General features: G+C 69.4%; 54 protein-coding genes, 1 tRNA gene and 1 pseudogene (2 of these 56 cut by a window edge). 35 read left to right on the forward strand and 21 right to left on the reverse strand.

What is annotated here, in order from left to right; all coding sequences use genetic code 11:
• On the reverse strand, positions 1-154 hold the beginning of the coding sequence (gene mdh / locus BUQ68_RS13540) for a malate dehydrogenase (RefSeq protein WP_075216512.1). The gene continues 812 nt to the left of window position 1, outside the view; 154 of the gene's 966 nt are visible here — the first part of the coding sequence; the start codon lies at positions 152-154; its stop codon lies off the left edge, out of view.
• Positions 155-440: 286 nt separating this feature from the next.
• On the opposite strand from mdh, the gene BUQ68_RS13545 reads away from it, so the two are divergent.
• Positions 441-1,247, forward strand: a complete 807-nt coding sequence (locus BUQ68_RS13545) for a hypothetical protein (protein WP_075216513.1) — start codon at positions 441-443, stop codon at positions 1,245-1,247.
• 28 nt (positions 1,248-1,275) lie between these two features.
• On the opposite strand, the gene zapE is transcribed toward BUQ68_RS13545, so the two are convergent.
• Together zapE and BUQ68_RS13555 are read right to left on the reverse strand one after the other, a co-directional pair.
• Positions 1,276-2,409 (reverse strand): cell division protein ZapE, encoded by a 1,134-nt coding sequence (gene zapE, locus BUQ68_RS13550; protein WP_075216574.1) that lies wholly within the window; start codon positions 2,407-2,409, stop codon positions 1,276-1,278.
• Between the two features lie 292 nt (positions 2,410-2,701).
• Positions 2,702-3,238, reverse strand: coding sequence for a protease inhibitor Inh/omp19 family protein (locus BUQ68_RS13555; RefSeq protein ID WP_075216514.1), 537 nt, complete (start codon positions 3,236-3,238; stop codon positions 2,702-2,704).
• Between the two features lie 234 nt (positions 3,239-3,472).
• Here BUQ68_RS13555 and BUQ68_RS13560 point away from each other — a divergent pair, with 234 nt between their 5' ends.
• Positions 3,473-3,784 (forward strand): hypothetical protein, encoded by a 312-nt coding sequence (locus BUQ68_RS13560; protein WP_075216515.1) that lies wholly within the window; start codon positions 3,473-3,475, stop codon positions 3,782-3,784.
• Between the two features lie 17 nt (positions 3,785-3,801).
• Complete coding sequence (msrA, locus tag BUQ68_RS13565) at positions 3,802-4,464, forward strand: peptide-methionine (S)-S-oxide reductase MsrA (RefSeq protein ID WP_083656565.1); 663 nt, start codon at positions 3,802-3,804, stop codon at positions 4,462-4,464.
• Between the two features lie 79 nt (positions 4,465-4,543).
• On the opposite strand, the gene mbfA is transcribed toward msrA, so the two are convergent.
• Positions 4,544-5,515, reverse strand: coding sequence for an iron exporter MbfA (mbfA, locus tag BUQ68_RS13570; RefSeq protein WP_075216516.1), 972 nt, complete (start codon positions 5,513-5,515; stop codon positions 4,544-4,546).
• A 155-nt stretch (positions 5,516-5,670) separates the two neighbouring features.
• On the opposite strand from mbfA, the gene BUQ68_RS13575 reads away from it, so the two are divergent.
• Together BUQ68_RS13575 and BUQ68_RS13580 are read left to right on the forward strand one after the other, a co-directional pair.
• Complete coding sequence (locus tag BUQ68_RS13575; protein ID WP_075216517.1) at positions 5,671-6,258, forward strand: NADPH-dependent FMN reductase; 588 nt, start codon at positions 5,671-5,673, stop codon at positions 6,256-6,258.
• A gap of 71 nt (positions 6,259-6,329) precedes the next feature.
• Positions 6,330-6,941: a histidine phosphatase family protein gene (locus BUQ68_RS13580; RefSeq protein ID WP_075216518.1), complete on the forward strand. Its 612-nt coding sequence runs from the start codon at positions 6,330-6,332 to the stop codon at positions 6,939-6,941.
• 45 nt (positions 6,942-6,986) lie between these two features.
• Here BUQ68_RS13580 and BUQ68_RS13585 read toward each other — a convergent pair whose 3' ends face one another.
• Positions 6,987-7,868 (reverse strand): SDR family oxidoreductase, encoded by an 882-nt coding sequence (locus BUQ68_RS13585; protein WP_075216519.1) that lies wholly within the window; start codon positions 7,866-7,868, stop codon positions 6,987-6,989.
• Between the two features lie 132 nt (positions 7,869-8,000).
• Here BUQ68_RS13585 and hslV point away from each other — a divergent pair, with 132 nt between their 5' ends.
• From hslV to BUQ68_RS13610, 5 genes are read left to right on the forward strand one after another with little or no spacing between them, the layout of a single operon-like run.
• Entirely contained in the window at positions 8,001-8,564 is a 564-nt protein-coding gene (gene hslV / locus BUQ68_RS13590) for an ATP-dependent protease subunit HslV (RefSeq protein ID WP_075216520.1), read from the forward strand.
• A 17-nt stretch (positions 8,565-8,581) separates the two neighbouring features.
• Positions 8,582-9,886 (forward strand): ATP-dependent protease ATPase subunit HslU, encoded by a 1,305-nt coding sequence (gene hslU, locus BUQ68_RS13595; protein ID WP_075216521.1) that lies wholly within the window; start codon positions 8,582-8,584, stop codon positions 9,884-9,886.
• Between the two features lie 47 nt (positions 9,887-9,933).
• Positions 9,934-10,239, forward strand: coding sequence for a type II toxin-antitoxin system Phd/YefM family antitoxin (locus BUQ68_RS13600; RefSeq protein WP_075216522.1), 306 nt, complete (start codon positions 9,934-9,936; stop codon positions 10,237-10,239).
• Positions 10,240-10,244: 5 nt separating this feature from the next.
• Complete coding sequence (locus BUQ68_RS13605) at positions 10,245-10,646, forward strand: type II toxin-antitoxin system VapC family toxin (RefSeq protein WP_245293255.1); 402 nt, start codon at positions 10,245-10,247, stop codon at positions 10,644-10,646.
• A gap of 10 nt (positions 10,647-10,656) precedes the next feature.
• The gene (locus BUQ68_RS13610) at positions 10,657-11,418 is read left to right on the forward strand and encodes a molybdopterin-synthase adenylyltransferase MoeB (RefSeq protein WP_075216524.1); all 762 of its coding nucleotides are present in this window, start codon (positions 10,657-10,659) and stop codon (positions 11,416-11,418) included.
• A gap of 20 nt (positions 11,419-11,438) precedes the next feature.
• On the opposite strand, the gene BUQ68_RS13615 is transcribed toward BUQ68_RS13610, so the two are convergent.
• Positions 11,439-12,032 carry a LysE family translocator gene (locus BUQ68_RS13615; RefSeq protein WP_245293248.1) on the reverse strand — a complete coding sequence of 198 codons (594 nt, stop codon included), beginning with the start codon at positions 12,030-12,032 and terminating at the stop codon, positions 11,439-11,441.
• Between the two features lie 193 nt (positions 12,033-12,225).
• On the opposite strand from BUQ68_RS13615, the gene BUQ68_RS13620 reads away from it, so the two are divergent.
• On the forward strand, positions 12,226-12,708 hold the full coding sequence (locus tag BUQ68_RS13620) for an Lrp/AsnC family transcriptional regulator (protein ID WP_075216526.1): 483 nt from the start codon (positions 12,226-12,228) through the stop codon (positions 12,706-12,708).
• 53 nt (positions 12,709-12,761) lie between these two features.
• Here the strand turns inward: BUQ68_RS13620 and BUQ68_RS13625 are convergent, their stop codons facing one another.
• On the reverse strand, positions 12,762-13,748 hold the full coding sequence (locus BUQ68_RS13625) for a 2-hydroxyacid dehydrogenase (protein WP_075216527.1): 987 nt from the start codon (positions 13,746-13,748) through the stop codon (positions 12,762-12,764).
• A gap of 293 nt (positions 13,749-14,041) precedes the next feature.
• On the opposite strand from BUQ68_RS13625, the gene BUQ68_RS13630 reads away from it, so the two are divergent.
• The gene (locus tag BUQ68_RS13630) at positions 14,042-14,593 is read left to right on the forward strand and encodes an SH3 domain-containing protein (protein ID WP_245293249.1); all 552 of its coding nucleotides are present in this window, start codon (positions 14,042-14,044) and stop codon (positions 14,591-14,593) included.
• An 80-nt stretch (positions 14,594-14,673) separates the two neighbouring features.
• Here the strand turns inward: BUQ68_RS13630 and irrA are convergent, their stop codons facing one another.
• Positions 14,674-15,108, reverse strand: a complete 435-nt coding sequence (irrA, locus tag BUQ68_RS13635; RefSeq protein WP_075216576.1) for an iron response transcriptional regulator IrrA — start codon at positions 15,106-15,108, stop codon at positions 14,674-14,676.
• A 486-nt stretch (positions 15,109-15,594) separates the two neighbouring features.
• Here irrA and fabA point away from each other — a divergent pair, with 486 nt between their 5' ends.
• From fabA to fabI, 3 genes are all read left to right on the forward strand, one after another.
• Positions 15,595-16,119, forward strand: a complete 525-nt coding sequence (gene fabA, locus BUQ68_RS13640) for a 3-hydroxyacyl-[acyl-carrier-protein] dehydratase FabA (protein WP_075216529.1) — start codon at positions 15,595-15,597, stop codon at positions 16,117-16,119.
• Positions 16,120-16,268: 149 nt separating this feature from the next.
• A complete protein-coding gene (gene fabB / locus BUQ68_RS13645; protein ID WP_075216530.1) occupies positions 16,269-17,486 on the forward strand; it encodes a beta-ketoacyl-ACP synthase I in 1,218 nt (405 codons plus the stop codon).
• Positions 17,487-17,524: 38 nt separating this feature from the next.
• Complete coding sequence (gene fabI, locus BUQ68_RS13650; RefSeq protein ID WP_075216531.1) at positions 17,525-18,361, forward strand: enoyl-ACP reductase FabI; 837 nt, start codon at positions 17,525-17,527, stop codon at positions 18,359-18,361.
• A gap of 7 nt (positions 18,362-18,368) precedes the next feature.
• Here fabI and BUQ68_RS13655 read toward each other — a convergent pair whose 3' ends face one another.
• Positions 18,369-19,361 (reverse strand): acetyltransferase domain-containing protein, encoded by a 993-nt coding sequence (locus BUQ68_RS13655; protein ID WP_075216532.1) that lies wholly within the window; start codon positions 19,359-19,361, stop codon positions 18,369-18,371.
• Positions 19,362-19,488: 127 nt separating this feature from the next.
• Here BUQ68_RS13655 and BUQ68_RS13660 point away from each other — a divergent pair, with 127 nt between their 5' ends.
• Positions 19,489-20,613, forward strand: a complete 1,125-nt coding sequence (locus BUQ68_RS13660) for a hypothetical protein (RefSeq protein WP_075216533.1) — start codon at positions 19,489-19,491, stop codon at positions 20,611-20,613.
• A 57-nt stretch (positions 20,614-20,670) separates the two neighbouring features.
• Positions 20,671-21,165, forward strand: coding sequence for an MmcB family DNA repair protein (locus tag BUQ68_RS13665; RefSeq protein ID WP_075216534.1), 495 nt, complete (start codon positions 20,671-20,673; stop codon positions 21,163-21,165).
• Between the two features lie 152 nt (positions 21,166-21,317).
• Here the strand turns inward: BUQ68_RS13665 and BUQ68_RS13670 are convergent, their stop codons facing one another.
• The 6 genes from BUQ68_RS13670 to BUQ68_RS13695 form a co-directional block, all read right to left on the reverse strand.
• Positions 21,318-21,617, reverse strand: a complete 300-nt coding sequence (locus tag BUQ68_RS13670) for an HPr family phosphocarrier protein (protein ID WP_075216535.1) — start codon at positions 21,615-21,617, stop codon at positions 21,318-21,320.
• Positions 21,614-22,015 carry a PTS sugar transporter subunit IIA gene (locus tag BUQ68_RS13675; RefSeq protein ID WP_075216536.1) on the reverse strand — a complete coding sequence of 134 codons (402 nt, stop codon included), beginning with the start codon at positions 22,013-22,015 and terminating at the stop codon, positions 21,614-21,616. The genes BUQ68_RS13670 and BUQ68_RS13675 overlap by 4 nt, the downstream gene beginning before the upstream one ends.
• Before the next feature lie 124 nt (positions 22,016-22,139).
• Complete coding sequence (locus BUQ68_RS13680; protein WP_075216537.1) at positions 22,140-22,655, reverse strand: HPr kinase/phosphorylase; 516 nt, start codon at positions 22,653-22,655, stop codon at positions 22,140-22,142.
• Positions 22,656-22,659: 4 nt separating this feature from the next.
• Positions 22,660-24,450, reverse strand: a complete 1,791-nt coding sequence (locus BUQ68_RS13685; protein ID WP_075216538.1) for a sensor histidine kinase — start codon at positions 24,448-24,450, stop codon at positions 22,660-22,662.
• A 65-nt stretch (positions 24,451-24,515) separates the two neighbouring features.
• On the reverse strand, positions 24,516-25,217 hold the full coding sequence (locus BUQ68_RS13690) for a response regulator transcription factor (protein ID WP_075216539.1): 702 nt from the start codon (positions 25,215-25,217) through the stop codon (positions 24,516-24,518).
• 126 nt (positions 25,218-25,343) lie between these two features.
• Entirely contained in the window at positions 25,344-26,777 is a 1,434-nt protein-coding gene (locus BUQ68_RS13695; protein WP_075216540.1) for an MATE family efflux transporter, read from the reverse strand.
• A gap of 183 nt (positions 26,778-26,960) precedes the next feature.
• Between BUQ68_RS13695 and BUQ68_RS13700 the strand changes: the two genes are divergently transcribed.
• Positions 26,961-27,704 carry a HugZ family pyridoxamine 5'-phosphate oxidase gene (locus tag BUQ68_RS13700; RefSeq protein WP_245293250.1) on the forward strand — a complete coding sequence of 248 codons (744 nt, stop codon included), beginning with the start codon at positions 26,961-26,963 and terminating at the stop codon, positions 27,702-27,704.
• A 453-nt stretch (positions 27,705-28,157) separates the two neighbouring features.
• Entirely contained in the window at positions 28,158-29,771 is a 1,614-nt protein-coding gene (locus BUQ68_RS13705) for a phosphoenolpyruvate carboxykinase (RefSeq protein ID WP_075216578.1), read from the forward strand.
• Positions 29,772-29,872: 101 nt separating this feature from the next.
• Here BUQ68_RS13705 and BUQ68_RS13710 read toward each other — a convergent pair whose 3' ends face one another.
• Together BUQ68_RS13710 and BUQ68_RS13715 are read right to left on the reverse strand one after the other, a co-directional pair.
• The gene (locus BUQ68_RS13710; RefSeq protein WP_075216579.1) at positions 29,873-30,436 is read right to left on the reverse strand and encodes an ActR/PrrA/RegA family redox response regulator transcription factor; all 564 of its coding nucleotides are present in this window, start codon (positions 30,434-30,436) and stop codon (positions 29,873-29,875) included.
• A gap of 198 nt (positions 30,437-30,634) precedes the next feature.
• The gene (locus BUQ68_RS13715) at positions 30,635-31,951 is read right to left on the reverse strand and encodes an ActS/PrrB/RegB family redox-sensitive histidine kinase (RefSeq protein WP_075216541.1); all 1,317 of its coding nucleotides are present in this window, start codon (positions 31,949-31,951) and stop codon (positions 30,635-30,637) included.
• Between the two features lie 248 nt (positions 31,952-32,199).
• Between BUQ68_RS13715 and phaZ the strand changes: the two genes are divergently transcribed.
• The 4 genes from phaZ to BUQ68_RS13735 all read left to right on the forward strand — a co-directional run bounded on the left by phaZ (position 32,200) and on the right by BUQ68_RS13735 (position 35,627).
• Positions 32,200-33,705, forward strand: a complete 1,506-nt coding sequence (gene phaZ, locus BUQ68_RS13720; protein WP_083656566.1) for a polyhydroxyalkanoate depolymerase — start codon at positions 32,200-32,202, stop codon at positions 33,703-33,705.
• Between the two features lie 49 nt (positions 33,706-33,754).
• Positions 33,755-34,093 (forward strand): YnfA family protein, encoded by a 339-nt coding sequence (locus BUQ68_RS13725; protein ID WP_075216542.1) that lies wholly within the window; start codon positions 33,755-33,757, stop codon positions 34,091-34,093.
• 237 nt (positions 34,094-34,330) lie between these two features.
• Positions 34,331-34,720, forward strand: coding sequence for a DUF2852 domain-containing protein (locus tag BUQ68_RS13730; RefSeq protein ID WP_075216543.1), 390 nt, complete (start codon positions 34,331-34,333; stop codon positions 34,718-34,720).
• 139 nt (positions 34,721-34,859) lie between these two features.
• Positions 34,860-35,627 (forward strand): M48 family metallopeptidase, encoded by a 768-nt coding sequence (locus tag BUQ68_RS13735; RefSeq protein ID WP_075216544.1) that lies wholly within the window; start codon positions 34,860-34,862, stop codon positions 35,625-35,627.
• Positions 35,628-35,653: 26 nt separating this feature from the next.
• On the opposite strand, the gene BUQ68_RS13740 is transcribed toward BUQ68_RS13735, so the two are convergent.
• From BUQ68_RS13740 to BUQ68_RS13750, 3 genes are all read right to left on the reverse strand, one after another.
• Positions 35,654-37,951 carry a transglycosylase domain-containing protein gene (locus tag BUQ68_RS13740; RefSeq protein WP_075216545.1) on the reverse strand — a complete coding sequence of 766 codons (2,298 nt, stop codon included), beginning with the start codon at positions 37,949-37,951 and terminating at the stop codon, positions 35,654-35,656.
• Positions 37,952-38,101: 150 nt separating this feature from the next.
• On the reverse strand, positions 38,102-41,182 hold the full coding sequence (polA, locus tag BUQ68_RS13745; RefSeq protein ID WP_075216546.1) for a DNA polymerase I: 3,081 nt from the start codon (positions 41,180-41,182) through the stop codon (positions 38,102-38,104).
• A 103-nt stretch (positions 41,183-41,285) separates the two neighbouring features.
• Positions 41,286-42,320 carry an acyltransferase family protein gene (locus BUQ68_RS13750; RefSeq protein WP_075216547.1) on the reverse strand — a complete coding sequence of 345 codons (1,035 nt, stop codon included), beginning with the start codon at positions 42,318-42,320 and terminating at the stop codon, positions 41,286-41,288.
• A gap of 291 nt (positions 42,321-42,611) precedes the next feature.
• Between BUQ68_RS13750 and BUQ68_RS13755 the strand changes: the two genes are divergently transcribed.
• The 5 genes from BUQ68_RS13755 (at position 42,612) to BUQ68_RS13775 (ending at position 47,523) form a co-directional block, all read left to right on the forward strand.
• The gene (locus BUQ68_RS13755; protein WP_075216548.1) at positions 42,612-43,664 is read left to right on the forward strand and encodes a MaoC family dehydratase; all 1,053 of its coding nucleotides are present in this window, start codon (positions 42,612-42,614) and stop codon (positions 43,662-43,664) included.
• A 342-nt stretch (positions 43,665-44,006) separates the two neighbouring features.
• Positions 44,007-44,405: a succinate dehydrogenase, cytochrome b556 subunit gene (sdhC, locus tag BUQ68_RS13760; RefSeq protein WP_075216549.1), complete on the forward strand. Its 399-nt coding sequence runs from the start codon at positions 44,007-44,009 to the stop codon at positions 44,403-44,405.
• Between the two features lie 10 nt (positions 44,406-44,415).
• Positions 44,416-44,808: a succinate dehydrogenase, hydrophobic membrane anchor protein gene (sdhD, locus tag BUQ68_RS13765; RefSeq protein ID WP_075216550.1), complete on the forward strand. Its 393-nt coding sequence runs from the start codon at positions 44,416-44,418 to the stop codon at positions 44,806-44,808.
• Between the two features lie 3 nt (positions 44,809-44,811).
• Positions 44,812-46,647, forward strand: a complete 1,836-nt coding sequence (gene sdhA, locus BUQ68_RS13770; protein ID WP_075216551.1) for a succinate dehydrogenase flavoprotein subunit — start codon at positions 44,812-44,814, stop codon at positions 46,645-46,647.
• A 96-nt stretch (positions 46,648-46,743) separates the two neighbouring features.
• On the forward strand, positions 46,744-47,523 hold the full coding sequence (locus BUQ68_RS13775; RefSeq protein WP_075216552.1) for a succinate dehydrogenase iron-sulfur subunit: 780 nt from the start codon (positions 46,744-46,746) through the stop codon (positions 47,521-47,523).
• Positions 47,524-47,908: 385 nt separating this feature from the next.
• Here the strand turns inward: BUQ68_RS13775 and BUQ68_RS13780 are convergent, their stop codons facing one another.
• Entirely contained in the window at positions 47,909-48,310 is a 402-nt protein-coding gene (locus BUQ68_RS13780; RefSeq protein ID WP_280949701.1) for an MAPEG family protein, read from the reverse strand.
• Between the two features lie 240 nt (positions 48,311-48,550).
• On the opposite strand from BUQ68_RS13780, the gene BUQ68_RS13785 reads away from it, so the two are divergent.
• The 7 genes and pseudogenes from BUQ68_RS13785 to BUQ68_RS13820 all read left to right on the forward strand — a co-directional run.
• The gene (locus BUQ68_RS13785) at positions 48,551-49,033 is read left to right on the forward strand and encodes an arsenate reductase/protein-tyrosine-phosphatase family protein (protein WP_175577816.1); all 483 of its coding nucleotides are present in this window, start codon (positions 48,551-48,553) and stop codon (positions 49,031-49,033) included.
• A gap of 120 nt (positions 49,034-49,153) precedes the next feature.
• Positions 49,154-49,243, forward strand: a tRNA-Ser gene (locus tag BUQ68_RS13790).
• Between the two features lie 732 nt (positions 49,244-49,975).
• Positions 49,976-50,062, forward strand: a complete 87-nt coding sequence (kdpF, locus tag BUQ68_RS24560; RefSeq protein ID WP_075216555.1) for a K(+)-transporting ATPase subunit F — start codon at positions 49,976-49,978, stop codon at positions 50,060-50,062.
• 23 nt (positions 50,063-50,085) lie between these two features.
• Entirely contained in the window at positions 50,086-51,795 is a 1,710-nt protein-coding gene (gene kdpA / locus BUQ68_RS13805) for a potassium-transporting ATPase subunit KdpA (RefSeq protein ID WP_075216556.1), read from the forward strand.
• Positions 51,796-51,818: 23 nt separating this feature from the next.
• Complete coding sequence (gene kdpB, locus BUQ68_RS13810; protein ID WP_075216557.1) at positions 51,819-53,870, forward strand: potassium-transporting ATPase subunit KdpB; 2,052 nt, start codon at positions 51,819-51,821, stop codon at positions 53,868-53,870.
• 12 nt (positions 53,871-53,882) lie between these two features.
• Positions 53,883-54,503: a potassium-transporting ATPase subunit KdpC gene (gene kdpC / locus BUQ68_RS13815; protein ID WP_083656568.1), complete on the forward strand. Its 621-nt coding sequence runs from the start codon at positions 53,883-53,885 to the stop codon at positions 54,501-54,503.
• A 3-nt stretch (positions 54,504-54,506) separates the two neighbouring features.
• A pseudogene (locus BUQ68_RS13820) lies at positions 54,507-55,732 on the forward strand (DUF4118 domain-containing protein) (it continues 1,448 nt past the right edge of the window).

Raw genomic sequence — 55,732 nt, forward strand, 5'->3', positions numbered from 1 at the left:
GGGAACTCTCGGCGATGTCGAGCGACTTGCCCTGGGGCACGCCCTCGGCGATGTCGAAGAGGACCACGTCCCCGAGCTCCTTCAGGCCGACCAGGTGGGCGAGCGTGCCCCCGATCTGACCCGCACCGACGAGAGCGATCTTGTTTCGCGCCATCTTTCCGGCCTTCCGTTTACGTAAAGGTCAACAGTTTCGACTACAGCCAGGAAGGCATTAACCCGCATCCTGCTGCGGTGCAAGCGCAACGAAAGGCGACTGGAGAAGAAAATGTGGTCCGTCCGGCACGAAAAGCGACGGGCGCTTCCGGTCGGTTACCGCCGGTAATACTTAAGTGAGTTCTGATACGGCGAAGTGGAGAGTCGGCACCGCCGATACGGCCGGACGCCCGGCAAGGGCGGTGCCGGAGAGGGTCGGAGCGGGCGGCGAGGGCGCGGGACGGGCCATGAAGACCGGCGGATCTTACAACCTTTTCAATGGCGAGGAGCATCTGCTCGCGTCGCTTGCAAGCGTGCGGGCGAGCCTCGACCACATCAGTCTCCTGGTGCAGACCGTCTCCAACCTCGGCCATCCGGCCGACCCGGGCCTGATGGACGTGGTGGCCTCCGCCGTCCGCCAGCGGCTCGCCGACGAGGTGATCGTCTACGAGCCGGACCTGTCGCTGCCAGCGCAGGCGAACGAGCATCGCAAGCGGTCCATCGGCCTGGAGCGCGCCCGCGAACGGGGGGTGGAGCTCTTCCTCACCCTCGACGCGGACGAATACTACGAGCCGGTCAGGCTTGCCGCCGCGCGCGAGCGGATCGAGCGGGAGGGGCACGCCCTCACGCTGGCGCGCACCTACCTGCACATCCGCCGGCCGATCTGGCGCTCGGCGGAGCCGGACACCACCTGCGTGTGCTTCCTGAGCCGACTGACGCCCCACACCCGCCTGACGCCCGGGGCGACCTACCCGCTGCCGGTGGACCCGACCCGACGGATCACCGGATCCGGCACGTCCGCGCACCTGTTCGAGCCGGACGAGGTGGCCATGCTGCACATGAATCTGGTCCGCCGCGACGGGCTCCGGTCCAAGCTCGCCAACACGTCGTCGGCGGCGCTGCCGGGCTTCGTCGACGCGGTGGCGGCGGCGTGCGCCGCCTGGCGCTTCGGCGAGCCGCTGCGCTTTCCCGGCAAGCCGCCCATGGCGATCGTGGAGGTGCCGGACCTCTTCGGCATCGACGCGCTCTTCGCCGAGCCGGCACCCGACGCCTGATCGTCCGAGCCGCGCCCGGAGCGTCGGATCAGCCCTCCGCCTCGCGGAGCGACCGGCGCGGCGCGGCGAGGTAGGCTTCCGAGCGCATCTCGGTGAGGCGGGAGGCGGTGCGGTCGAACTCGAAGGCCTCGGCGCCCTGGCGCGCGTGATAGAGGGCGGCGGGCTCCGCGGCGGCCGAGACGGCGAGCTTGATGCCTTCGTCGTAGAAGGTGTCGACGAGCGTGATGAAGCGCTTGGCCTCGTTGCGCCGCTCGTAGCTCATCACCGGCACATCTTCCAGAAGCACGGTCCCGAAGGCGGCCGCGATCGCCTGGTAGTCGACGGCGCCGAGCGGCTGCTCGCAGAGCTCCTCGAAGGTGAATCGGGCGATGCCGGGGCCGGCGCGCCGCACCACCAGCTTGCGGCCCTTCACCGACAGGATGCGCCGCTCCTCCGCCGCCTCGCCGAGGAGGCGGCCCCAGAGGGCGTTCATCTCCCGGTCCGCGTCCGGGCCGATCGGCGCGTGGTAGACGTCGGCGAAGTCGAGCTTCTCCAGCCGGTAGTCGACGGCGGCGTCGAGGCGCACCACCTCGCAGCGCTCCTTCAGGAGGCGGATGAAGGGGACGAAGTGATCGCGGTTGATGCCGTCGTGGTAGAGCCGGTCCGGCACCACGTTGGAGGTCGCCACCAGCACCACGCCACGCTCGAAGAGCTTGGTGAAGAGACGCCCGAGGATCATGGCGTCGGCGATGTCGGTGACGGCGAACTCGTCGAAGCAGAGGAGGTGCACCTCGTCCGTGAGGCTGTCGGCGACGAGGTCCACCGGGTCCCGGTCGGTGCCGCGGGCGAGCGCCTGGCGGGCGGCGAACACCCGCTCGTGCACGTCCGCCATGAAGACGTGAAAGTGCTGGCGGCGCTTCTTCTCCACCGGCACCACCTGGAAGAAGAGATCCATCAGCATGGTCTTGCCGCGGCCGACGCTGCCCCAGACGTAGAGGCCGCGCGGACCGGGCTCGGCCTTGGCCTTGCGGCCGAACAGCCAGCCGAGGGCGCTCTTTTTGGAGGCGAGCCGCTCCTCCGACAGCGACCGGTGCAGCCGGTCCAGGTGGTTGGCGACCGCGCGCTGGGCCGGATCGGCGGTGATCTCGCCCTCGGCCACCTTGTGGTCGTAGAGCGCGAGCACGCCGGTGCCGAGCGGCCGGTCGACGCCGTAGGTGTCGGGTGGCAGGAGCGCTGCCGGCGTGGAATCGGGCGGGGTCAACGGGCCTCGTCGAAGCGGGGGCGGAGAGGGCGGTCGGCGGACCCCGGCGCCGGACTTCCGTCGGCGAAGCGACGGGTTTCCGGCTCGGGATCGCTGGCTTGGCGCGGGTTTGCCGGCGGAAATGCCGCCGGACACCTCTTCCTGCCTGCTTAGCCCCTTTCCGGGGTGGCTCACAAGCGCATCGAAGGTCGTGTGCGCCGCCCGCCGCCGGACCTCAGCGGTAGAACTGCACGCCGCGCTTGGAGATTTCCGTCTGGCCGGAGAAGCGGGCCGGCGCGGTGGAGGAGAGGCGCGCCACCGGCGAGCCGGACGCGTCCTTCAGCACCACGGTCTGGCCGGCGAGGTCCCAGGCGCCGACGGACTTGAGTTCGTCGGAGGCGCAGCCGCGGGTGTTGGCGCGGTAGCCGCCGGACCAGGTGGTGAGGCTCATGAAGAGCTGGCAGGATTCGCCCGCGGAGGCGAGCGTCCAGCCGCCGGACAGCTCCGGCCGGCGCACCTCGGTCGCCGTCGAGGGGGCCGCCGGCGGGGGCGTGGTGGCGGCGAGATCGACCGGTGCCTGCGGGGTGCCGAGGGGCGGCGCCAGCGGGTCGCCGGCGACCGGCGGCGGCAAGGTCTGCGACTGGACGGGCGAGATCGGCGAGGCCGGCAAAGGCGCGGGGCCGCGCGGCGCGGACGGGGTGCTCAGGCTGTAGCTGCCACACCCGGCAAGGCCGAGCACGACGGCGACGCTGACGAACGGGGTCCAACGCATGGGTCTCTGCTCCGTTGATTCGAAACTGTTCGCACCGGTGTCGGTTGTCACTGCGGATAAACGCAGGATGCAAGGCGGAATTCCGGCCAGGACCACCGTGCACGGGCCGCTCACGGCATGATGATGGCGCTTTCGATGGACACCGTGGCTTCTCGGCCATAGTTCTGGCCGGGGAGATGCGCGTTCGGCGCGCGTCCATCCCGCCCCACCCGTTCGCAAGGCGTCCCCCGTCCCATGCTCGCCTTTCTGGTCCGCGCCCTCGGCGTCCTGATCTTCGCCGCCTCCTTCATCGCGCTGATCGCCGACGGCATCCGCTCGCTCGCCTCCGACGCCCTGGTGTTGACGCCGCTCGGCCAGACCTGGTTCCAACTGATGCCCGGATCGCTCAATCTGCTCCAGGCCGTGGTGCAGCGCTATCTTCATCCCTATATCTGGGATCCGATCATCGTCACCGTCCTCCTCTGGCCCACCTTCGCGGTCGGCGGCGTTCTCGGCATCCTTCTCATGCTGGCCGGACGCCGACGCCGTCGTCGGACGGTCGACTGATCCATGGGAGACCGCTCATGTACCTTTTGAACATGCTCTCCAAGAAGCTCACCGTGCCGTCCGCCGGCGAGGCTCTGCCGGGCCGGCCGACGCCGCTGCCGACGGCGGAGCGCCACTTCGTCAACGGCAACGCGCTCAAGGAGCCCTATCCGGACGGCATGGAGGTCATCTATTTCGGCCTCGGCTGCTTCTGGGGTGCCGAGCGCAAGTTCTGGCAGACGCCGGGCGTCCATGTGACGGCCGTCGGCTACCAGGCCGGCCACACGCCGAACGCCACCTACGAGGAGGTCTGCACCGGCCTTACCGGCCACAACGAGGTGGTGAAGGTGGTGTTCGACCCGGCGAAGATCAGCCTGGAGGGGGTCCTCAAGGTGTTCTTCGAGGCGCACGACCCGACCCAGGGCATGCGCCAGGGCAACGACGTGGGCACCCAGTACCGCTCGGGCATCTACGTGACCTCCGAGGCGCAGCGCACCGCCGCCGAGAGCGCCAAGGCCCGCTACGACGCGGCGCTGAAGAAGGCCGGCTACAAGGACGTGACCACCGAGATCCTGGAGGCGCCGCCCTTCTACTATGCGGAGGCCTACCACCAGCAGTATCTGGCCAAGAACCCGAACGGCTACTGCGGCCTCGGCGGCACCGGCGTCTCGTGCCCGATCCCGACGGGCGTCACCGCCTGAGGGGACCGCGCCCTTTCCCTGCAAGTCTTCCCGCCGGCCGCCCTTGCAAAGGGCGGCCGGTTTGCGTTCCGGGCCACTGTCAGCCGCTGCCGATCAGGATCCCGGTGAGGAAGACCAGGAAGCCGCCCACCACGATCTGGAAGGCCGCCCGGAGGAAAGGCGTGTCCATGTAGCGCCAGCGGATCCAGGAGATGGCCCAGAGCTCGACGAAGACGATGACGACGGCGAGGGCCGTCGCGGTCCAGAAATCCGGGATCAGGTAGGGAAGGGCGTGGCCGAGGCCGCCGACCGCCGTCATGATGCCGGCCGAGAGGCCGCGGATGACCGGGCTGCCGCGCCCGGTGAGGGCGCCGTCGTCGGAGAGCGCCTCGGTGAGGCCCATGGAGATGCCGGCGCCAAGGGCGGCGGCGGTGCCGACCAGGAAGGTCTCCCAGGTGCTGCCGGTGGCGAAGGCGGCGGCGAACACCGGCGCCAGGGTGGAGACGGACCCGTCCATCAGCCCGGCAAGGCCCGGCTGGACCACCTGCAGGAGGAAGCGCCGATGCGCCGAGGCGTCCTCCGCGCTGCGGGTCTCGGAGGTGAGGTGCTTCAGGCCGAGCCGTTCGGCCATGGCCATGTGGCCCCGCTCCGCCGCCGCCAACTGGCCGAGCAGGCTGCGCACGGACGCGTCCGTCGAACGGGCGGCGGCCTTCAGGTAGAAGTCGTGCGCCTCCGCCTCCATCGCCTCGGCCTCCCGGCGCACCCGGTCGAGCCCGAGCGGGCGGACCAGCCAGTAGGGCGCGCGGCGGTAGAAGCCGCGGATGTGCTCGCGGCTGACCAGCGGGATGGTCTCCCCGTGCCGGGCGCGGAAGATCTCGATCAGGCGGCCCCGGTGCTCGCTCTCCTCCCGGGCCATGTCGTCGAAGACGGCGGCGGTAGCCGGATAGTCGGCCTTCAGGCCGTCGGAATAGGAGGCGTAGATGCGCATGTCCTCCTCCTCCGACGCGATGGCGAGGGCCAGGATCTCCCGCTCGGAGAGGTCGGAGAAGGCGCGCTTGGCGGAGGAAAACATGAGTGGCGAATGCCTCTATATTAGAATTATTCTAAAATAGAGAGGTAGACATGCCAGGGCAAGGGTTATGCCCGGCCTTTGCACCGGCTTGACGCGTGCCGGCCGAGAGGTCACTTGGCCAAGGGTCCGACCTCGTTCCCACCTGGAGAGTCCGCATGATCCGTCCGCGCCCCCGCATCCTCGTCTTCGCAGGATCCACCCGGTCCGGCAGCCACAACGCTCGTCTGGCGGCGCAGATGGTGAAGGCGATCGCCCTCAAGGACGCGGAGCCGACGCTCCTGTCGCTCGCCGACTATGCGATGCCGCTCTACGACGCGGACCTGGAGTCCGCCTCCGGCGTGCCGGAGGGCGCGCGCCGGCTCGGCGCCCAGATGACGGCGCACACGGGCATCTTCATCGCCAGCCCCGAGTACAACGCCTCGGTGCCGCCGCTCCTGAAGAACGCCATCGATTGGGTGAGCCGGATTCGTGGCGCGGCGGGCGACCCGTCGCCCTGGCGTGGCCGGACCTACGCGCTCGGGTCGGCGTCGCCGGGGGCCTTCGCGGGCATCCGCAGCCTCATGCACCTGCGCCAAGTGCTCGAACTCGGCCTCGGGGCCACGGTGATCCCGGAACAGATCTCGGTGCCGTCCGCCGGCAGCGCCTTTTCCGTCGATGGCGGCCTTGCCGACGAGCGGCTGGCGGCCCGGTTGGACGCGGTGGCCGCCCGGCTCGTCGACGAGGCGGCCCGCTACGCGGTCTGATCCCGTCATCGTGTCGTCACGGTCCGCCGCGACCGTGCGGCCTTGGCGGCAAACACCGGACGGCACGGACCATGACGCGGACTCTTCACTACCTCACCCACCCGCAGGTGCGGATCGACCCGGCGGTGCCGGTGCCCCGCTGGGGCCTTTCGGACGTGGGACGGGCCCGGGTGGAGGCTTTCGTGGCGAGCGGCTGGTGCGCCGGCATCGACCGCATCCTATCCTCCGACGAGGCCAAGGCGGTGGAGACGGCCGAACTCATTGCCGCCGCCGAAGGGGTGCTGATCGAGGTGGACGGCTTCATGCACGAGAACGACCGCTCGGCGACCGGCTTCCTGCCGCCGGCGGAGTTCGAGACGGTGGCGGACCAGTTCTTCGCCAGGCCGGAGGAGAGCGTGCGCGGCTGGGAGCGGGCGGTGGACGCCCAGGCGCGCATCGTGGCGGCGGTGGAGCGCGCGCTGGCGCTACCGCACGGCCGCCGCATCCTCATGGTCGGTCACGGGGCGGTCGGGACGCTTCTCGCCTGCCACATCGCGGGCCGGCCGATCGACCGGGCGCACGACCAGCCGGCCGGCGGCGGCCACGTCTTCACCGCCGACTGGACGGCGCGGCGGCTGGTGCACCCCTGGGTGCCGATGGAGCGCGTCGTCGACGTGGAGCCGGCGGTCGCGGGCCTCGCCTGACCGGGCGGGCGTAGCTCTCCTGTTGGCCGGCGGCGGTGCGGCGCGTCAGCGCCAGGTCCCCTCCGTCCACATGCGCGTGAGCGCGGTGCGGTAGTCCGGGTAGGCGTAGACGAGGCCGAGGTCGCGCTTGGACTTGCCGTTCGCCACGCGCTTGTTCTCGCCGTAGAAGCTGCGCGCCATGGGCGAGAGTTCGGCGGCGGCGAAGTCCTGCTCCGGCGGCGGCTCGACGCCCATCAGACCGGCCGCGAAGGCCACCACGTCCTGCGGCGGCGCCGGTTCGTCGTCGGTGATGTTGAACACCCCGCCCGTGCGCGAGAAGAGGGCGGCGGCGGTGGCCGAGGCGATATCCTCCACGTGGATGCGGTTGAACACCTGGCCGGGCTTGACGAGACGCTTGGCGCTGCCCTCGGCGAGGTTCACGAAGCCGTTGCGGCCGGGCCCGTAGATGCCGGAGAGCCGCAGGATGGCGGTCGGCACGCCGGTCTCGGCCCCGTAGGCGGTCCAGGCCTCCTCGGCGGCGACCCGGGCGAGGGAGCGCGCGCTCTTCGGCTTCAGGCGCGCGCGCTCGTCCACCCAGGCGCCGCCGTGGTCGCCGTAGACGCCGACGGTGGAGAGATAGGCGACCGCCATCGGCTTGCGGCCCACCATCAGGTCGGCGCCGTGCCACTTCAGGACCGGGTCGTTGGTGCCGGCGCCCGCTTCGGACGGCGCGATGGACTGCAAGACGAAGGTCGCCTCGCGGAGCGCCGCCCCGACGCCCTCGCCCGGCCGCGTGCCGTCGAACAGGACGGCCTCGATGCCTTCGGCGCGCAGGGCGTCGGCCTTCTCGGGCGAGCGCGTGGTGCCGCCGACGGCGCTGAACCGGCCGCGGTTCCGGCGCACGAAGGCGAGGGCCGAATAGCCGAGGCCGAAGACGAACAGGCGCATGAACGATCCTTCCGGAGAGACGGAGAGTCCGGACGATTGCATAGACGGTCGCGGCGCATACATAAAGCGCCTGACGGGGGACGGCACCGGGGCTTCGGACCGGTGCGGGCCCGCCCAACCAGGAGACCATGAATGTCCGACCCCAATCAGCTGCCCACCTGGCACGGCACGACCATCGTGACCGTGCGCAAGGGCGGCACGGTCGTCGTTGCCGGCGACGGCCAGGTGAGCCTTGGCGCCACCGTGATCAAGCACACGGCGCGCAAGGTGCGCCCGCTCGGCAAGGGCGACGTGATCGCCGGCTTCGCCGGGGCCACCGCCGATGCCTTCACGCTGTTCGAGCGGCTGGAAGCCAAGCTGGAGCAGTATCCCGGCCAGTTGACCCGCGCCTGCGTGGAACTCGCCAAGGACTGGCGTACCGACCGGTACCTCCGCCGCCTGGAGGCGATGATGATCGTCGCCGACCGGTCGACCAGCCTCGTCCTCACCGGCACCGGCGACGTGCTCGAGCCGGAGCACGGGGTGGCGGCCATCGGATCGGGTGGCAACTACGCCCTCGCCGCCGCCCGCGCCCTCGTGGACATGGACCTCGACGCGGAGACCATCGCCCGCCGGGCCATGAAGATCGCCGCCGAGATCTGCGTCTACACCAACGAGAGCGTCACGCTGGAAAAGCTCGACGCCGCCGCCCGCTGATCGCCCGAGGACAAGCCATGACCGATTTTTCGCCCCGGGAGATCGTCTCGGAACTCGACCGCTACATCGTCGGCCAGAAGGATGCCAAGCGCGCTGTGGCCGTCGCGCTCCGCAACCGCTGGCGCCGCCTGCAGCTGGAGGGATCGCTGCGCGAGGAGGTGCTGCCGAAGAACATCCTGATGATCGGCCCGACCGGTGTCGGCAAGACGGAGATCTCCCGCCGGCTCGCCAAGCTCGCCAACGCGCCCTTCATCAAGGTGGAGGCCACCAAGTTCACCGAGGTCGGCTATGTCGGCCGCGACGTGGAGCAGATCGTCCGCGACCTCCTGGAAGCCTCCATCGGCCTCGTCAAGGAGAACCGCCGCAAGGACGTGCGCGCCAAGGCGCACATGCAGGCGGAGGAGCGGGTGCTCGATGCCCTCGTCGGCGCGACCTCCAGCCCGGCGACCCGCGACAGCTTCCGCAAGAAGCTGCGCGACGGCCTGCTCGACGACAAGGAGATCGAGGTGCAGGTGGCCGCCACGGCGGGACCGGCGACCTTCGAGATTCCCGGCATGCCGGGCGGCTCCATCGGCGTCATGAACCTCCAGGACATGATGTCCAAGATGATGGGCGGTCAGAAGAAGACCCGCCGCGTGAACGTCAAGGACAGCTACGAGATGCTGATCCAGGAGGAGAGCGACAAGCTGCTCGACCAGGACCAGATCGTCCAGGAGGCGATCTCGGTGGTGGAGAACAACGGCATCGTCTTCCTCGACGAGATCGACAAGATCTGTGCCCGCGACGGCCGGATCGGCGGCGACGTCTCCCGCGAAGGCGTGCAGCGCGACCTGCTGCCGCTAATCGAGGGCACCACGGTGTCGACCAAGTACGGGCCGGTGAAGACGGACCACATCCTCTTCATCGCCTCCGGCGCCTTCCACGTGGCCAAGCCCTCCGACCTTCTGCCGGAGCTGCAGGGCCGTCTGCCGATCCGGGTGGAGCTGCGGCCCCTGGAGCGGGACGACTTCCGGCGCATCCTCACCGAGCCGGAGGCGAGCCTCATCAAGCAGTATGTGGCCCTGATGGCGACCGAGGGCGTGACGCTTGCGTTCAAGGACGACGCCATCGACGAGATCGCGGGCGTCGCCGTGGAGGTGAACGCCACGGTGGAGAACATCGGCGCCCGCCGGCTGCAGACCGTGATGGAGCGGATCCTGGACGACATCTCGTTCAATGCGCCCGACCGGTCCGGTCAGACGGTCACCATCGACGCCGCCTTCGTCCGCGCCGCCCTTGGCGACCTCGCCAAGAACACGGACCTCAGCCGCTTCATCCTGTGACAACGTCCGCGGCGGCGGCTATGATCGGAGACCCAAGGAGTGGACCGATGATCAGGGTCGCCGCCGAGGATTTCGCCAGGGATAGCGCCGAACTCCTGAAACGGGTCGAGCGCGGCGAAGAGATATGGATCGAGAAGGACGGCCATCTGATCGCCCGGCTGACGCCTGCCAAGAGTGACCAGGCAGCGGGATCAGCCGTGGCAGAACAGGACGTGGAAGCGCTGGCTCGCTATGTGGACCCGCGCTTTCCGGCGCCGGAGGATGATCCTGTCGGCACGCTGCGCCGGCTCCGCCAGGGCGTGACGCTCAGCGGGCTCTCCTGGAAGGATCTGCGTGACGAGGGACGTCGTTGACGATCGTGATCGACGCGTCCGTGGCGCTGACCTGGAGCTTTGGCGACGAGACAACGCCGGAAACCGAACGGCTGCTCGACCGGGTCAAGGCGGATGGCGCCTTTGCGCCCGCCTTGTGGCGGCTGGAAGTCGGCAACGCTCTGCTGGTCGCGCGCCGACGGGGGCGGCTGACGCCGGAGGTGCTCGACGGTGAGCTTCGCTCGATCCTGGCCTTGCCGGTCGCACTCGACCATGAATCGACCGGCTCGGCCTTCTCCGTGGTCCTAGACCTCGCCACGCGCCATCGTCTGACGATCTACGATGCGACCTATCTTGAACTCGCCCGCCGCCTTGGTCTTGCGCTCGCCACCCTGGACGCTGCGTTGAGAACCGCTGCCCTGTCCGAGGGCGTCCCCCTGTTGCCTTGAGGCGCATGCCATGACCCTCTCCCCCGCCGAGATCGAACGCTATGCCCGCCACATCATCCTGCGCGAAGTGGGCGGGCCGGGGCAGCAGCGGCTGAAGGCCGCCCGGGTGCTGGTGGTGGGAGCAGGAGGGCTCGGAGCGCCGGCGATCCAGTATCTGGCGGCGGCGGGCGTCGGCACGCTCGGGCTCGTGGACGACGACACGGTCTCGCTCTCCAACCTGCAGCGGCAGGTGATCCACGCGACCGACACGGTGGGGCGGCCCAAGGTGGAAAGCGCGGCGGCTGCCGTGGCGGCCCTCAACCCGCACGTGGTCGTGGAGGCGCACGGCGTCCGGCTGACGGAGGCGAATGCCGGGGACCTCGTCCGCCGCTACGACGTGGTGGTGGACGGGTCCGACAATTTCGCCACCCGCTACCTGCTCGCCGACACCTGCGCGAGCGAGCGGCGACCCCTGGTGAGCGGCGCCATCGGCACCTTCGACGGCTCGCTCACCGTGCTGATGCCCTACGCGGCCGACGCAGACGGCCGGCCGAATCCGCACTACCGCGACCTCTTCCCGGAGCCGCCGCCGGCCGGCACGGTGCCGACCTGCGCGGAGGCGGGCGTGATCGGGGCGCTGCCCGGCATCGTCGGCTCGCTGCAAGCCATGGAGGTGATCAAGCTCGTCTGCGGCATCGGCGAGCCGCTGGTCGGCCGCCTGCTCCTCATCGACGCGCTCTCCATGCGGTTCGAAACCGTCCGCTACAAAGCCGCCCGCACCCGGGCGGCCTGACCGCTCGGGGTTGGGGTTGCTCAGGCCCAGGCCAGGCGGACGCCGAAGGCGATCAGGAGCGAGCCGAACAGCCACTGCTGCAGCCGCTCCGCCAGCCGGTGGCCCGAGACGAAGGCACCGATCCGCAGGCCGAGGCTGGCGAACACCGCGTCGAACAGGAAGCCCGTCGCCACCAGGAGGGCGCCGAGGACGGCGAACTGCGGCGCCGTCGGCCCGGCTTCCGGGTGGACGAACTGCGGCAGGAGCACCGAGCAGAAGAGAAGCGCCTTGGGGTTCATCAGGTTGGTGAGAAGCCCCGCCCGAAAACCCGCACCGGCCATAGCGGGTGCATCGCCCGTGTTCGTCGGAAGGCCGAGCGACGGCGCGCGCAGAAGCCTGACCCCGAGCAGCACCAGGTAGGCGGCTCCGGCGTAGCGCACAGCCTCATAGGCAATGTCGGACGCCTGGATCAGGGCCGCGAGGCCGATCGCCGACAGGGCCACGTGCAAGCCGCGCGCGAGCGCGAGGCCGCCGGCCACCGAAAGCGCCGCCGCGCGACCGCGGGTCGCGGCGGTCTGCAGCACCAGGATCATGTCCGGACCGGGGACGAGATAGACGACCGCGAGGGCGGTCACGAAAAGCGGTCCTTGGTTGATCAGAAGGTCCCACATGGCGACCGTGCCTCCGGCACCGGACGAAGGAGGGGATGGGGTGTCCGGCGAGCCGCACCATAGGCGAGAGGGCCGTGGCAGGTCCTTGCGAAGTGAGCTGCCGAGCGGCAGAATGGCGCAACGAACACTAGGTCAGATAAGCGTCGGAAGCGCAATTATGCCAACACCCGTCCTCGATGCTCTTGATCGCCGCATTCTGGCGGCGCTTCAGCGCGATGCGCGCCTTTCCAACGTCGACCTCGCGGCCGAGGTCGGGCTGTCGCCCTCGCCCTGCCTGCGGCGGGTCCGGCTTCTGGAGGAAGCGGGGGTGATCACCGCCTACAGGGCGATTCTGGACCGGGACGCGGTCGGGCTCGGGCTCACGGTGTTCGTCGGCATCAAGGTGGACCGGCACGACGACGCCCACGCCACCGCCTTCCGGGAGGCCGCCGCGGCACTGCCCGAGGTGATCTCGTGCCACCTGGTATCGGGCGAATCGGACTTCCTGCTGCAGATCGTTCTGAAGGATCTCGCCGCCTACGAGCGGATGCTGCTCGACACGCTCTTGAAGCTGCCGCACGTCAAGGACATCCGCAGCAACTTCGTGCTCAACACGGTGAAGTCGGCCGCGCCGCTGCCGCTTGACCAACTGGCGCGTTGAGCGCGCCGTAACCCGTCAGAGCCCCGCCGGCGCGCCGGGCGCGTCGCCAACACTCAGAGCATGGACGGCAGCACGCGGTCGGGCGGCCGGTGGCCGTCCATGAAGGTCTTGATGTTGATGATGACCTTCTCGCCCATGTCGATGCGGCCCTCGATGGTGGCCGAGCCCATGTGCGGCAGCAGCACCACCCGGTCCGACTTCACCAGCTTGGGGTTCACCGCCGGCTCGTGCTCGAACACGTCGAGGCCGGCGCCGGCGAGTTCGCCCGCCTCCAGCATGCGGGCGAGGGCGTTCTCGTCCAGCACCTCGCCGCGGGCGGTGTTCACCACATAGGCTTCCTTCTTCAGGAGCTTCAGGCGGCGGGCGGAGAGCAGGTGGTAGGTGCCGGGCGTGTGCGGGCAGTGGATGGAGATCACGTCCATGCGGGCGAGCATCTGGTCGAGGCTTTCCCACCAGGTGGCCTCCAGTTTCTCCTCGATCTCGTGCGGCAACCGGCGGCGGTTGTGGTAGTGGATCGACATGCCGAAGGCGAGCGCCCGGCGGGCCACTGCCTGGCCGATACGCCCCATGCCAATGATGCCGAGGCGCTTGCCCCAGATCCGGTGGCCCAGCATCCAGGTGGGCGACCAGCCGTGCCATTCCTCGTTCTCGATCACCTTGATGCCCTGGGCGATCCGGCGCGGCACCGCCAGGATCAGCGCCATGGTCATGTCGGCGGTGTCCTCGGTGAGGACGCCCGGCGTGTTGGTGACCGTGATGCCCCGCGCGGTGGCGGTGTCCACGTCGATGTTGTCGACGCCGTTGCCGAAGTTGGCGATCAGCTTGAGGTTCGGCCCGGCCTGGCCGAGCACGCCCGCGTCGATCCGGTCGGTCACGGTCGGGACCAGCACGTCGGCGGTGCGGACGGCGTCGACGAGCTCCGCCTGGGTGAGCGGCCGGTCCTCTTGGCTGAGACGGGTCTCGAACAGCTCGCGCATGCGCGTTTCGACCACGTCCGGCAACCTGCGCGTCACCACCACCAGGGGCTTCTTTCGGGCCATCACTCGACGAACCTCCCTCGCGGGGCGCGCCCGCCCGTTGGAAACGGCTGCGAAACCACTGTTGATGAAGTCTTAACCGCGGCCGGAGAAAGTGGTCGGAACCGGCGTCGTGACCGGCCTTCCACCTTCAGTCTTCGTAGCAGAAGGACGGACGAATACAAACTGCGACAACAGGCGCATGGACGGGCGAACCCGTGCGTGCGCGGCCGGACAGGACGCGGTCATCCACCGCTTCGTCCCGTCTTTGCCGCCAAGTCGCCGCATTTCAACCTTTCGTTCTGGTCATGAGTAGAATGCTCCATCGCTTCCTTGCGTGCATGCGCGCCCTCGTGCCGGTCGTCGCGATCGCCGTCGGCCTGATCCCGGTGGCAGGTTCGGTCCCGCCGGTCGCCGCACAGGGCACCACCAAGGGGCCGAGCGGCCTGCCGGTGCCCCGCTTCGTCAGTCTGAAATCGGATGCGGTGAACGTCCGGCGCGGCCCGAGCCGCGAGCACGAAGTGGTCTGGCGCTATGTGCGCGCCGGCTTGCCGGTGGAGGTCACCCAGGAGTTCGACAACTGGCGGCGGATCCGCGACTTCGAGGGGGCGGAAGGCTGGGTCTTCCACAGCCTGCTGACCGGCGTGCGCACGGCGCTGGTCGCCCCCTGGGACAAGAGCGGCACCGCCATGAACCTCTACGCGGATGCCAACGAGACCGCCCGGGTCACCGCCCTGGTGGAGCCGGGCGTGCAGGCGGCGGTGCCGGAATGCACCGGCAGCTGGTGCCGCCTGAAGGGCAAGACCTTCGAGGGCTGGATCGCCCAGCAGTCGCTCTGGGGCGTCTATCCGAACGAAAGCTTCGACTAGGCCGCAGCCCGGCCATCTGGCTCGTCCAGGCGGCGAAAAAGGGTTGGTCGTTGCCGCAGGGTCGGCGGACGTCGGATCGGTCAGGTCCGGTCGCGCGGACGCAGGCGCACCACCACGTCGACGCGGACGATCTCCATGCCCTCCGGCGGCTCGGGAACGGACCCGATCGTCACCCCGGCGGCCGGAATGTCGAGGACGTCATTGGACCCCTCCACGAAAAAGTGGTGGTGATCGTCGACATTGGTGTCGAAGTAGGTCTTCGTGCCCTCGATCGCGACTTCGCGCAGAAGCCCCGCCTCGGTGAACTGGTGCAGCGTGTTGTAGATGGTGGCGAGCGACACCGGCACCCGGGCCGTCACGGCTTCGTCGTGGAGCTGCTCGGCGCTGACGTGCCGATGACCTTTGTTGAAGAGGATCTCGCCGAGCGCGACCCGTTGGCGGGTGGGCCTGAGGCCGGCGTGGCTGAGGAGATGCCGGACGCCTGCCCGCGCCGTCCCGTGGGACGCCGCGTGCAAAGGGCCGCCCTCGATCCCGACCGCGCCATGCACGACGACACCGTCGGACCCGCCGGGCGCGTGTGCATCCGGCGCGTGGGTCGATCGCGCGCGTTCGTAGGTCATGGTGGCCGGCGGCCGCTTTCGATCCATCGACAAATGTTCCAGCTCGCCTTCAGAAGGTTCAGCCCGCAGCCTGTGGGGACCTGCCGTCAGCCCCGTCACCGGAACCGCCCGCCGGTCGGCCACGCTCTTGAACCAGCCATCCCGCCATGACGACGCCGGTTCCGGTCCACGTCCGACCGGTCCATCACGACGCCATACGGCTTGAATAATAGGGATCCTGCCGGAGGTTCGCAAGTTTCTACCGGTGAGGATCGCCGACGGCGGCAAGGCTTTCGATGCCAGTATAGCTGTGTTAGGACTGCACGCGAAATTTGCCGGCAACGGCTGTGGCCCCGCACGGCCGCGCGCCCTCGTCCGGCCACCAGAGGAAGACGACCCGGCATGGATGGGCGACAGACGAGTTTCGAATTCGAGGACCTGCTTGCCTGCGGACGCGGCGAGCTGTTCGGTGCCGGCAATGCCCAGCTGCCCTTGCCGCCCATGCTGATGTTCGACCGCATCTCCGCGATCGCCGAGACGGGCGGCGAATACGGCAAGGGTCACGTGCGCGCCACTCTGGCGATCCGGCCGGACCTCTGGTTCTTCCCTTGTCACTTCAAGGGCGACCCGGTGATGCCCGGCTGCCTCGGCCTCGACGCGCTCTGGCAGATGCTCGGCTTCTTCCTCGGCTGGCTCGGCTCGGAAGGGCGCGGTCGCGCCCTCTCGGTCGGCGAGGTGAAGTTCTCCGGCATGGTGACGCCGGACGTGAAGACCGTCGAATACGGGGTGGACCTGAAGCGCGTGCTCCGTTCCAAGCTGGTGCTCGGCATCGCCGACGGCTGGCTGAAGGCGGACGGCGAGACGATCTACAAGGCGGCCGACCTGCGGGTCGGGCTGTTCAAGACCGAGCCCGCCGTCGGCGGCTGAGCGCGCGGCAGGAAACCCGCCCGATCGGGGCCGCTGCCGCCCGGCACGGCCGCCGCCGGGCCGCCGGCCTTCGGGGCCGTTCATCCGCGGTCGGCGTCCGATCCGGTCGCCACCGCCCGTCGTCTGGTCGAAGAGGATAAGTGACTGTCATGAGACGCGTCGTCGTGACGGGGATGGGCATCGTGTCGTCCATCGGCAACACCACCCAGGAGGTGCTCGCCTCCTTGCGCGAGGCGAAGTCCGGCATCACCCGGGCCGAGGCCTTCGCCGAGCACGGCTTCCGCTGTCAGGTCCAGGGCGCGCCGACACTCGTCGCCGAGGACGTGGTCGACCGCCGGGCGATGCGCTTCCACGGCGGCGGCACCGCCTGGAACCACGTGGCGATGGACCAGGCCATCCGCGACTCCGGCCTTGAGGAGACCGAGGTCTCCAACCCGCGCACGGGCATCATCATGGGCTCCGGCGGGCCGAGCACCCACGCCATCGTGGAGGCGGCCGACATCACCCGCACCAAGGGGCCGAAGCGCGTCGGGCCGTTCGCGGTGCCGAAGGCGATGTCGTCCACGGCGTCCGCGACGCTCGCCACCTGGTTCAAGATCAAGGGCGTGAACTATTCCATCTCGTCCGCCTGCGCGACGTCCAACCACTGCATCGGCAACGCCTACGAGACGATCCAGTGGGGCAAGCAGGACGTGGTGTTCGCCGGCGGCTCCGAGGAGCTCGACTGGACGCTCTCCGTGCTGTTCGACGCCATGGGCGCCATGTCGTCCAAGTACAACGAGACCCCGGCGGTCGCCTCGCGCGCCTATGACAAGAACCGCGACGGCTTCGTCATCGCCGGCGGCGCGGGCGTGCTCGTGCTTGAAGAGCTGGAGCACGCCAAGGCGCGCGGCGCCCGCATCTATGGCGAGGTGGTCGGCTACGGGGCGACATCCGACGGCTACGACATGGTGGCACCGTCCGGCGAGGGCGCGATCCGCTGCATGCGCCAGGCGCTCTCCACGGTGAAGGGCAAGGTCGACTACATCAACCCGCACGCCACCTCCACGCCGGTCGGCGACGAGAAGGAGATCGAGGCGATCCGGGCCGTGTTCGGCGACGCCATCCCGCCGATCGCAGCCACCAAGTCGCTCACCGGCCATTCGCTCGGCGCCACCGGCGTGCAGGAGGCGATCTACTCCCTCCTGATGATGAACAACGGCTTCATCTGCAAGAGCGCCCACATCGAGGAGATCGACCCGCTGTTCGCCGACGTGCCGATCGTGCGCGAGCGCATCGACGACGCCAAGCTGGAGACGGTGCTCTCCAACTCCTTCGGCTTCGGCGGCACCAACGCCACCCTGGTGTTCCAGCGCTACGCCGCCTGACGGCGGCGCGCGTCTCCCAGCAACGGAAAGTGACAGCCATGACCGGACTGATGGCCGGCAAGCGCGGCCTCATCATGGGTGTCGCCAACGACCACTCGATCGCCTGGGGCATCGCCAAGCGGCTGGCGGGGGAGGGCGCGGAGCTCGCCTTCACCTACCAGGGCGAGGCTTTCGGCCGGCGGGTGAAGCCGCTCGCCGAGGAGGCAGGCTCCAAGCTCCTGCTCCCCTGCGACGTGGAGGACGTCGCCACGGTGGACGCGGTGTTCGAGGCCCTCAAGGACGCCTGGGGGGCGATCGACTTCGTCGTCCACTCCATCGGCTTCTCCAACAAGAACGAGCTGAAGGGCCGCTACGCGGACACCACGCGAGACAACTTCGTGCGCACCATGGTGATCTCCTGCTTCTCCTTCACGGAAGTCGCCCGCCGCGCCGCGGACCTGATGCCGAACGGCGGCTCGCTCCTGACGCTCACCTACGGCGGCTCCACCCGGGTGATGCCGAACTACAACGTGATGGGCGTCGCCAAGGCGGCGCTGGAAAGCTCGGTGCGCTATCTCGCCGCCGACTACGGCGACCGCGGCATCCGGGTGAACGCGGTTTCGGCCGGGCCGGTGCGCACGCTCGCCGGGGCGGGCGTCACCGACGCGCGGCTGATGTACAATTTCCAGAAGAAGAACGCGCCGTTGAAGCGCACCGTCACCATCGAGGAGGTGGGCGGCTCGGCCCTCTACCTCCTGTCGGACCTTGCTTCCGGCGTCACCGGCGAGGTGCATTTCGTCGACAGCGGCTATTCCATCTTGTCCATGCCGCGTATCGACGAATTGAAGGCGCAGGAGCGCCGCGAAGCCGCCGAGGGCGTCAAGACCGACGACTGAGGCCCGCTTACTCGCCGCCCCCGCCAAGAAGGTCGTCGTATTCCAGGCTGGACCGGCAACTGCCGGCCGCGGCGGCGACGAGGCTGTCGAGGGACGGATCGGAGTCGCGGGTCTGGAACATCAAGGTGCCGTCGAGCGCGTCGGTCACGCAGCCGCAGAAGGCCCGGCAGAGCGCCTCGTCGCCGGCGCCGCGTGTGCATTCCTGCTGGCACCCCTTGGTGAAGCGCGCCCGTTCGGCCGCCGGGTCGATCGGGACCAGGGCGGCCGCGCCGCTGGCAAGGCCGAACAGCACCGGCTGGTGGACCAGATAGATCACGAGGCTCCAGCGGCCGAGGGTGGCGAGGATCCGGCCGGCCGGGCCGGGCACGGCGGTGGTCCGGCCGGGCGTGCTTCGGCCGTCACCGGCGGGCAGCAGGCGGCCGAGCACGATGCCGGCGAGAATGCCGGCGAACCAGGGGAAGACCGGCACATAGTCGTTGGATGGCCGGGCCGTCTCGGCAAGCCCGAGGGGGAGGAGCGCCGGCGCGTCGAACAGCGGCCCGGTCGCGATCGAGGGCATCGCCAGCGCGAGCACGGCGGCCACGGCGACGAGCGGCACCGGCGCCCGCACGAGCGGCAGGGCCAGGAGACTGCCGAGCGCGATCATGTGCAGGATGCCGAAGAACACGAAGGTGGCCGGAAACACCACAAGGGTCACACCCGTCACCAGCGCCGCCGCCGCTGCGATCACGCCGATACGGCGGAGGCGCCGGGTGAGCGGGACGCCGGCGCGATCGGCGAGCACGAGGCTGATCCCGACGAGGACGAGGAAGGTACCGGCGATCGACATGGCGAAGCCGCGCCAGAGCGGTGCGCCGGCCACGTCCCAGTCGACGAGACCCACATAGGCGAGGTCCCAGGCGGCGTGGTAGACCACCATGGCGACGATCGCCAGGCCGCGGACCTGGTCGATTCCGTCGAGGCGGCTCAGCGGCCGGTGCGTCTCGTGTGGCGTCTGCATGGATCCTCGTCTGCTGCCCGTCAGGCGCGCCCGCGCCGAACGGTCCGGTCCGAATCCAGGGCAAGCGGATCGGCCGATAGGGTTTGCGGCAGCGGGCGGACGGACGCAACGGCCGAGGTGAGGGAAAGTGAAGCGCGACACCGCCCCGACGGACGCTCCGCCACAGGATCACCCTCGCATTCTCTTCGACGACATCGCCGGAGGGCTGCACGCCCGCGCGGTGGCCGGGCGCGGCAGCGACGTGCTTGCGGTGGTCTTCTCCCAGGTGCGCGTGCCGGCGGGCGCCTTCGGCCTTTCCCGCCTGTTTGCCCGGACAAGCCACGCGGCGCTCTTCCTCAACCAGCCGGAGAACGCCTGGTACCGGGACGCGGACGACGCCGTCGACGCCGCGATCGCCGCCGCACGGTCCGCCGTGCGGCCGGGGCGGGTGGTCTTCTACGGCAGCAGCATGGGCGGCACCGGGGCGCTCGCCGCCGGGGCGCGGCACCCGGAGGCGCGTGTGATCGCCTATGCGCCCGACTTCCGGCCGGGGGAGCCGGGCAGCCAGTCCGCTGCCGCCGGCCTCCTGCCGCGCGCCGGCGAGCCCTCCGTGGCGGACCTGGTGGCGGCACGACGGACCGGCGCCGTGACGGTGCTGACCGGCCTGTTCGACCCCTATGACGCTGGGGTGGCGAGCCGGCTCGCGGTGCCAGCGGCCGACGGGATGCTGGATCTCGTGACGGTCGCGTCCGGCCACGAGATCCACGATCATCTCTATGCCCTCAACGTGGTCCGGCGGATCATCGCCACTTTCACCCGCTCGCCCGTCGACGCAGTGGCGGCGCGCGGGGTCGCGGCGGTGCTCGATCCGGTACGCCACGGGCGGTTCGCCGCCCTTGCCCGCGCGCTCGGCGGCAAGGACCGCCCGTCGGTGGCCGACGTTCGGGCCCTCGGGCTTGACGGCAACCCGGGCGTCGCCTTCCTGGAGGCGGACCTCCTGGAGTCGGAGGGCGACCTCGACGGCGCCGAGCGCTGCCTCCGGGCGCTTCAGGCGACGATCGCGGCCTCGCCGGTCCTCTCCGGCCTGCCGAAGCGCTACCGCAAGGCCGTGCCGCGCCGGCGGATCGATCTCCTGGAGCGGCTGGGCCGCGCCGACGACGCCCGCGCAGTCGCCGTTGAAGCCGCCCGCGCCTTTCCGGAAGACGCGGGGTTCGCCGCGCGCGTGCTCGGCGCGCCGGATGCGGATACGGGCTTGCCAGAGCGGAACGAATAAAGAACAATGCCGCCCTCGATGGGGGTGGACGCCTGACGTGGGCCGGGGAGCCAAGCCATGACGGACATCATCGCCACGCGCATCCTCGAGGCCGTCGTCGTGGACGGCCGCCAGTCGGAGCGGGCGCGGCTCGTGCAGCGTGGCGTCGGGCGACTGATGGTCGGGCTCGGCTTTTCGGTGCTGACCGAGATGCCGCTCGCCTCGGGCCGGCGGGCGGACGTGGTGGGGCTGTCGCCGACGGGGGCGGTTTGGATCGTGGAAATCAAGTCGTCGGTGGAGGATTTCCGCGCCGACCGGAAGTGGCCGGACTACCGGCTCCACTGCGACCGGCTCTTCTTCGCCACCCTCGACGGCGTGCCGCTCGACATCTTCCCCGACGACGCCGGCCTTATCCTGGCGGACGGCTTCGGCGCCGCGGTGCTAAGGGATGCGCCGGAGCACCGGCTGGCGCCGGCCACCCGCAAGGCCACCACCTTGCGCTTCGCCCACGTTGCGGCGCGGCGCTTCCATGCGCTGCTCGATCCGGGTGTGCAGGAGATGGGCGGGTTCTGAAGGAAAGGCCCTTGGACGCGGACGGCCGGGGCGCTTTCCGACCTGATGGAATCATCAGGTCGATAAGAAATCGCTCCAGATTCAGTATCCTGGAGCATTGTCTCATCGACCAAGTCTTTCAACTTGGTCGGACAATGCTCTAGGCGCTGCGCCTACTCGTCCTCGCCGAAGCGGTTGCCGACGAGGGCCGTGATGGCCGACAGCGCGGCCTCGGCCTCTGGGCCCGTCGCCGACACCTGGATGGTGGAGCCGATGCCGGCGGCCAGCATCATCAGCCCCATGATGGAGGTGCCGGACACACCGTGGCCGTCCTTGGAGACGGTGACCTCCGCGTCGAAGGATTCCACGCACTGCACGAACTTGGCGGACGCACGGGCATGGAGACCCTTGCGGTTGATGATCGGCAGGTCGCGGACGAGGCTGGCGTCGTCCTGGAGTTCGTGGTCCGTCATTGGCCGGAAAGCACCTGGCTGGCAACGCTGATGTACTTGCGGCCGGCGTCGCGCGCGTCCGTCACCGCGTCGGCGAGCGACTTGTCCGCCCGCACGCTGGCGAGCTTGATGAGCATGGGCAGGTTCACCCCGGCGATGACCTCCACGGTGCCGTGGTCCATCACCGAGATGGCGAGGTTGGAGGGCGTGCCGCCGAACATGTCGGTGAGGAGCACGACGCCCTTGCCGTCCTCCACCCGGTCGACAGCCTCCAGGATGTCGCGCCGGCGGCGCTCCATGTCATCCTCGGGCCCGATGCAGATGGTCTCCAGCCGGGTCTGGGGGCCGACCACGTGCTCGAGCGCGGCACGGAATTCGTCTGCCAGACGTCCGTGGGTCACGAGAACCAAGCCGATCATTCCCTCGTCCGTCCCCCAAGCATCGGCGCGCAGGGCGTGACGCCCGCGTCGCCGCAGAGTGGTCCGGATTGCGCACCGGAACGGAGGCCCATCTTCACCAGTCGCGAAGCGGACGCAAGAACAATCATCGCCGATCAGCCTTGCCGGTCGGCAGAAGGCCGGGCGAGTCGCCCCGGACGTGGCCCGTCGGCAACAAGTGCCCCAGCGGCGCGAGCGCAGCCTCGGCGAGGGCCGCCGCCCGTTCGATGGCTTGCGCGGGCACCGGTTGGCGGGCGACCGAGACGCCTTGCAGGTGGATGGAAACCTGGTCCGCCTCCGGCATGCGGGCAAGCTCGACGGCGGGGACGAGGTCGAGCACCAGCCGGACCACCGCCGCTTCGGCGGCGGCCACGGTCACGATGCCGCGGCCGGCGATCTCCATGAGCCCGGCAAGGGGCGCCGGCGCCCGGGCGATCAGGCGGCCCCCGGCCGCCTCCAGCACCACCCGGTCGTCGGCGACGATCGCCGCAAACGCGCCGGCCGCCCGCCAGCGGGCGACGAGCGCGGCGGCAAGCGCCGACTTGCCGCTGCCGGACGGCCCCCGGACGAGCACGCCGGCTTCGCCGAGCACCACGCAACCGGCATGGACGGTCGGCGCCATCGGCTCAGGTCTCCGCCGGCAGACGCACGGTGAAGCGCGCGCCGGTGATCCGCTCCGGATCGGACGGGTCGTCCTGCCGGTTCTCCGCCGTGATGGTGCCCCGGTGCGCCTCCACAATCTGGCGCGAGATGGAAAGGCCGAGGCCGGAGTTGTTGCCGAAGCCCTCGCCCTCGGGGCGGTCCGTGTAGAAGCGCTCGAAGATGCGGTCGAGCGCGTCCGGGCGGATGCCGGGACCGTCGTCGTCGACCCGGATCACCACGGTGTCGCCCTCCCGGGCGGCGGAGACGCGGACTGTGCCGTCGGCGGGCGAGAAGGAGCGGGCGTTGTCGATCAGGTTGTGGATCACCTGGCCGAGGCGGCTGTCGTGGCCCGCCACCATGAAGCCGGGCTTTTCCGCTGTCGGCGCGATGGAAAGGTCGATCGCCACCTGAATGCGCCGGCCCGCCTCGCGGGCGATGCCCACCACGCCGGCCAGGAGCTTCGCCACGTCGAGCGGCACCGCGTCCTCGCGGGCGAGTTCGGCGTCGAGGCGGGAGGCGTCGGAGATGTCTGTGATCAGCCGGTCGAGCCGCTTCACGTCGTGCTGGATAACCGCCATCAACCGGGCGCGGCTCTCGTCGGTCTTGGCGAGCGGCAAGGTCTCCACCGCGCTCCGCAGGGAGGTGAGCGGGTTCTTCAGTTCGTGGCTGACGTCGGCGGCGAAGCTCTCGATAGCGTCCATACGGTTGAAGAGCGCCGCCGTCATGTCGCGGAAGGAGCGGGCCAGATGGCCGATCTCGTCCTCCCGGTCGGGGAAGTCCGGGATGGCCTCCCGGTGCTTGACGCCCCGGCGGACCCGGTCGGCGGCGGCGGAGAGGCGGCGGAGCGGCGCCGCGATGGTGCCGGCGAGGAGGATGGACAGCATCCCGGTGACCACGGCGGCCACGAGGGCGACGCGCACGATGCCGAGCCGTTCCGCCTCCACGATGGCGTCGATGTCGCCGCCCTGGGTGGAGAGGAGAAGGCTGCCCACCACCGCGCGGAAACGCTGCACCGGCACGGCGACCGAGACGATCATCTCGCCGCGCTCGTTCACCCGCACCACCGTGCCGGGCGATCCGTCGAGGGCGGTGGCGACCTCCGGATAGCCGCGGCCGTTGGAGCCGGCGAGCTCCTGGTAGACCGGCATGTCGGCCCGGCGCAGCCAGAACTTCACCTGCGACCACGCCTGCTCCAGGATCGACGGCTCGTCCGGCTGGGGCGGCGGCAGGTCGAAGCGCAGCACCTGGCCGCGGGAGTAGAGGAAGCGGCTGTCGAGGATGAGCGTGCCGTCACGGTCATAGATGCGCGCGCGGGTGCGCGTCGGCGATATGAGTCGCCTGAGGATGGGTGCGACCCGCTCCGGGTTGATGGGGAAGTCGAGCGCCTGCATCTCGTCGAAGGGCGACATGCTTTCGCCCGCCTGCAGCTGCAGCAGCCGCTCCGGGTCGATGGTGATGCTGTCGGTGTCGACGGTGGCCGAGGCGGCGATCGCCGCCGCGATGATCTCCCCTTGGGTGAGGAGGCTCTCCACCCGGGCGTCGATCAGGCCGGCGCGGAACTGGTTGAGATAGAGGATGCCGGTGACGAGGGCGATCAGCGCGGCGAGGTTGAGGACGAGGATGCGGCGGGTGAGGCTGGAGAAGACGAAGGAGCCGATGATCCGGCTGATCCGGCCGAACACCAGCCTGCGCAGGCGGGAGCGCGATGTGGCGCGCCGGCGCTCAGTGCCCCGCCGCGCCTCGGCCTCCCGGATGGACTCGATCTCGGACGTCATGGCAGCCTTGGAGCCGCACCGCCGACCACGTCCGCCCGAAAGCCGGGCGCGGCCGCGGGCCGGCGTCACATCTCCTTGAAGCGATAGCCGACGCCGTAGAGCGTCTCGATCATGTCGAAGTCGTCGTCGATCGCCTTGAACTTCTTGCGCAGCCGCTTGATGTGGCTGTCGATGGTGCGGTCGTCCACATAGACCTGATCGTCGTAGGCGGCGTCCATCAGGGCGTTGCGGCTCTTCACGACGCCGGGCCGCTGGGCGAGGGCGAAGAGGATGAGGAATTCGGTGACGGTCAGGGTCACCGCGGCGCCGTTCCAGGTGCAGGTGTGGCGCTCCTGATCCATCATCAGCGGGCCGCGCTCGATCGTCTTGGCGGCGTCGGTGGGCTTCGGCGCGGTGGCGTCGCGCGGCGCGGCGCGGCGCAGCACCGCCTTCACGCGCTCCACCAGCAGGCGCTGGGAGAAGGGCTTCCGGATGAAGTCGTCCGCGCCCATCTTCAAGCCGAACAGCTCGTCGATCTCGTCGTCCTTGGAGGTGAGGAAGATCACCGGCATGTCGCTGCGCTGGCGCAGGCGCCGCAGGAGCTCCATGCCGTCCATGCGCGGCATCTTGATATCCAGGATGGCGAGGTCCGGCGTGGACTGGGCGAGGCCGTCGAGCGCGGAGGCGCCGTCCGTGTAGGTCTCCACGCGGTAGCCCTCCGCCTCCAGCGCGATCGACACCGAGGTGAGGATGTTCCGGTCGTCGTCGACGAGCGCGATGGTCGGCATGCCGTCTCCTTCATCATCGTCCGGCCGGCGAAAAGGCCCGTCCGGCAGGTCCGCCAAGGGTCGCGGACCGGGCGGTCCCGATCCTACACCCCACCGTGCCCCTTTCCGCCGAGAAAGTGGCGGAATTTATGGCGAAGGCCGAGGCTTCGACGCGAGCGCCCGCGCCACCCGTCCCGACGCCACATGGAAACGCGGCAGGAGAAGCGCAAGGGAGGCGGTGATCCCGGCGCCGATACCGGCGAACAATCCGACCGCGCCATACTCCAGGTGGAAGCCGAGGAGCCAGGCGGTCGGCACCGCCGCGATCCAGAAGGCCGCCGACTGCAGGACGAGCGGCATCCACACGTCGCCGATGCCGCGCAGCGCCCCCATGGCGACGCCCATCATGGCGTCGAAGGCCGTGAAGAAGCCGGCGAAGCGCAGGGTGTCCGTGGCGACCGCCACCGCCTCCGGGTCGCTGACGACGAGACGCGCGATCGTCTCCGGATAGACGATCATCATCAGTCCGCAGACCCCCGACAGAAGCCCGCCGAGCCCGATCCCGCTCCAGCCGGCGCGCGCGACGTCGAGCGGCACGGCGCGGCCGACCGCGTTGCCGACGCGGATGGACGTGGCGCCGGCGAGACCGACCGCGTTCATGTAGACGAGCGACATCACCGTCATGGTGGTCTGGTGCGCCGCGAGCGCCGCGGTCCCGAGCATGCCGGCGAAGAACATCATGGCCGAAAAGGCCGCGCTCTCCACCCCTTGGGCAAGGCCCATAGGAAGGCCCATGCGGCGGATCACCCGTCCGGGCTCCCCGCCGAGGTCGAGCGCCGCGGCGATCCAGATGGCGGCCCGCACCCGCACCGCGTAGAGGTCGCCGGTGCGGCGCGCGTCGGCAAGAACGATCGCCAGGGCGGCCACGAACAGCCCCCAGCGCAGAGCCGACGAGGTGGCCGTCGCCATGACGGCGCCGCCGCCCTCCGCCACGAGGCCGTGCCAGCCGAGCACCAGGATGCCGTCGAGGATCAGGTTCAGCACGTTGGCGACGGCCATCAGCACCATGCCGGTGCGCGCCCGGCCGGTCGCCTCCAGGATGAGGTTGACGGTGATGAAGAGGAGGAGCCCGGGCAGCCCGAGCGCGAAGGTCTCGGCGACCCGGCCCGCCGTGGCGGAGACTGCCGGGTCCTGGCCGGTCAGCAGGAAGAAGGGCTCGGCGAGGAAGGCGAGGGCGCCGGTGAGGCAGCCGAGCACGAAAGCGTTGACGACGCCGGCCCGGAGTACCGCGCCGACGGCCGCGGGTTCGCCGCGGCCGATCGCCTGGGCGGCCAGCACCACCGTCGCCTGCAGGGCGCCGAGGCAGACGAGCATCAGCGTCATCAGCGGCGCGACGCCGAGGCCGAAGGCCGCAAGATCCAGTTGCCCGGCGTGGCCGGCCATGATGCTGTCCACCGAGATCATCACCACCAGCCCGGCCCGGGCCACGATGATGGGCGCGGCGAGCCGGATGGTCCGGTCCACGTGCGCCCCGTAGGACGAACCGGGGCCGGCGACGGAAAGGGAAGCGACGAGCGTCACGAAGGTCTTCGCCTCGTTGGCCGGGCAGGACGACGACCGGCTTGCGGAGAAAATGCCTTATAGGCGAGCAGAGGCTGCTCGCCAACCGAGCAAACGAACAATGGATGTGCGCTCGAGCTATTGCCATGCGCCTGGGACCAAGTCCCGTGCCCGATTCATCACCAGAGAGAGGAGACAGAAGCCGTGTCGGACCAGACCCCCTTCGATCCCGTCCGGGCCGCGCGCCTCATCCTGCGGGGCGCCGCCACCGCGTCGCTGGCGACGCTGACCGAGGCGGGCGACCCGTTCACCAGCTTCGTCACGGTGGCGACCGACGGGGCCGGCGCGCCGTTGCTGCTCGTCTCGCGCCTTGCCGTCCACACCCGCAACCTCGACCGCGACCCGCGCTGCTCGCTGCTGCTGGTGGCGCCGGGCGGCGAAGGCGGCGATCCGCTCGCCGGCGGCAGGATCACCCTGCAGGGGCGGGCGGTGCGGGTGGCTCGCGACGACGAGGCGCACGCGCGCCTGCTCGCCCGATTCCTTGCCCGGCATCCGGAGGCGGAGGGCTACGCGTCCTTCGCGGACTTCGGCCTGATGCGGGTGGAGATGGTGGAGGGTCACCTGGTGGCCGGCTTCGGCCGCATCCACGCGATCCCGGCCGCCGACATGCTGGTGGAGCCCGACCTTGCCGCCGCCTTCGCGGCCTCCGAGGCCGGCGCCGTGGACCACATGAACGAGGACCATCTGGACGCGGTGCGCCTCTACGCCACCCGCCTCCTCGGCCGCCCGGACGGGGACTGGCGCGTGGTGGCGGCGGACGCGGACGGGCTGGACCTTGCCTCCGACGAGGAGGTGGTTCGGCTTCCCTTCCGCCAACGTCAAGGTGAGGTCATGGGGCTTCGCCGCGAACTGAAGGCTTTGTCGGACATTGCCCGCGCCCGCGGTTGAGACAGGCCGGCCGACGGCAGGTCCATCGGCCGCAAGCCCGAAGTGGCGTCAACGCGACCTTTGTCTTATTGCTTTTCCGCAGTAGAACCCGTCGCCAGCAACCATTCAGCAACATATTCTTTATTCGCGCTGCGAATTAACGATCCGGCACCGGGTCGCGCATAACAACTTAGTCGCATCTAACCGATTTACTTCCTGTCCATGAGGCAGAATGACCTGACGCGAACTTGTCGCAGCACGTTCTTGTCCGTAGGTTGAAGGCGATCTCGGCGCTGGCCTGAGGGTTGGGCGTCGCTGTTGGGCGATTTACCTCCCCTTTACGTTAGCTGCGGATCGCGGCCCCCGCGCCGTTCCCGTGTCGCCATTCGCCGACCGGGACGCTCGTGCGGGACAGGTTCAATGTCCGAGCGGTTGACGATAGCGTCACCCCGGCACCCTGACGGGATGGATCACGTGGAACAGACCGGCATCTGGAACACCGCCAAAGGGATCGAAACGACGGGCCTGAAGGGGCTCGCCGCCGTGCATTGGAACCTCGTCGAGGCCGACCTCTACGAGCACGCCCTCGCCCGCTCGGAAGGCCAGATCGCCGCCGGCGGCGCGCTCGCGGTGGACACCGGCGTTCACACCGGCCGGTCGCCGCAGGACAAGTTCGTCGTGCGGGACGCCACCACCACCGACAATGTCTGGTGGGACAACAACAAGCCCCTCGACCCGGAGAAGTTCGAGCTCCTCTACGCCGACTTCATCGCCCACGCCGCCGGCCTCGGGGTGTTCGTGCAGGACCTGATCGGCGGCGCCGATCCGGTCCACGCGCTGAAGACGCGCGTCGTCAGCGAGTTCGCCTGGCACTCGCTCTTCATCCGCAACCTCCTGATCCGGCCGTCGCGCGAGGACCTCGCCAGCTTCGAGCCGGAGATGACCATCATCGACCTGCCGAGCTTCAAGGCTGACCCGGCCCGCCACGGCGTGCGCACCGAGACGGTCATCGCCTGCGACTTCACCCGCAAGATCGTACTGATCGGCGGCACGTCCTACGCGGGCGAGATGAAGAAGTCGGTGTTCACGATGTTGAACTTCCTGCTGCCGGCCAAGGGCGTGATGCCGATGCACTGCTCGGCGAACGTCGGTCCGGCCGGGGATTCCGCGCTCTTCTTCGGCCTTTCGGGCACCGGCAAGACCACCCTCTCGGCCGATCCGAACCGCGTTCTCGTCGGCGACGACGAGCACGGCTGGGGCGAGGCGGGCATCTTCAACTTCGAGGGCGGCTGCTACGCCAAGACCATCCGCCTCTCGCGCGAAGCCGAGCCGGAGATCTACGCCACCACGGAGCGCTTCGGCACCATCATCGAGAACGTGCCGCTCGACCCGCTGACCCGGGTGCCGGACTTCAACGACGCGTCGAAGACCGAGAACACGCGCTGCGCCTACCCGCTGCACTTCATCCCGAACGCCAGCCCGACCGGGCGCGCCGGCCAGCCGAAGAACATCATCATGCTGACGGCGGACGCCTTCGGCGTGATGCCGCCGATCGCCAAGCTGACACCAGCGCAGGCCATGTACCACTTCCTCTCCGGCTACACCGCCAAGGTGGCCGGCACGGAAAAGGGCGTGACCGAGCCGCAGGCGACCTTCTCCACCTGCTTCGGCGCGCCGTTCATGCCGCGCCATCCGTCGGAGTACGGCGAACTCCTGAAGCGGCTGATCGCCGAGCACCAGGTGGACTGCTGGCTGGTCAACACCGGCTGGACCGGCGGCGCCTACGGCGTCGGCCGCCGCATGCCCATCAAGGCCACCCGCACGCTCCTCACCGCGGCGCTCGACGGTTCGCTGAAGAAGGCGGACTTCTACACCGACAGCGCCTTCGGCTTCTCGGTGCCGGTCGCCGTCCCGGGCGTCGATGGCAGCATCCTACAGCCGCGCCAGACCTGGACCGACAAGGCCGCCTACGACGCCCAGGCCGCCAAGCTCGTCTCCATGTTCATCCGCAACTTCGAGAAGTTCGAGCGCTACGTGGACGCCGACGTGCGCTCCGCGGCCCCCGAGATGGCCGTCGCGGCGGAGTAACGCCCGGGACAAGACCGTACATGAAAAAGGGCGTCCCGTTCCGGCGGGACGCCCTTCGCGTTGTGAGAAACAAAGGACCGGCAGGTCCGGCCGCGGCTTGGTCAGCGCGGCGCGCGCTTGGCGAGGATGCGCTGCAGCGTCCGCCGATGCATGTTGAGCCGCCGGGCCGTCTCCGAGACGTTGCGCTCGCAGAGCTCGTAGACCCGTTGGATATGCTCCCAGCGCACCCGATCGGCCGACATGGGGTTTTCCGGCGGGATGGCGCGGCTTTCCGGATCGCGGGTGAGGGCGGCGATCACCTCGTCGGCGTCGGCCGGCTTGGCGAGATAGTCCACCGCGCCCATCTTCACGGCCGTCACCGCCGTGGCGATGTTGCCGTAGCCGGTGAGGATGATGGCGCGCGCGTCGGGCCGGTGCTGGCGCAGGCGCTCGATCACGTCGAGGCCGTTGCCGTCGCCGAGGCGCATGTCGACCACCGCATAGGCGGGAGAGCGCTCCTCCAGCTTGCTGAGACCGTCGGACACGCTGTCGGCGGTGTCGACCTCGAAGCCGCGCGCCTCCATGGCCCGTGCGAGGCGCTGCAGAAAGGGCTTGTCGTCGTCGACGATGAGCAGGGTCTTTTCCGTATCCATCACAGTCGTTGCCTGCCTGTCGGTGGCGTGCATGTCGGCGGTGTGCATGTCCATGAGCGTCGGCCCTCGTGTTCCGTCCCCGTCGGCCCACCAAATACGTCCGAAGTTCTACGTGCCCCGGATCCGGATGGATGCCTACTCGCTCGCCACCCTATATGGGGCGGCCAAGCTGCGGCAACAATCCATATGGCCATTGAATGCGCTAAGGTTTCGAAACTTCTGAAACCTGTTTCACCAAGCCTCGCCGGTGTGGGCGTCCATCACCTCGCGCGGCCAGCGCACCGTGATGACCGCGCCGCTATCCGGAAGAGCCCGATTGGTGATTGCGACACGGGCGCCGGTCCGCTCCAGGAGCGTCTTGGCGATGAAGAAGCCGAGACCGAGGCCGCCGCCCTCGCGCGGTTCGGCGGCGGCGCGGCCGCGGGTCGTGACGTAGGGCTCGCCGAGCCGGTCGATCACCTCCGGCGAGAAGCCCGGGCCGTCGTCACGGATGGTGACCACCACCTCCTCGTCGTTCCAGGCGGCGCCGATGTCCACCCGCGAACGGGCGAAGTCGATGGCGTTCTCCACGATGTTGCCGAGCCCGTAGAGGATGGCCGGGTTGCGGGTGCCGACCGGTTCCTGCTCGCGCTCGCCGTCGAGGTGCACGATCAGCGCCACCCCGAATTCCCGGTGCGGCGCGATCACGTCTTCGATCAGGTGGGTGATCGGCTGGCGGGCGAGGTGGTCGCCGAAGTCGGTGGCAAGCGAGGTGAGCTTCTTCAGGATCTCCCGGCAGCGCTCCGACTGGGAGCGCAGAAGCGCGATGTCGTCGCGCCAGGGGGCGTCGGGCGGCACCTCCCGGTCGAGCTCCTTGGCGACGAGCGCGATGGTGGCGAGCGGCGTGCCGAGCTCGTGGGCGGCGGCGGCGGCGAGCCCGTCCAGCTGGTGCAGGTGCTGCTCGCGGGTCAGCACCAGCTCGGTCGCCGTCAGCGCCGCGTGGAGCTGGCGCGCCTCGTCGGCGACCCGGAAGGAGTAGGCCGCCATGAAGCCGAGGGCGCAGACGAGGGAGATCCAGAGCCCGGCCACATAGGGGTCGGGCAGGAAGAAGCCGGGATCGTCGGTCCAGGGCAGCGGCCGGTGCCAGACCGCGAGCAGGCTGGCGAGCACCACCACCAGGGTCCCGAGCGCCACGGTGGTGCGCACCGTGAGGGCGGTGGCGGAGACGAGCACGGGGGCGATCAGCAGGATGGCGAACGGGTTGGTGAGGCCGCCTGTCAGGTAGAGGAGGCTCGCCAACTGCAGGATGTCGTAGGCAAGAAGGCTCGCCGCGGCCGGGTCGGCCAGCCGGAGGCTTGCCGGATAGCGGATCTTCAGGAAGAGGTTGAGCCAGGCTGACAGGGCGATCAGCCCCAGGCACCAGCCGAGCGGCAGCGGGTAGCCGAGGCCGTACCAGACCGTCAGAACCGCCAGCGTCTGCCCGGCGACAGCCAGCCAGCGCAGCCGGACCAGCGTGTCGAGCTTCAGCCGAAGCGGCGAAGGCGGGGTGAGCACGATGGTCTGGGGCATGGCCTATCCGATTTGCCTCAAAGGGAGCGACTGGCATAACTGTAAGCAGGCGAACGGTTTTTCCCGCCGCGCCGACAGCGTTCCCGCGCGACCGTACTTAAGGTGTAGCGGCTCATCCTTGCGGTTGGAAGAAAACCGGATCTATCCTCAAGTCCGTCGCGGTGGAACCCCTGGTCATTGAAACCGCTTTTTTAGACGACGCGTGGCAATATCCAGCCCCGCGGCTGGGGTTGCGAGGACCGCAGAGGATGAACGTGCCGTACTATCATCTGTACGAGTTCAACCACGCAGCAATGGGGCCTGCGCGAGCGGCCGCGGACATGACGCGGCTTTATTTCCAGAACCCCTTCAATCCTTTCTCGCAGACCCAGGTCGGCCGGTCGATCGCCGCGGCCTGCGAGTTGTTCGAGCGCTCCACCCGCCGCTACGGCAAGCCGGCCTTCGGGCTGAATGCCACCACGGTCGGCGGCGTGCGCGTTCCGGTCACCGAGAAGGTGGTCTGGCAGAAGCCCTTCTGCCGCATGGTGCGGTTCGAGCGCGCGGTGCCGGCCTCTCGCCGCAAGGACCCGAAGGTGCTGGTGGTGGCCCCCATGTCGGGCCACTACGCCACGCTCCTGCGCGGCACCGTGGAGGCACTGCTGCCCAAGCACGACGTCTACATCACCGACTGGGAAGACGCCCGGATGGTGCCGCTGGCGGCCGGTCGCTTCGACCTCGACGACTACATCGATTACGTGATCGAGATGCTGCAGGCGCTCGGCGGCGACAGCCACGTGCTCGCCGTCTGCCAGCCGTCCGTGCCGGTGCTCGCGGCGGTCGCCGTGATGGCCGCCAACGAGGATCCGCTGGCGCCGCTCAGCATGACGCTCATGGGCGGGCCGATCGACACCCGCAAGAACCCGACCGCCGTCAACGATCTCGCCGCCGAACGCGACATCGACTGGTTCCGGCGCAACGTGATCATGAAGGTGCCCTTCCCGCATCCGGGCATCTACCGCGACGTCTATCCGGGCTTCCTGCAGCTCACCGGCTTCATGAGCATGAACCTCGACCGGCACGTGGGCGCCCACAAGGAATACTTCGGCAACCTGGTGAAGGGCGACGGCGACAGCGCGGCCAAGCACCGGGAGTTCTACGACGAATACCTGGCGGTGATGGACCTGACGGCGGAATTCTACCTGCAGACGGTGGAGACCGTGTTCATGACGCACGCCCTGCCGGAGCGCGCCTTCATGCACCGGGGGCGGCTGGTCGACTGCGGCCTGATCACCAAGACCGCGCTCCTCACCGTGGAGGGCGAGAAGGACGACATCACCGGCGTCGGCCAGACGGCGGCGGCCCACGACCTCTGCACGGCGCTCCCCGAAGACATGAAGATCCACTACATGCAGCCGGGCGTCGGCCACTATGGCGTCTTCAACGGCTCGCGCTGGCGCAGCGAGATCTGCCCGCGCATCACGGACTTCGTGCTGACGCAGGAGCAGCGCTCTTCCAAACGGGCCGCCCAGACGGCGGCCGCTCGCGGGGCGAAGAGCCGGAAGTCCAACGAGCCGACCCATGACCTGAAGCGGATCGAAGGGATCGGCCCGCAGCTGGAGGCCGCGCTCTACAAGGAGGGCATCTTCCTCCTCGATCAGCTGGCGGATCTGACCGACGCCCAGGTCGACGACCTCGACCGGCGCCTCGGCACCCATGGCCGGATCCGGCGGCAGGATTGGGTTGGCCAGGCCCGGCGGCTGATGGCGCCCGCTTGATGAGAGCGGGGCGCCGCAGCCAGGCCTCCCGCCGGGGTCGGCGGTTGGCGTGACCGGCGCGCCGTTCGCCCTGCCGGTGTTCCTGCTGGCCGCCGCTCTTGAGATCGGCGGCTGCTGGCTGATCTACGCGGTCGTCCGCCTCGGCTGGCATCCGGCCTTCCTGGCCGCCGGGCTCGTCGGCCTGGCGGGTTTCGGCGCCGCCCTCACCCTCGTGGACACCGGCGGCGCCGGGCGCACCTTCGCGGCCTACGGCGGCATCTACGTGATCGCCTCCCTGATCTGGTTGCACGTCGTGGAAGGCGTCCCGCTCCGCGCCACCGACGGAATCGGCGCCGCCCTCGTTCTCCTCGGCGCTCTCGTCGTCCTGTTCGGCGCTCGAAACGCCTGATCCTCCAACCTTTTCGATCGCGTGCGTGCGAAGCGAACCTTGCCGATCGGCATCACGCCGGCGTGATGGTCGGTCGCGTTTTCAAGACCTCGCATCAGGATCTTTTTCACGCCCTATTCGTTTGCAAGAAGATCCCGACGGCTGCAGTCCGTCCAAAAAACACCGCTCAAGCTCTTGAACGCAGCCTCGACCGGGGCCACCTCGTAATCTGTCGTGGTTGACTGTCGAGGACTTGAGATGACGAAGACATGCGTGGTGAAGCCTGGGTGGCATCCGACTTCGGTCGGCCTGATGGTGCTCGGATTCATCGTGTTCTGGCCGCTTGGTCTTGCCATGCTGGCCTACATTCTGTGGGGGGATCGTATGCGGACGACCTGGATGAAGATGCGCCCGAATATGGAGACCGTGGTCCGCGAGGCCGGTTTCCGGTCTCCCGACTTCGGCCGCACCGGCAACGCCGCGTTCGACGACTATCGCGAGCGCGAGCTGCAGCGTCTGGAAGAGGAGCGCGCCAAGATCGAGCGGATGCGCACCGACTTCGACGAGTTCCTTCGCAACCTGAGACGTGCGAAGGACCAGGAAGAGTTCGATCGCTTCATGGCGAGCCGGACGAACCCCACCGGCTAATCCCCCGCCATGGGGCTGGCTCTTTCCTGACCTCCAGCCGGTGTGGGTGGCCCTTCGGGTGCCGCCCACACCGGCACTTCGCTGTTCGCGAAGCAACTTCGGGATTCCGGGCATCGGCCGGCGGCTGGTAGGATCCGGCATGCCGAATCGCTGGATCCCCTTTCTCTTCTCCGTCCAGAAAAAGACGTCGCCCAAGCCGGCCGCGACCGCCTTCGAGGTGGACGTGGCCGGCCGGCGCGTGCCGGTTCTGATGCGCCGGAACACGCGCGCCAAGCGCTATACCCTCCGGCTCGATCCGCGCCGCGACGGCGCCGTCGTTACCTTGCCGAAGCGCGGCACGGTGTCGGAAGCCAAGGCCTTCGTTTCCCGCCACCTCGACTGGCTGGCCGACCGCATCGGCGAGGCCGCGCCGGCGAGCGCCCTTGCGGACGGCGGCACCGTGCCTTTGCGCGGGGTGGTTCACCGGATCCACGCCACCGGCAGTGCCCGGGGCGTGGTGCGGATCGGCGTGGAAGCGGGCGAACCGGTGCTGCTGGTGCCGGGCGAGGCGGCGCATCTCAACCGGCGCATTCTCGATCACCTGAAAGCGGAAGCCCGGCGCGACCTGACGGCCGCGGTGGAGCGGCATGCCCGCATCCTCGGCGTCACCCCGTCGGCCATTCGCCTCAAGGATACCGCCTCCCGCTGGGGTTCGGCCTCCAGCCGCGGGACGCTCTCCTTCTCATGGCGGCTCGTCATGGCGCCGCCCTATGTGCTCGACTATCTGGCGGCCCACGAGGTGGCGCATCTGAAGGAGATGAACCACTCGGACGCCTTCTGGCGCCTCTGCGTCGCGCTTGCCCCGCGCACCGACGAGGCCAAGGCCTGGCTGAAGCAGAACGGCCGCATGCTGCACCAGGTGGGGTAGGGCGGTAGGACAGGCGGGCCCCGACCTCAGCCGCCGAACAGCCTTTCCAAAAGCCCGCGCTCGTGATCCGTCGGGCCGCCGGCGACGCCCACGTCCACGGGCGGCATCGGCGGGGCGCTCTCGCCGAAGACCGTCGGCAGGCCGTCCGCGTTGGCGACGGGCGTGCCCGGATCCACCACCAGCGGTGGCACGAGGTCGAGGCCGGGCAGCGGCCCGACGGCCATGCCGGCGGTCGCCTTCGTCATGAAGCGGTTCCACACGACGGCGGTGACGCTGCCGCCGGTCGCCTTCTTGGTCGGCGAGTTGTCGTCGTTGCCGAGCCAGACGCCGGCCGTCAGCCCGTTCACGTAGCCGAGGAACCAGGCGTCGCGGAAATCCTGGCTGGTGCCGGTCTTGCCGGCCGCCGGGCGGTCCTTCAGCATCGCCTTCTGGCCGGTGCCGGCATAGAGCACCGCCTGCATCATCTGGTTCATGGTGCCGACGGCGCGCGGGTCAATCACCCGGCCCGGCCCGTCGCCCTGACGCTGGAACAGCACCTCGCCCTCCTCGGTGCGGATGCGCTCGATCACATAGGGGATGACGCCGAAGCCGCCGTTGGCGAACGGCACGTAGGCGGCGGTGATCTCCATCGGGGTGACCTCGGCGGTGCCGAGCGCGATCGACGGGCTGTCGTGGAGCGCTGACACGATGCCGACCCGCCGGGCGGTCTGCACCACGGTGGACGGACCGACCTCCGCCGCCAGCCGCGCCGCGACCGTGTTCAGCGACTTGGCGAGCGCCGTCGTCAGCGTCACCGGTCCCATGTATTCGCGTGAATAGTTTTTCGGCTCCCAGCCTTTGATGGAGATCGGCTCGTCCACCACGATGTGGTCGGGCGTGTAGCCCTGCTCGATGGCGGCGAGGAAGACGAAGGGCTTGAAGGCCGAACCGGGCTGGCGCCGGGCCGCCACGGCGCGGTTGAACTGGCTGGTGGCATAGTCGCGCCCGCCGACGAGGGCCTTCACTGCGCCGCCGTTGTCGAGCGCCACGATCGCGCCCTGGCTCACGTTGTGGCCCTTGCCTTCCTCGGCGAGCGTGTCGCGGAGCGCCGCCTCGGCGGCCTTCTGCATGTCCACGTCGATGGTGGTCTCCACCACGATGTCGCCGCCGACCGAGGCCACATAGCCCGGCAGCAGCTCCATCACCCAGTCGGCCACGTAGTTGGCCGCCTTGGCGTTGTGGGCGGTGACGATGCGGCTCGGGGCCTCGGCCGCCTTGCGGGCCGCCTCCCGGGTCGCGTAGCCCTCCTCCACCATGGCGTTCAGCACCACCGCGGCACGCTCGCGGGCGAGCGCCGGGTCGCGGGTCGGCGCGAAGCGCGAAGGCGCCTTCAGCAGGCCCGCGATCATGGCCGACTCGCCGAGGGTCAGGTCGCGGGCCGGCTTGCCGAAATAGCGCCGCGCCGCCGCGTCGGCCCCGTAGGCGCCGGCGCCCAGGTAGACGCGGTTGAGGTACATCTCAAGGATCTCGTCCTTGGAATACGTCCACTCCAGCCAGAGCGACAGCACCACCTCCTGCAGCTTGCGCTCCACGGTCCGGTCCGGCTCCAGGAAGAGGTTCTTGGCGAGCTGCTGGGTGAGGGTGGACCCACCCTGGACCACGCTGCCGGCGGCGGCGTTGGTGGCGAGCGCGCGGGCAAGGCCGATCGGATCGATGCCGAAATGGCTGTAGAAGCGTCGGTCCTCGATGGCGATCACCGCCTGCGGCAAGTGCGGCGGCATCTGTTCCAGGCGGAGCGCCTCGCCGCCGGTGTCGCCCCGGTTGGCGATGAGGGCGCCGTTGGCGTCGAGGATCTCCACGTTGGGCGGGCGCTTCGGCACCGCCCATTCCGACGTGGGCGGCATGGTGGCGGCCGTGTAGGCGAGGACGCCGCCGACGCCGATCGCACCCCAGAGCACGAGCGTGGTGCCGGTGGAGAGGATGCCGCGCACGAGACGGCCGGTCAGGGAGCCGCGCCGCCTGCGCCGGCCGCGGCCGGCGGGTTCCTCGCGGCGCCTGCCGCGCTTCGCCTTGGCCACGGGGGCGGTCTCCTCGTCGTCGATGAACGGATCGGCTTCGATCTCGGGCATGGTGGCCGGCCGCCGTCCGGTGAGGGAGGGCTCGGCGAAGGGCGGCTCGGGGCGGTCGGCGCGGTGCGGCGGGCGCAGAGGCTCGGCAACCGGGCGCCGGCCGCGCGGCGGGGCGCCGCCGGCCCGGTCGTCGAGCGTGACCCGGAGGTCGTTGTCCGAAGCGCCGCGGCCGAGCCGGGGCTCGATCCGCTCGTCCCGCGTGTTCCGTCCCGTCATCGCGCTCTGCCCCGGCCGTCGTCCAACAGGCGGCAGGCAGGCCGGAGGATCCGGCCGGCGCCTGCCCATGGGCCTTGCTGTCGACGCTAAATGCGGCGGTTTAACGGGTGGTTAAGCATCCGGCCACCGGCCCCGGGCATGGGTCCGGGGTCAGTGCGCCTCCTCCCAGTTCTGCGCCGCGCGGGCGTCGACCCGGAGCGGCACGGAGAGGCGGACGGCCGGTTCCGCGGCGGTCTCCATCACGTGGCGGACGACCGGCAGCGTCGCCTCGATCTCCGCGTCCGGCACCTCGAACACCAGTTCGTCATGGACCTGGAGGAGGAGGAGGGCGGAGAGGCCAGCCTCTTTCAGGGCGTCCTCCATCCGCACCATGGCCCGGCGGATGATGTCGGCGGCGGAGCCCTGGATTGGCGCGTTGATGGCGGCGCGCTCCATGAAGGCCCGCATGGAGGCATTGGGGGCGTTGATGTCCGGGTAGTGGGCCTTGCGGCCGAACACGGTGGTGACGAAGCCGTGCTCGCGGGCGGTGCGCCGTGTAGCGTCCATGTAGTCCCGAATGCCGGGAAAACGCTCGAAGTAGCGCTTGATGTAGTCGCCCGCCTCCTGTCGGTCGATGCCGAGCTGGTTGGCGAGGCCGAAGGCCGAGATGCCGTAGATGATGCCGAAGTTGATCGCCTTGGCGCGCCGGCGGACCATCGGGTCCATCCCCTCGATCGGGGTGTTGAACATCTCCGAGGCCGTCATGGCGTGGATGTCGAGGCCGTCCTCGAAGGCGCGCTTCAGCTGGGGGATGTCGGCCACGTGGGCAAGCACCCGGAGCTCGATCTGGCTGTAGTCGGCGGAGACCAGCTTGCGGCCCGGCGGCGCCACGAAGGCGGTGCGGATCTTGCGCCCCTCCTCGGTGCGGATCGGGATGTTCTGGAGGTTCGGCTCGGAGGAGGAGAGCCGGCCGGTGGTGGTGGAGGCGAGCGAGAAGGAGGTGTGCACCCGCCCGTCCACCGGGTGCATGTATCCGGGCAGGGCGTCCGTGTAGGTGGATTTCAGCTTGGAGAGCTGGCGCCAGTCGAGGATGCGGCGGGGCAGCTCGTGGCCGGCTTCGGCCAGCTCCTCCAGCACGTCGGCGCCTGTGGCATAGGCGCCCGTCTTGGTCTTCTTGGCGCCGCCGAGGCCCATCTTGCCGAAGAGGATGTCGCCGAGCTGTTTGGGCGAGCCGATGTTGAAGCTCTCGCCGGCAAGATCGTGGATCTCGGCTTCGAGCCGCGCCATCCCTTGGGCGAAGTCGCCGGAGAGGCGGGAGAGGATCTGCCGGTCGACGCTGATGCCGCGCTGCTCCATGCGCGACAGCACCGGCACCAGGGGCCGCTCCAGCGTCTCGTAGAGGGTGGTCATGCCCTCGGCGGCGAGCCGTGGCTTCAGGACCAGCCAGAGCCGCAGCGTCACGTCCGCGTCCTCGGCTGCGTAGGCGGTGGCCTTGTCGAGCGCGACCATATCGAAGGTCAGCTGGCCCTTGCCGGATCCGCACACGTCCTTGAAGGCGATCGGCTTGTGGCCGAGCCACTTTTCCGACAGCTCGTCCATGCCGTGGCCGTTCTTGCCGGCGTCGAGGGCATAGGAAAGGAGCATGGTGTCGTCGAACGGCGCGACCTGGATCCCGTGGCGGGCCAGCAGCGTGACGTCGTACTTGGCGTTCTGCGCCACCTTGAGGACGGCGGGGCTTTCAAGAAGCGGCTTCAGGGCGGCGAGTGCGTCGGCGACCGGGATCTGGCCGGGAACGAGGCCGCCGCCGAGAAGGTCGCCGGCGCCCGACTTGTGGATGAGCGGAATATAGCAGGCCCGCCCCGGCCGGGTGGCGAGGGAGACGCCGCAGAGATCCGCCCGCATCACGTCGAGCGAGGTGGATTCGGTGTCGAAGGCGACGACGCCGGCCTCGGCCGCCTCGTTCACGAAGGCTTTCAGGGCATCGAGGGTGAGGATGGTCTCGTAGGCGGCGTGGTCCACCGGGATGGCGGCGACCTCGGCGAGGCGGCGGGCCGCGAGGGCGGCGGGGGAGGGGGCGGCCAGGGACGGAGGTTCCCCCCTCTCCCCAACCCTCCCCCTCAAGGGGGGAGGGGGTGCCGTGGCGGAGGAGGAAGGGGCGGTGCTTGCTTCGGCGGCCGAGGAGGCGCCTGTGCCATCGTCGGCGCTCCCTCCCCCCTCGAGGGGGAGGGCCGGGGTGGGGGGGATCCCCGCACCGACAGCGGCGGTCTCCGCGCTCTCCGGCGGCCAGTGCTTCACCGGCACGGTGGCGGCGGCGACCTTGGCCATCTCGGTGCCGGTCGCCTCGGCGACGCGGCGGGTGAGGGTGACGAACTCCATGGCCTTCAGGAAGGCGATGGCACGCTCGCCGTCGATCGGCCGGACGGCGAGGTCGTCGATCGGGCAGGCGACCGGCACGGCGCGGTCGAGGGTGACGAGCTGGCGGGAGATGCGGGCCTGGTCGGCGAACTGGATCAGGTTCTCTCGCCTCTTGGGCTGCTTGATCTCGCCGGCGCGGGCGAGCAGGCTGTCGAGGTCGCCATACTCCAGGATCAGCTGGGCGGCGGTCTTGACGCCGATGCCGGGCACGCCGGGCACGTTGTCGACGCTGTCGCCGGCAAGCGACTGGACGTCCACCACCTTCTCCGGCGGTACGCCGAACTTCTCGATCACCTCGTCAGGGCCGATCCGCTTGTCCTTCATGGTGTCGAGGAGCACGACGCAGTCGTTCTCCACCAGCTGCATCAGGTCCTTGTCGGACGACACGATGGTGACGTCGGCGCCGACCGCGCGGGCCATGGCCGTGTAGGTGGCGATCAGGTCGTCGGCCTCGAAGCCCTCCTGCTCCACGCAGGCGACGTTGAGGGCGCGCACCGCCTCGCGGATCAGGCCGAACTGGGGCCGGAGGTCCGCCGGCGGCTCCGGCCGCTGGGCCTTGTACTGGTCGTAGAGGGCGTTGCGGAAGGTCACCGCCGAGGCGTCGAAGATCACCGCCAGATGGGTGGGCTTCACCCGCGCCGCCGTGGCGTCGGCCTCCTTCAGAAGCCGCCACAGCATGTTGCAGAAGCCCGCGACGGCGCCGACCGGCACGCCGTCCGACTTGCGGGTCAGCGGCGGCAGGGCGTGGTAGGCGCGGAAGATGTAGCCGGATCCGTCGACGAGGAAGACGTGATCGCCGCTGGCGACGGGGCGGGAGAAGGAGGAGGCATTCGACATGGCCGGGACTATGCCCCGGCCGTCGGACGGTGGAAAGGGGCGCCGCGCGGGGCCGGCTGACGCGACGTGTCAGCAGCGGGCCGAACGGCTGCGACCGGCGGGCCTACTCGGCGGCGACGAAGCGCGGGCGGGCGGCGGCCCGCGGCCGTTCCAGGCGGGCCCAGGCAGGACGCTCGAAGAGGAAGCGGGCGCCGGTGCGCATGGCGATCCACCAGATCACCAGGGGGCCGATGACCGAGGCGACCGTCACGATCAGGGACATCGTGCCGACGTCCGGCACGAGGCCTGTCTTAACCAGCACCGTGCGGGTGATCCCCATCGGCAGGAAGAAGGCGAGGTAGACCACGATGGAGTGGCTGCCGAGGAAGCGGGCGACGGCGCCGGGCCGGACGGTGCGGCCGATGAGGACCGCGCTCGCCACGATGGCGGCGGCGCCGAGGAAACCGAGGCCGAGGGAGAGGAAGGGCAGTTGCGCCGCGCCGGCGGCCACGAAGGCGCCGTTCACCACGGCCCAGAGGCCAAGGCCGGCAACGGCCGCGCCGGGCCGGGCGGCGACCTGGTCGGCGAAGGAGAAGATCCACGGCGCGAAAGCGTAGCCCGCGTAGAAATAGACGAAGCGCGACAGGAATTCGTCGAGGATGGGCAGCGGCAGGCCGGCCGGGGCGATCTCCAGGACGGCCGCGACGGCGAACACCAGCGGCACCGGCACGTGCCGGACGAGACGCACGATGAGGGCGAAGAAGGGCAGGATCCAGATGAACCAGAGGGTGCCGAAGGGCTCGATGAAGAGCGCCTCCACGAAGTGAAGCGCGGCACCGCCGACGCCGAACTCGCCGACGAGGCCGGGCGCCCGGAAGGCGAACTGGATCACCAGCCAGAGGAGATAGAAGTAGAAGAAATGCACGATCCGCCGGTCCGCGAAGGTGCGCCAGTCCCGGTCGACCACCCGCGACAGGAAGAGCCCGGAGATCAGGAAGAAGTCCGGCATACGGAAGGGCTGGGCGAAGGCCACCACATGACCCATCCAGCCGGTTTCGCCCACCACGCGCTCCACGCCGTGCGTGGAGTGCATCATCACCACGAAGACGATGCAGAGGCCCTTGGCCACATCGACCCAGTCCACGCGGGAACTCACCATGGCACGCCTCCAAAACGCTGCCGGAACGCCGGGCCGGCCGAGGGTCCGTGCCTGCCGATGGCCACGGTCCGCTCGATACTTGACATAACTTGAATAAAAACGGCCCGGACTGGAAGCTTCTGATTCGGTGAAATAGAGACTTTGTTAACTGGTGACCTTAACGGCCGCGTCTTCGGGAGTTCGGCGGCCGGGCGCGGCGCCGCGTCGCCGCGACGAAGGGCGGGGGTGACAAGCCCGGCCGGCCCCCAGCATGGTCCTCGCCAGACGCAACGGGACAGGAGGGCCTAAAGGGTGTCGAAGACCAACAGCGGCAACTTCTTTGAGGATTTCCGCATCGGCCAGGTGATCCGGCACGCGACCCCGCGCACGGTGAACCACGGCGACGTGGCGCTCTACCAGGCCCTCTACGGCAACCGGTTCGCTGTGCAGTCGTCCGCCGCCTTCGCCCGGGCCATCGGCTATCCGGACGCGCCGCTCGACGATCTCCTCACCTTCCACGTGGTGTTCGGAAAGACCGTCCCGGACGTGTCGCTGAACGCCATCGCCAACCTCGGCTACGCGGGCGGGCGCTTCCTCGCCCCCGTCTATCCGGGCGACACGCTCTCCACCGTCTCCGAGGTGATCGGCCTCAAGGAGAATTCCAACCGCAAGACCGGCGTCGTCTACGTGCGCTCCACCGGTTACAAGTCGGACGGCACGGAGGTGCTGGATTATGCCCGCTGGGTGATGGTGAGGAAGCGCGACGAGAGCGCGCCCGCGCCGGAGCCGGTGGTGCCGCGCCTGCCGGACCACCTGCCGCCGGAGGCGCTCGGCAATGCGGTGCCGCTGATCGATCCGTCCAAGTGGGACGACGACCTCTCGGGCAGCCCCTATAGGTGGGACGACTACGCGATCGGCGAGCGCATCGACCACGTGGACGGCACCACCATCGAGGAGGCCGAGCACCAGATGGCGACGCGCCTCTACCAGAACACCGCCAAGGTGCACTTCAACCAGTACACCGAAGGCAAGGGCCGCTTCGGCCGACGCCTGGTCTACGGCGGCCACATCATCTCGATCGCCCGCTCGCTCACCTTCAACGGCCTCGGCAACGCCTTCCACGTGGCGGCCATCAACGGCGGGCGGCACGCCAATCCGTCGTTCGCCGGCGACACGCTGCATGCCTGGTCCGAGGTGCTGGACAAGCAGGCGATCCCTGGCCGCACCGACGTCGGCGCGCTCCGGATCCGCCTGGTCGCAACCAAGGACCGGCCGTGCGCGGACTTCCCGGACAAGCTGGAGAGCGGCGAGACCGACCCGTCGGTGGCGCTCGACCTCGACCTCTGGGTGCTGCTGCCGCGCTGAAGACCAGCGCGGCCATTGCGACGGCGGTGCGACACCATGGGGCGGGGCGCGACGACCGACCGCGTCTCCTCCGGAGGCGGGCCGAGGTAAGCCTCAGGTGTCCCCCGCCCCAGGATCCGCCCTCCTGGCCTTGCCCGCCCGGCCGATAGCGCCGCGCGCGCGGAAGTCCAGGGTGGCTGTGCTTGGCAAGTCTTACGACTTTTGCACTGCAAGAACGGCTTTGACGCCGGTCTGCGAAGAAGCTAGAAGAAATCCAGGGTCTTCAACAAGTTGACGCTTACGTAAGCGTCAATCTCCTGAACCGAACGACGGCCGACGGGCCGGAAGGGCTGAGGGACTAGGATGGCGGAACTCCAGACCAAAGTGGCGCGACCCCTATCGCCCCATCTCCAGATCTTCCGGCCGCTGATGACCATGGTGATGTCGATCGTGCATCGCATCACCGGCAGCGCGCTCTACGTGGGCACGGCCTTCTTCGCCTGGTATCTGGTGGCGGCGGCGAGCGGCCCGGAAGCCTTCGCGACGGCGTCCTGGTTCTTCGGCTCCATCATCGGACAGTTGATCCTGTTCGGCTACACCTGGGCCTGGATCCACCACGCCCTCGGCGGCATCCGCCACTTCATCTGGGACACCGGCCACGGCTACGGGGTGGAGGCGCGCAACTGGCTCGCCAAGGCCACCCTGGTCGGGTCCGTGTCGATCACGATCCTGATCTGGATCGTCGCCCTGATCGTGCGCTGAGGAGAGACCGATGGCCCGCTTTTCCTCCATGCGCACCCCGCTCGCCAAGGTCCGCGGTCTCGGTTCCGCCCGCGAGGGCACCGAGCACTTCTGGCGCCAGCGCCTGACGGCGGTCTCCAACCTCTTCCTCACCACCTTCTTCGTCGGGCTCGTGCTGGCGCTGCAGACCGGCACCTACGCCGACGTGCTCGCCACGCTCGGCAACCCGCTGGTGGCGATCTTGCTGATCGGCATGATGATCTCCGTCAGCATCCACATGCGTATAGGCATGCAGGTGATCATCGAGGACTACGTGCACGAGGAGGGCTGGAAGGTGGTTGCGCTCGGCGCCAACACCTTCTTCACCGCCTTCATCGCCATCGCGTCGGTGTTCGCCCTCCTCAAGATCGCGTTCGGAGCCTGAGCCATGGCTGAGACCCACAAGACCGGCACCCCCTCCAGCTTCACCGTCGGCGGCCGCGCGTACACCTTCACCGACCACACCTTCGACGTGGTGGTGGTGGGCGCCGGTGGCGCGGGCCTTCGCGCCGTCGTCGGCGCCTCGGAGGCGGGCCTCAGGACCGCCTGCATCACCAAGGTGTTCCCGACCCGCTCGCACACCGTCGCCGCCCAGGGCGGCATCTCGGCCGCGCTCGGCAACATGGGCGAGGACGACTGGCGCTGGCACATGTACGACACCGTCAAGGGTTCCGACTGGCTCGGCGACCAGGACGCGATCGAGTACCTCTGCAAGAACGCGCCGGCGGCCGTCTACGAGCTGGAGCACTGGGGCGTGCCCTTCTCGCGCACCGAGGCGGGCAAGATCTACCAGCGCCCGTTCGGCGGCATGACCACCAACTACGGCGAGGGCCGCGCCCAGCGCACCTGCGCGGCCGCCGACCGCACCGGCCACGCCATCCTGCACACGCTCTACGGCCAGAGCCTGCGCTACTCGGCGGAGTTCTTCATCGAGTATTTCGCCATCGACCTGATCATGGAGGAGGGCATCTGCCGCGGCGTCGTCGCCCTCTCCATGGAGGACGGCACGCTGCACCGCTTCCGGGCGCAGAAGACGGTGCTGGCGACCGGCGGCTACGGCCGCGCCTATTTCTCCTGCACCTCCGCCCACACCTGCACGGGCGACGGCAACGCCATGGTGCTGCGCGCCGGCCTGCCGCTGCAGGACATGGAGTTCGTGCAGTTCCACCCGACCGGCATCTACGGCGCCGGTTGCCTGATCACCGAAGGCTCGCGCGGCGAGGGCGGTTACCTCACCAATTCGGAGGGCGAGCGCTTCATGGAGCGCTACGCGCCGTCCGCCAAGGACCTCGCCTCGCGAGACGTGGTTTCCCGCGCCATGACCATGGAGATCCGCGAGGGTCGCGGCGTCGGCAAGGCCAAGGACCACATCTACCTGCACCTCGACCACCTGGATCCGAAGATCCTCGCCGAGCGCCTGCCGGGCATCTCCGAAAGCGCCAAGATCTTCGCCGGCGTCGACGTGACGCGCGAGCCGATCCCGGTGCTGCCGACGGTGCACTACAACATGGGCGGCATCCCGACCAACTACTACGGCGAGGTGCTGACCAAGGTGAACGGCGATCCGGACCAGGTGGTGCCGGGCCTGCTCGCCATCGGCGAGGCGGCCTGCGTCTCCGTGCACGGCGCCAACCGGCTCGGCTCCAACTCGCTGATCGACCTCGTGGTGTTCGGCCGCGCCGCCGGCGCGCGCTGCGCCGAGACGGTGGAGCGCGGCGCCCGCCTGCCGGACCTGCCGCGCGACGCGGGCGTCAACAGCCTGGAGCGGCTGGACCACTTCCGCCATGCCGCCGGCGGCACCCCGGTCGCCGAACTCCGCCTCGACATGCAGCGCACCATGCAGAACAACTGCGCGGTGTTCCGCACCGGCGAGGTGCTGGAGGAGGGTCATCAGCTGATCCACAAGGTCTGGTCCGGCACCGACGACGTGCGCGTCACCGACCGGTCGCTGATCTGGAACACGGACCTCGTGGAGGCCCTGGAGTACGACAACCTGATCGTCCAGGCCGTCGTCACCATGGACTCGGCGGTGAACCGCCAGGAAAGCCGCGGCGCCCACGCCCGCGAGGACTTCCCCGACCGCGACGACAAGGACTGGATGAAGCACACGCTCGCCTTCGTCGATACCAACAGTCGCACCGTCTCGATCGACTACCGGCCCGTGCATACCTACACCATGTCCAACGAGATCGAGTACATCGCCCCCAAGGCGCGCGTGTACTGACGCGGACGCCCGCTTGCCCCCGACGCGCGCCGCATGGGCGCGGCGTCGGGGGCGCGTCCGGCACCCAGATGAAAATCCAGGAAAGGCGCAAGGACCATGGTCCAGCTCACGCTGCCGAAGAACTCCAAGATGACCGAGGGCAAGGTGTGGCCGAAGCCGGCCGGTGCCACCAAGCTCAAGGAGTATCGGATCTACCGCTGGGATCCGGAGGATGACAGCAACCCCCGCATCGACACCTATTTCGTCGACCTCGACGACTGCGGGCCGATGGTTCTCGACGGGCTGATCTGGATCAAGAACAAGATCGACCCGACGCTGACGTTCCGCCGCTCGTGCCGGGAGGGCATCTGCGGCTCCTGCGCCATGAACATCGACGGCATGAACACCCTCGCCTGCACCAAGGGCATGGACGAGGTGAAGGGCGCGGTGAAGATCTACCCGCTGCCTCACATGGCCGTGGTGAAGGATCTCGTGCCGGATCTCACCACCTTCTACGCCCAGCACCGCTCCATCGAGCCCTGGCTGCACACCTCCACGCCGGCCCCCGAGACCGAGTGGAAGCAGAGCCGGGAGGACCGCGAGAAGCTGGACGGCCTCTACGAATGCATCCTCTGCGCCTGCTGCACCACCTCCTGCCCGAGCTACTGGTGGAACGGCGACCGCTATCTCGGCCCGGCCACCCTGCTGCAGGCCTACCGCTGGCTGATCGACAGCCGCGACGAGGCCACCGGCGACCGCCTGGACAACCTGGAGGATCCCTTCCGGCTCTACCGCTGCCACACCATCATGAACTGTGCGCAGACCTGCCCGAAGGGCCTCAACCCGGCCAAGGCCATCGCCGAGATCAAGAAGATGATGGTGGAACGCCGCGTCTGATCGCGTCCGGCCGGCGGCAAGCCCCGCCGGCCGCCCCGCCTTGGCCCGGGGCTGCGGCTCCATCCCGGCGCGCGGATCATGCCGCACCGCCCCTGAACGAGCGGCGGCGCCAGGGAACTGCCCTGACCCGGTTCACGCCGCGCCAGGGCCTTGAACGAACGCCCCCGCCGGTTTTGTCCCGGCCGCACGCACCGTCCGGACAAGCCCGACGTGTTGCAGCGCGGTTCGTCCCCGGTGGTCCGGGGCCGCTCCGATCACCCCTCGCCTTGCTGTCGCGCCCCTGCCGCCACGCCGGAACGGAGGCCGCGCATCCAGCGTCTGATGCAATTTTAGGCCGTAACAGACATCGGACCGAACAGCCGTGCTCTGATTAGTTTCAGAAGCTTCATATATCTCCGACCGGTGCCCACAGGGGCGTGAGCAGAATGGCTGCAGTCAAGGCAAAGCCGACGACCCAGATCATCGAGCGCAGGGTCGCGCGGTCCGTCCAATAGGCGACCACATAGGCGACGCGCGCGGCCACGAACGCCACCGCCAGGGCGTCCACGATGGCAGGGTCGCCGCCTTGGGTAAGGCCCGCCAGCACGGCCGCGGCGAACGGCGGAAAGGCCTCGAAACCGTTCTGCATGGCGCCATAGGCGCGCGCCGGAAAGCCGCTCCGCCAGAAATCCGGGTTGCGCGGCTCGCGGTTGCTGAAGCCGGGCCGGACCTTGGCCGGCCCGGCCGCCACGATGGGCAGGATCATCGCCGCCAGAAGACACCAGAGGGAAAGCGGCACGACGGGCACCTCGCGAACCAAAACCGATGCTCTCGTCTACGCGCGACACCAGCCGCCGGATGGGCGGCCGCGCCCGCCGCAAGGCTCGGCCAAGCCCTGATCGCGAAGTTGGCGCGATCGATGCATTGCCAGCCCCTCATCAGGATCGCCGCGGCCGGCCGGTGCGTCACCGCCGTGACATGTCGATGGTGCATCCGATGGGCGTCGGTGAGGCCGGTTCGCCCCGGGTTCGGACATCGGGAGATGGTGATGAAGCCGATCGACGTGCTGTTCCTGTGCGAGACGAACGCGGCCACCAGCCTGATGGCCGAGGCGATCGTGAACCACCGCGGCGACGCCCGGGTGAGAGCCTTCAGCGCCGGCCGCAACCCGGCGCCCGGGCTTTTGGCGGAGGCGCAGGCCGTGCTCGCCGCACGGGCGATCGCCACAGAGGGCCTGGAGCCGAAGGCCTGGCCGATCTTCGCCCTGCCGGGCGCCCGCCGTCCGGACCTGGTGGTGGATCTCGCCACGGTGACCTGGACCGCCCCGGAACTGAAGCAGTTGGCCGAGCGGGCGGTGATCCGCTGGCCGCTCCGCGACGCCGCGCTGGTGGAGAACCGGCGCGAGCGCCGTGCCGTCGCCCAGGCGGTGTTCGACGCCCTCGAATCGCGCATCCTCGACGACCTCGTCCCCCTCATCGCCCGGCTCGCGCTCGTTCCCATGCGCGCCCCTGGCGTGGAGATGAGCGCCTGACCCGCCATTCCGGCCTTTTTCGCCGGCTTTCCCGATTCAGCCCCGCCCGCTCGAAACGTCGCTTGAACCCCGCCCCCCGATGGGTATAGTGCCGCCCGCGGACGGCACTGCCGTTTGCCTGGAGAGGTGGCCGAGTGGTTGAAGGCGCACGCCTGGAACGCGTGTATACGGGAAACCGTATCGAGGGTTCGAATCCCTCTCTCTCCGCCAATGACTGTGTTGCCCATGCCGGACCGACAGGTGCCGGTTTTGTCCGGTCACTCAATTGAAAACCCTCTGCCGAACGGGGGGGCGAGTGGCTGAAGGGTCCTCTGCGCGAGGTCCATATCTCCCACATCGCCGTGCATGAACGAGACGAGGCAGAGGCCCTCGTCGACTTCCATGGCACCGACCCTGCGTCCAGCAAAGTGGATCGAGAGGCCGGCCTTCTGTCTGCACATGCAGAGCCGCCCGCAGGCGCTTGTGGGACCGTCGTGGTCGTGGAGCGGGTGCGCCAGCTCTGGCGGGCCTCCACAGGGCCGCGACGAGGGTGTTCAGAGCGCGGCGGGCGGCTCCATGGAAAGAGCCTGGAGAGGCCAGCGGAGCGGCCCGGCACGGCGGCGTCCGGACCGAGACGGCGGAACCCTTGGCATCGCCTTCCGCACCCTGTCGCGCTCGCCCGTCATCACGCAGCCGTCCTGCCGAAAGCCAAGTGACCCAGGGCTTCGGGTCCGCAGCGACGCCTGATCGTTCAACGGAACCGGCCCGGGGGCGGTCATGCGGAGGCCGTGCACTTCTCCGCTTCAATTCCGCATGGATCCTTTATGCCGATCGGGCCTAGTGGATGGGATGCCTGAACAAGGAGGCATCCATGCTCGATATCGTCTATCTCGCCGTCGGTCTTGGCTTCTTCGCCCTGATGGCGCTCTACGCCCGCTGGGCGGCCCGGGCCTGAGGCTCACAATGCTCGACCTCATCCTCGGCGCGGCCGTTGCCGCCGCTCTCGCCCTCTATCTCATCGCCGTGCTCATCCGGCCTGAGAGATTCTGATCCTTGCAACGAAAGCGATCGCCATGACCTTCGTCGGCTGGCTCCAGATCGTGCTCGTCTTCGGCCTCGTCCTTGCCGCCGCCGCTCCGCTCGGGGCGTACATGGCCAAGGTCTACGCCGGCGAGCGCACAGTCCTCACGCCCGTCCTCGCCCCTGCCGAGCGACTGCTCTACCGCGCCGCCGGTGTCGATCCCGCCCGCGAACAGGGTTGGCTCGGCTACACGCTCGGCATGCTCGTCTTCAATGCCGCAGGTTTCGCGCTGCTCTTTTCGATCCTCCGGCTCCAGGACATCCTGCCGCTCAATCCGCAGGGGTTCGGTGCCGTCGCACCGGACCTTGCCTTCAATACGGCCGTCAGCTTCGTCACCAACACGAACTGGCAGAACTACAGCGGCGAGAGCACACTCAGTCACTTCAGCCAGATGGCCGGATTGACGGTGCAGAACTTTCTCAGCGCGGCGACGGGCCTGGCCCTCGCCATCGCGTTCGTCAGGGCCTTCTCGCGCTCGGGCGCGACGACCGTGGGCCATGTATTCGCCGACATCACGCGGTCGACGCTCTACATCCTGCTTCCGCTCGCTCTCGTCACCGCCCTCGTTCAAGTGTCTCTCGGCACGCCTCAGACGCTGGACGGTTCCGTCGTCCTCACCACCCTGGAAGGCGGGCAGCAGACGCTTGCCATGGGGCCGGTCGCAAGCCAGATCGCCATCAAGCAGCTCGGCACCAACGGCGGCGGCTTCTTCAACGCCAACGCAGCGCATCCCTTCGAGAACCCCAACGCCCTCTCCAACATGCTGACCATCTGGCAGATGCTGGTGGTCTCCACGGCGCTGGTGTTCGCCTTCGGCCGTCTCGTCGGCGACAGGCGACAGGGTCGGGCCATCCTCGCCGTCACGGGCCTTCTGCTCGTCACGGCGGTCGGCCTCTGCTATCTGGCGGAAAGCGCCGGCACGCCGATGCTGGCCGCAGCCGGGCTCGATCCGGCCGGCGGCAACATGGAGGGCAAGGAGGTCCGGTTCGGGATTGCCATGTCCGCGCTGTTCGCGGCCGTGACGACCGGGCTCTCGGACGGCGCCGTCAACGCCATGCACGCGTCCTTCACGCCGCTCGGCGGCATGGTGCCGATGGTGCTCATTCAACTCGGGGAGATCCTGCCCGGCGGCGTCGGGTCCGGCCTCTACGGCATGCTGGTGGTCGCGATTCTCGCCGTCTTCGTGGCGGGCCTGATGGTCGGCCGCACGCCGGAGTATCTCGGCAAGAAGATCGAGGCCAAGGAGGTCAAGATGGCCATGCTCGCCATCCTGGTCCTGCCGACAGCGATCCTCGGCTTCTCGGCGGTTTCGGCAGTGATCCCGGCGGGGCTCGCCGGTCCCGGCAACGGGGGGCCGCACGGGTTGTCGGAAATTCTCTATGCCTACTCGTCGGCGGCCGGCAACAACGGCTCCGCCTTCGGATCACTCTCCGGCAACACGCCCTGGTACAACACCACCCTCGCCCTCGCGATGCTGCTCGGCCGCTTCGCCTTCATCGTGCCGGTGATGGCGATCGCCGGCTCGCTCGTCGCCAAGCCGAAGCTCGCCGCCTCGTCCGGCACCTTTCCGACGCACGGGCCGCTCTTCGTCGGCCTCCTGGTCGGCATCATCCTCATTCTCGGTGGTCTGCAGTTCTTCCCCGCTCTCGCCCTCGGCCCGATCGCCGAGCACGTGCAGATGCAGGCGGGCGCGCTGTACTGACCGCAAGCCGGAGTGCCTTCGACATGTCCACCAAAACCGTCGCGTCCGTCGCCTCCTCCGACTTGATCGGCCGGGCCGCCATCGATGCCTTCAAGAAGCTCAGCCCGAAGACGCTCGCGAAGAACCCGGTGATCTTCGTCACCGAGGTTGTCGCCGCCCTCGTCACCCTCCTGTTCGTCCGCGATCTGATGACAGGCAACCCGGTGCTCTTCATCGGGCAGATCACCGCCTGGCTGTGGTTCACCGTGCTCTTCGCCAACTTCGCCGAGGCGATTGCGGAAGGCCGCGGTCGCGCTCAGGCCGACAGTCTGCGCACGGCGCGCACCGACACGCTCGCCAAGCGCCTGCTCCGCGCGGACGACCGCACCCTCTGGAGCAAGGGTTCGGCGCTCGACCTGGCGGTCGGCGACCATGTGCTCGTCGAAGCCGGCGACCTCATCCCCGGCGACGGCGAGATCGTGGAAGGCATCGCCTCGGTGAACGAAGCGGCCGTGACCGGCGAGTCCGCGCCGGTCATCCGCGAGGCGGGCGGCGACCGGTCCGGCGTGACCGGCGGCACCACCGTGCTCTCCGACTGGATCGTCGTTCGCATCACCGCGGCGCCGGGCTCGTCCTTCCTGGACCGCATGATCGCCCTCGTCGAGGGCGCCGAGCGCCAGAAGACGCCGAACGAGATCGCACTGACCATCCTCCTCGTCGGCTTGACGCTCATCTTCATGATCGCCGTGGTGACCCTCTCGGGGCTTGCGGCCTATTCCGGGGCGGCCGTCTCCGTGCCGATCCTGGTCGCGCTCCTCGTCACGCTGATCCCGACCACGATCGGCGGCCTCCTTTCCGCCATCGGCATCGCCGGCATGGACCGGCTGATCCGATTCAACGTGATGGCCATGTCCGGCCGGGCGGTCGAGGCGGCGGGCGACGTGGATACCCTGCTTCTCGACAAGACGGGCACGATCACCTTCGGCAACCGAATGGCGGCCGAGATCATCGCCATGCCCGGCGTGGCCGAGGCGGTGGCGGCCGAGGCGGCGCTGCTGGCAAGCCTTTCCGACGACACGGCCGAGGGCAAGTCGATCGTCAAGCTCGTGGCCGAGCGCTACGGCGTCGCGACGCCGGGGACCCGGCCGGACGGCGCGGCGTTCATCGACTTCTCGGCGGCGACGCGGCTCTCCGGCGTCGACATCGGTGCGCGCCGCATCCGCAAGGGCGCGGTCGACGCCGTCCGCCGCTTCGTCGCAAAGGGCAGAGCGTCGGTCGCCGAGCAGCCGGCCTTTGCCCAGGCCGTCGAGCGGATCGCCCGGTCCGGCGGCACGCCGCTCGGCTTGGCGGAGGACGGGCGCCTTCTTGGCGTCATCCACCTCAAGGACGTGGTCAAGCCCGACATCAAGGCCCGCTTCGCCGAGCTTCGGCGCATGGGCATCCGCACCGTGATGGTGACCGGCGACAATCCGGTCACGGCGGCGGCCATCGCGTCGGAGGCCGGCGTCGACGACTTCATCGCGGAGGCCACGCCGCAGGACAAGCTCGCCTACATCCGTGCCGAACAGGCCAAGGGCCGGCTTGTCGCCATGTGCGGCGACGGCACCAACGACGCCCCCGCGCTCGCCCAGGCGGACGTCGGCGTCGCCATGCAGTCCGGCACGCAGGCCGCCCGCGAAGCCGGCAACATGGTCGACCTCGACTCGGACCCGACGAAGCTCATCGAGATCGTCGGGATCGGCAAGCAGCTCCTGATGACGCGGGGTTCGCTGACGACCTTCTCGATCGCCAACGACGTCGCCAAGTACTTCGCCATCATCCCGGCGCTGTTCGTCACCGCCATCCCGGAACTCGGCGTCCTCAACGTCATGAGCCTGGCGACGCCGGAAAGCGCCATTCTCTCCGCGGTGATCTTCAACGCTCTGATCATCATCGGGTTGATCCCGCTGGCCCTCAGGGGCGTTCCCTACCGGGCTGTGGATGCCGCTTCTGTGTTGTCCCGCAATCTTGCGGTCTATGGCCTTGGCGGCCTGATCGTGCCCTTCGTCGGGATCAAGATCATCGACATGACCATCGCCGCGCTCGGCCTCGCCTGAAGGATCGAACCCATGACAGTCTCACAGCGCATCGAAACGGCGGCGCAGACGGAAGGTCCCTCGACGCTCGCCGCGCAGGTGCGGCCCGCCGTCGTCCTCGTCGCCGCCTTCACCCTCCTCCTCGGCATCGCCTATCCGCTGGCCGTGACCGGGATCGCGCAGGCCGTGTTTCCCGCCGCGGCGAATGGCAGTCTCGTCACACGGGACGGCGCGGTGATCGGATCCGCCCTGGTCGGGCAGACCTTCACGGGTCCGGGATACGTCCACCCGCGTCCGTCTGCCGCCGGAGCCGGTTACGACGGCCTCGCCTCGTCGGGTTCGAACCTTGCCCCGACGGCGCGGACGCTCGCCGACCGCATCACGGCGGACGTGGGCACCCTCCGGTCGGGCGGCATCACGGGCCTCATTCCGGCGGACGCCGTCACCACGTCCGGCAGCGGCCTCGATCCGCACATCTCGCCCGACACCGCGCTCCTCCAGGTGCCGCGGATCGCAAAGGCCCGCCGCCTGCCGGAGGCCGAAGTGCGGGCCGTCGTGCTCGGCTCCGTCGAGGGGCGCCTCTTCGGCCTGATCGGCGAGCCGCGGGTGAATGTGCTCGCCCTCAACGCCGCCCTCGACGACCTGAAACCCTGACCGATGGCCGCCTCGATGCCGCCCCGCGCCTCGCCCGATGCCCTGCTCGCCCTCGCCGGACGGGAGGGGCGGGGAAAGCTTCGTGTGTTCCTCGGGGCGGCCCCAGGGGTCGGCAAGACCTTCGCCATGCTGCAGGCGGCGCGGGCCGCGGTCGAAGGCGGGGCGGAGGTGGTGGTCGGCCTTGTGGAGACCCACGGCCGCCGGGAGACCGAGGCCCTCCTTCGCGGGCTGGAGGTGATGCCGCGGGCTCAGATCGCCTATCGCGGGCGTCTCGTCCCGGAGTTCGACGTGGACGCGGCTTTGGCAAGGAAGCCAGCGCTGCTGCTCGTCGACGAATACGCGCACTCCAACGTCCCCGGCTCGCGCCACCCGAAGCGCTGGCAGGACGTCAGGGAACTGCTCGACGCGGGTCTCGACGTCTGGACCACGCTCAACGTCCAGCATCTGGAAAGCCTCAACGACGTGGTCCAGAGGATTTCCGGCGTCCGCGTCCGCGAGACCGTCCCGGATAGCGCGCTCGAGGAGGCCGACGACATCGTCCTCGTCGATCTGCCGCCGGACGAGCTCCTGAAGCGGCTCGCCGACGGCAAGGTCTATGTGGAGGACACCGCGGCGCGGGCGGTGCAGAACTTCTTCAAGCCATCCAACCTGACGGCGCTCCGCGAACTCGCGCTCCGCCGCGTGGCCGCCCGCGTCGACAGCGATCTCGTGGAGCGGATGAAAGGCGGCGCCATCGAGGGGCCTTGGGCGGCTGGCGAGCGGATCCTCGTCTGCGTCGGGTCCGACGCGGCCGCGGCGCGCGTGGTCCGCCACGCCAAGCGACTCGCCGACCTGATGGACGCCTCCTGGTTCGCGGTCGCCGTCGAACGTCCGGGGTCGGATCTCGATTCCGCTGCCCGGTCGAGGCGGGATGCCGCCCTGCGGCTCGCCGAGCGTCTCGGCGCGGAAACCCGATTGGTTGTCGCAACGGATCTCGTCGAGGAGATCCTGCGCGTCGCCCGCTTCGAGAACGTGACGCAGATCGTGGTCGGCCGCGCCCGCCGGAAGCCTTTTGCACGTTGGTTCCGCGCGGCGGTGTCCGAAGCGCTCGTCCATGCGGCCGACGGGATCGCCGTCCACGTGGTGACGTCGGACCGCGGGCAGGATGCGCGGCCGTCCTGGCGCGACCGGCTGCCGGATCCGGGTCCGCTCCGCGGCTACCTGGAGGCGACGCTTGGCGTGGCGCTCGC

This window comes from Mongoliimonas terrestris (genome assembly GCF_001927285.1).
GTDB classification, from domain to species: Bacteria; Pseudomonadota; Alphaproteobacteria; order Rhizobiales; family Pleomorphomonadaceae; genus Chthonobacter; species Chthonobacter terrestris.

Bases quoted from the DNA above. Each gene is read 5' to 3' on its own strand.
- BUQ68_RS13545 (WP_075216513.1), top strand. From the start codon at position 441: ATGAAGACCGGCGGATCTTACAACCTTTTCAATGGCGAGGAGCATCTG.
- BUQ68_RS13555 (WP_075216514.1), bottom strand. From the start codon at position 3,238: ATGCGTTGGACCCCGTTCGTCAGCGTCGCCGTCGTGCTCGGCCTTGCC.
- BUQ68_RS13560 (WP_075216515.1), top strand. From the start codon at position 3,473: ATGCTCGCCTTTCTGGTCCGCGCCCTCGGCGTCCTGATCTTCGCCGCC.
- msrA (WP_083656565.1), top strand. From the start codon at position 3,802: ATGTACCTTTTGAACATGCTCTCCAAGAAGCTCACCGTGCCGTCCGCC.
- mbfA (WP_075216516.1), bottom strand. From the start codon at position 5,515: ATGTTTTCCTCCGCCAAGCGCGCCTTCTCCGACCTCTCCGAGCGGGAG.
- BUQ68_RS13575 (WP_075216517.1), top strand. From the start codon at position 5,671: ATGATCCGTCCGCGCCCCCGCATCCTCGTCTTCGCAGGATCCACCCGG.
- BUQ68_RS13580 (WP_075216518.1), top strand. From the start codon at position 6,330: ATGACGCGGACTCTTCACTACCTCACCCACCCGCAGGTGCGGATCGAC.
- BUQ68_RS13585 (WP_075216519.1), bottom strand. From the start codon at position 7,868: ATGCGCCTGTTCGTCTTCGGCCTCGGCTATTCGGCCCTCGCCTTCGTG.
- hslV (WP_075216520.1), top strand. From the start codon at position 8,001: ATGTCCGACCCCAATCAGCTGCCCACCTGGCACGGCACGACCATCGTG.
- hslU (WP_075216521.1), top strand. From the start codon at position 8,582: ATGACCGATTTTTCGCCCCGGGAGATCGTCTCGGAACTCGACCGCTAC.
- BUQ68_RS13600 (WP_075216522.1), top strand. From the start codon at position 9,934: ATGATCAGGGTCGCCGCCGAGGATTTCGCCAGGGATAGCGCCGAACTC.
- BUQ68_RS13610 (WP_075216524.1), top strand. From the start codon at position 10,657: ATGACCCTCTCCCCCGCCGAGATCGAACGCTATGCCCGCCACATCATC.
- BUQ68_RS13620 (WP_075216526.1), top strand. From the start codon at position 12,226: ATGCCAACACCCGTCCTCGATGCTCTTGATCGCCGCATTCTGGCGGCG.
- BUQ68_RS13625 (WP_075216527.1), bottom strand. From the start codon at position 13,748: ATGGCCCGAAAGAAGCCCCTGGTGGTGGTGACGCGCAGGTTGCCGGAC.
- BUQ68_RS13630 (WP_245293249.1), top strand. From the start codon at position 14,042: ATGCTCCATCGCTTCCTTGCGTGCATGCGCGCCCTCGTGCCGGTCGTC.
- fabA (WP_075216529.1), top strand. From the start codon at position 15,595: ATGGATGGGCGACAGACGAGTTTCGAATTCGAGGACCTGCTTGCCTGC.
- fabB (WP_075216530.1), top strand. From the start codon at position 16,269: ATGAGACGCGTCGTCGTGACGGGGATGGGCATCGTGTCGTCCATCGGC.
- fabI (WP_075216531.1), top strand. From the start codon at position 17,525: ATGACCGGACTGATGGCCGGCAAGCGCGGCCTCATCATGGGTGTCGCC.
- BUQ68_RS13655 (WP_075216532.1), bottom strand. From the start codon at position 19,361: ATGCAGACGCCACACGAGACGCACCGGCCGCTGAGCCGCCTCGACGGA.
- BUQ68_RS13665 (WP_075216534.1), top strand. From the start codon at position 20,671: ATGACGGACATCATCGCCACGCGCATCCTCGAGGCCGTCGTCGTGGAC.
- BUQ68_RS13670 (WP_075216535.1), bottom strand. From the start codon at position 21,617: ATGACGGACCACGAACTCCAGGACGACGCCAGCCTCGTCCGCGACCTG.
- BUQ68_RS13675 (WP_075216536.1), bottom strand. From the start codon at position 22,015: ATGATCGGCTTGGTTCTCGTGACCCACGGACGTCTGGCAGACGAATTC.
- BUQ68_RS13680 (WP_075216537.1), bottom strand. From the start codon at position 22,655: ATGGCGCCGACCGTCCATGCCGGTTGCGTGGTGCTCGGCGAAGCCGGC.
- BUQ68_RS13685 (WP_075216538.1), bottom strand. From the start codon at position 24,450: ATGACGTCCGAGATCGAGTCCATCCGGGAGGCCGAGGCGCGGCGGGGC.
- BUQ68_RS13690 (WP_075216539.1), bottom strand. From the start codon at position 25,217: ATGCCGACCATCGCGCTCGTCGACGACGACCGGAACATCCTCACCTCG.
- BUQ68_RS13710 (WP_075216579.1), bottom strand. From the start codon at position 30,436: ATGCACGCCACCGACAGGCAGGCAACGACTGTGATGGATACGGAAAAG.
- BUQ68_RS13715 (WP_075216541.1), bottom strand. From the start codon at position 31,951: ATGCCCCAGACCATCGTGCTCACCCCGCCTTCGCCGCTTCGGCTGAAG.
- phaZ (WP_083656566.1), top strand. From the start codon at position 32,200: ATGAACGTGCCGTACTATCATCTGTACGAGTTCAACCACGCAGCAATG.
- BUQ68_RS13730 (WP_075216543.1), top strand. From the start codon at position 34,331: ATGACGAAGACATGCGTGGTGAAGCCTGGGTGGCATCCGACTTCGGTC.
- BUQ68_RS13735 (WP_075216544.1), top strand. From the start codon at position 34,860: ATGCCGAATCGCTGGATCCCCTTTCTCTTCTCCGTCCAGAAAAAGACG.
- BUQ68_RS13740 (WP_075216545.1), bottom strand. From the start codon at position 37,951: ATGACGGGACGGAACACGCGGGACGAGCGGATCGAGCCCCGGCTCGGC.
- polA (WP_075216546.1), bottom strand. From the start codon at position 41,182: ATGTCGAATGCCTCCTCCTTCTCCCGCCCCGTCGCCAGCGGCGATCAC.
- BUQ68_RS13750 (WP_075216547.1), bottom strand. From the start codon at position 42,320: ATGGTGAGTTCCCGCGTGGACTGGGTCGATGTGGCCAAGGGCCTCTGC.
- sdhC (WP_075216549.1), top strand. From the start codon at position 44,007: ATGGCGGAACTCCAGACCAAAGTGGCGCGACCCCTATCGCCCCATCTC.
- sdhD (WP_075216550.1), top strand. From the start codon at position 44,416: ATGGCCCGCTTTTCCTCCATGCGCACCCCGCTCGCCAAGGTCCGCGGT.
- sdhA (WP_075216551.1), top strand. From the start codon at position 44,812: ATGGCTGAGACCCACAAGACCGGCACCCCCTCCAGCTTCACCGTCGGC.
- BUQ68_RS13775 (WP_075216552.1), top strand. From the start codon at position 46,744: ATGGTCCAGCTCACGCTGCCGAAGAACTCCAAGATGACCGAGGGCAAG.
- BUQ68_RS13785 (WP_175577816.1), top strand. From the start codon at position 48,551: ATGAAGCCGATCGACGTGCTGTTCCTGTGCGAGACGAACGCGGCCACC.
- kdpF (WP_075216555.1), top strand. From the start codon at position 49,976: ATGCTCGACCTCATCCTCGGCGCGGCCGTTGCCGCCGCTCTCGCCCTC.
- kdpA (WP_075216556.1), top strand. From the start codon at position 50,086: ATGACCTTCGTCGGCTGGCTCCAGATCGTGCTCGTCTTCGGCCTCGTC.
- kdpB (WP_075216557.1), top strand. From the start codon at position 51,819: ATGTCCACCAAAACCGTCGCGTCCGTCGCCTCCTCCGACTTGATCGGC.
- kdpC (WP_083656568.1), top strand. From the start codon at position 53,883: ATGACAGTCTCACAGCGCATCGAAACGGCGGCGCAGACGGAAGGTCCC.